Source organism: Polaribacter sp. IC066, assembly GCF_007997085.1.
Lineage (GTDB): Bacteria > Bacteroidota > Bacteroidia > Flavobacteriales > Flavobacteriaceae > Polaribacter.
In genome coordinates, this window is the sequence record NZ_VORR01000006.1 from 57,672 (window position 1) to 115,342 (window position 57,671).

Consider the following 57,671-nt stretch of genomic DNA (forward strand, 5'->3'; position numbering starts at 1 on the left):
TATCTTTTACGTGATTTATAATTTCAGCATCTGCTTTCGATTTCTGCGCGATACATTTTTTATAAACATCGTCTACAATATGGTATTTATCATGATCTTTCAAAAGCTCTAAAGCCGCTTTAAAGGCAATAAAAGCATCGATTCTTGCCATATCAATTCCGTAACAATCTGGATACCTAATTTGTGGAGCAGAAGAAACCACTACAATTTTCTTGGGCTCTAATCTGTCTAAAATTCTAATGATACTTTTTTTAAGTGTTGTACCACGAACAATACTGTCATCAATAATTACTAAATTATCGGTGGGTTTTACAACACCATACGTAATATCATAAACATGTTCTACCAAATCATCGCGTGAACTATCATCTGCAATAAAAGTTCTTAATTTTGCGTCTTTAATCGCTATTTTTTCAAAACGTGGTCTTTCTGATAAAATTTCTGTTACTTTTTCTGCAGATAAATTAGATCCGCCTTCCAGAATTTTTGCTGTTTTTTGCTGATTTAACAAATCTTCAGCAGCCTCTGTCATTCCATAAAACGAAGTTTCTGCAGTGTTAGGAATAAAAGAAAAAACAGTATTTGAAATATCTGAATCAATTGATTTTAAAATTTTTGGAAACACATATTTTCCTAAATTCTTACGCTCTTCATAAATACTAGCATCACTTCCTCTAGAAAAATAAATACGCTCAAAAGAACAGGCTTTATTTTCTCTAGGTTCTATGACTTTTTTAATAGAAACTTTTCCGCTTCTTTTAATAATTAAAGCGTGTCCTCTTGTTAGTTCTTGAACGTCTTCAATTTTTACATTAAATACCGTTTGAATAACAGGTCTTTCTGACGCTACCACGACAACCTCGTCATCTTCATAAAAAAAAGTAGGTCTAATTCCGTTTGGATCTCTCAAAACAAAAGCGTCTCCATGCCCCACTAAACCTGCCATTGCATAACCACCATCCCAGTTTTTAGAAGATCTTTTCAATACTTTTTTAAGACTTAAATTTTCTTCTATATACGGTGATGAATTTTTCTTATTAAACCCTTTTTTCTTTGCTTGCTGATATAATTTAGCCACTTCATCTTCTAAAAAATGCCCAATTTTCTCCATAACCGTTACTGTATCTGTAGACTCTTTTGGGTGTTGCCCTAACTCGACCAATTCTTCTAACATTTGTTTAGAATTGGTCATGTTAAAGTTCCCAGCAACAATTAAATTTTGATGTTTCCAGTTACTTTGGCGCAAAAATGGATGCACACTTTCTATAGAGTTTTTACCAAAAGTACCATAACGAACATGTCCTAGAAACAAATTACCAACGTAAGGCATATTCTCTTCCTGCCATTTTACATCGTCTTTTTTATCAGGATTCTGTTCTAAAACACCGTTTAAACGACCATTAATTTGGGCAAAAATATCTTGTATAGGCTGCGCTTGATTAGAACGAACTCTACTAATATAACGAGTTCCAGGAGCTACGTTAAATTTTACACTAGCAAAACCAGCACCATCTTGTCCGCGATTGTGCTGCTTTTCCATTAATAAATACATTTTATTAATTCCGTAAAAAGCAGAACCATATTTATCTTTATAAAATTGTAATGGCTTTTTTAATCTAACCAATGCTATGCCACATTCATGTTTTATTGCGTCGCTCATTTAATTGTGTGTTTTTGATTTTGATTGATTTTTATTTTCATCATAAAATTATAATTCACCACTTTTAATATAAGAATATTTAATTTTTCTCTTTAAGAAAAAAGATTCAAAATAATGATATGAAAGAGATGATATTGCTATTGTTGTACTCAACACTAAACTATAAATTAATATATTGTTCTCTAAATTAATATTAGAAACAAACATTAAAACCGGAATTAAAACAATAAAATGATACATATAAATTCCGTAAGATATTTTACCTAAATAATTAAGAACCTTATATTCTAAAACGTTTTTCAACTCTTTATTCACGGCTAAGTTTATAATAATCAACCCGAATAAAAAGGAATAAAATTGATACTGAAAATAAGGAATTCTTACTCCTAAAATAAGAAGTGTACCTGTAAAAAACACTACAAAATAAAAGAGATTGGTATTTAAAAGATACTTTAAACCACGATTTTTATTGCATAGTAAAATAGCAAAAACACTGCCGATTGCAATTGAGTCTATGTTAAAATGCATCCAAAATTTATAAATCACATCTCTAAAAGGAATAGCGATAAATAATTTATGAGAAAACAATACCCTCACCATAAAATGGAAAACAACAATACTGATCATTAATGCAAGTCTGTGCTTTTTAAATTTTTTTAATAAAACAGGCCACATTAAATAGGATTGTTCTTCTGTACCAATAGACCAAGCCTGGGCAATGTAAGGTATAAAACCATAAACAGCTGTTGCTACATTAGGTATTAAAAAAATATGTAAAAAAAGTATGCTTATAAAATTGTTATCTAAAGGATTTTTCATCCGAGGAATATCCCAAAAAGAAAAATTGTGAAGCATAAAAAACACCACAACTATTAATAAAACGTATACAGGTAGTATTCTTAAAAAACGTCTTATATAAAATTTTTTAGTGTGTATTGCACCCGTTAAACGTTCTTCAGTTATAAGTAAATAAGTAATTAAAAAGCCACTTAACACAAAGAATAGCATAACCCCTAATTTACCAATATTTCTTGTAAAATCAGAAAGTATTCCATCACCAAGATGATAGAATACTTTAAGTTGTTCTGTATGATTAATAATTACAAAAAAAGCCGCAATAAATCGTAAACCATTAAGATTAGGAAAATACAATTTAAGATCGCGGTTTGCAGCCATTTTCTAACTTTTCAGATCTATATCAAACTGCGTTAGTTCTTTAAAAGCTTGCAAGCGCTTTTTCACTTCATCTTCTGTCAATTCTTGCATTCGTTCTGTGCCAAATTTCTCAACACAAAAGGAGGCCAAATTAGAACCATATATAATGGCGTTTTTCATGTTTTCAAAAGAAACATCTCCTGTTTTTGCTAAATATCCACAAAAACCACCTGCAAAAGTATCTCCTGCCCCTGTTGGATCAAAAACTTCTGCCAAAGGCAATGCTGGTGCAGAAAACATTTTACCATCATTAAACAACAAGGCTCCATGTTCCCCTTTTTTGATGACCACATATTTTGGTCCCATAGTATGAATTTTCTTCGCTGCATTTACCAAAGAATATTCTCCTGAAAGCTGACGCGCTTCTTCGTCATTAATGGTAATTACATCAACTCTTTTTAGAACCGTATGTAAATCAGCCAGAGCAATATCCATCCAAAAGTTCATGGTATCTAAAACAACCAACTTTGGTCTTTCTGACATTTGGTCTAAAACAGAGGCTTGCACCATAGGGTGTAAATTACCCAACATTACAATGCCTGCATCTTTAAAATCTTCTGGAACTACTGGTGTAAAATTCTCTAATACATTTAATTCTGTAATTAAAGTATCTCTTGAGTTCATATCGTTATGATATTTACCACTCCAGAAAAAAGTTTTCCCTTCTTTAATTACTTCAATACCTTCTGTATTAATGCCTTTTGCATTCATCATATCTAAATATGATTGTGGAAAATCTCCACCAACCACAGAAACAACACCCGTTTTTACTCCAAATTGGCTTGCTGCCAAACCTACAAAAGTTCCTGAACCACCAAGAATTTTATCTGTTTTACCAAAAGGAGTCTCAATTGCATCAAATGCTACAGTACCAACTGCTAATAATTTGCTCATAATCCTATTTTTCGCCTTCTTAAATTAGCTGCATTCAATGCAAGGTTAAGAAGTAATTTAATCCGTTAATCTCTATTTACTTTCTATCTAAATAAGCATTATTAATGCTTTTTTATCGTATTTTTGCCTTGAAATAAAAGGCGTTTACTACACCGCAAAAATAAGTTTTAAAAATGACTATCAAAGAAATACAAGAAGAAATTATTGATGAGTTTTCTATGTTTGATGATTGGATGGATCGTTATGAATATATCATAGATCTTGGTAAATCTTTACCGATTATTGCCGACCAATATAAATTAGATGAGAATTTAATTAAAGGTTGCCAATCTAAAGTTTGGTTGTTTTCTGAACTAGAGAACGAAACGATTAAATACACGGCAGATAGTGATGCTATTTTAACAAAAGGAATTGCAGCATTATTATTACGTGTGTATTCTGATCAGAAACCAAGTGATATTTTAACGGCAGAAACTACCTTTATAGATAAAATAGGTCTAAAAGAACATTTATCGCCAACTAGAGCAAATGGTCTAGTTTCTATGGTAAAACAAATAAAAATGTACGCAATTGCGCAACAAACTAAATTAGCAAACTAAAATGACAGATATAGAATTAGAAGAAATTGGAGATAAGATTATACGTGTTTTAAAAACTATTTATGACCCAGAAATACCTGTAGACATCTACGAATTAGGGTTAATTTACGATGTTTTTGTATCAGAAGACAATAATGCAAAAATCTTAATGACCCTAACATCACCTAACTGCCCCGTTGCAGAAAGTTTACCAATAGAAATAGAGGATAAAGTAAAAACTTTAAAAGAACTAAACAACTGCGAAGTAGAAATTACTTTCGACCCAACATGGACTTCAGAAATGATGAGTGAAGAGGCGAAGCTAGAATTAGGAATGCTTTAAGAGTAGTATTCAAAACTAAAAAAAAATTGGCATTGGCAGTTTTCAGTTTCTGCCAGTTAGAGTACTAGCGTCTTGAGGGTGATTGCATCGAGAATAATATTTTGAAACCAAAAACATGCAAGAAGAAATTATAAATAGAGTAACCAATAGCACACTTAAAACTTTTGATTTAGAAGAGATTTATCCCGAAGGAAAAAGAATTTTGTTTGATGTAAAAGATTGGTTATTTCAAGAGCTGATTTTAAAAGAGAAAGATTTTAGAGCATCTGTTAAAAATCACGATTGGTCTCAATATAAAGATTCATTTGTTGCAATAACGTGTTCTGCAGATGCTATTATACCTTCTTGGGCATTTATGCTAGTTGCTGCAGAAGTAATTCCGTTTGCAAATAAAGTTGTTATTGGTAATTTAGAATTACTAGAAACAGTTATCTACCAAGAATTAATAGGTTTTTTAGATTTAAGAGACTATACCAACAAACCCGTTATTATTAAAGGCTGTGCAGAAAAACCAATACCAAATTCTGCCTATGCCTTTTTAATAGAAAAACTACAACCTACTGCTAAATCTATTATGTTTGGCGAAGCTTGTTCTACTGTACCCTTATATAAGGCAAAGAAATAGTCGTGTTTTCAAGTAGATAATCCTATTTTTGTTACTTAAATCCCTGATATTTTGAAAAAAGTTGTCCTTCTTTTTTTTCTATTGTTTTGCATAAGCATTTCTTCTCAAAAGAAAAGGGATACTTTACCAAAACCAAAATGGAAAATTCATGGTAGGTTTGCTTTTATATTTAATCAATCTTCTTTTTCTAATTGGGCTTCTGGTGGAGAAAACACGGTTGCGGGAAACATCAATGTGAACTACGATTTTAATTATAAGAAAAACAGTATTAACTGGGATACCAGAATAATTTCTGGTTATGGTTTAAGTCATATTGGCGACAAAGGATATCGTAAAACTGATGACCGTTTTGAATTAAACTCTTTGTTTGGCCTCAAAACTTCGGCCTACTGGTTTTTTTCATTTATCACCAATTTTAGAACACAGTATACAAAAGGTTTCGATTATAGAAATGAGCCAAAACAATTGGTTTCAGAGTTCTTTGCTCCGGCATATTTAACCTTTGGTCCAGGAATGTTATGGAAAAAGTCTGATGATTTGAGTTTAAACATTGCTCCAGCCACTGCAAGGTATACTATTGTAAATGATTTCTTTTCTGGTAAATTTGGGGTTGATGAAGGCAGAAACACTGCTTTTAGTTTGGGTTTTAACTTATCTGGTTATTATAAGTTTAGCGTAATGGACAATATAGAAATGGAAAACGTCTTTACCTTGTACACCGATTATTTAGCAAACGTAGGCAATATAGATGTAGATTATCAAATCAATATTCGTTTTAAAGTAAACAAGAATATAAATATGCAAATGACTTTTCACACCATTATTGATGATAACTCTTCTAGCAAAATTCAATTTAGACAACTATTTGGCTTGGGGGTCAATTATAGTTTTCATGAAAAAGTGACGTATCAATAATTTTATTGTCTAAACAATAAAAGTGTATTTTTGTACGCTTGTATAAAAACCAACATAAATGAAAAAACTATCAATTATACTCCTATTGATATGCATTAACTTTTCGGCAAAAGCGCAAACAGCCGACGAACTAAAAAAAGAACAAGCTCCTAAAAAAGAAGAAATCGCAAAATTACAAGAAGAAGTAAAAGCTTTACAAGCTAAAATAAATGCACTTCCGGGTTGGCGTGTAGGTGCTTTTGGCACTGTTGGTGCAAGTTTATCTGGTTTTAATAATTGGTATGCTAGGAATGCACCAAATGCTTCTGCGGGTAATATAGGTGTTACCGTAAACGGATTTGCTAATTTAATTGAAGAAAATTTTTTTTGGAGAAATTCAGCAACCATAAACCTTGGCTGGGTAAAATTAGATGACGAATCGATTACTGGAGATGAAGGTTTTGAGACGGCTACCGACGTTTTTACAATTTCTTCTTTATACGGTAGAAAATTTAATAAAAAATGGGCGGTCTCTGGTTTAGCAGAATACAGAACAACGATAATCGATAACTACAACAACCCTGGATATTTAGATGTTGGTGCTGGTTTAACATGGACGCCGACTAGTAATTTAGTGATTGTGATGCATCCTGGAAACTATAATTTTGTTTTTAGTGATGGTAGCACAATTTTTGAATCTTCTTTAGGCGCAAAAATTGTAGCCGATTACACCGCTAAATATAATAAATTAAGCGTAAAATCTAATATATCTGTCTTTCAGAGCTATCAAAATGGCGATTTATCTAACTGGACATTTACAAACTCTTTTGGTTATACCCTATGGAAAGGAATTGGTTTAGGTTTTGAACTTGGTTTAAGAGATAATAAACAAGAGGCTTTAAATAGCGCGTTAACAAACTACGACCCAATTGCAACCCCAACAGAAGCAACACCAACATTTAGTAATGTAGACAACAAATTACAATCTTATTGGTTATTTGGATTAAGTTATTCGCTTTAAAAAAATAAAAATATACTACTTAATAAGCCTCAAGAAATTCTTGAGGTTTTTTATTTTGCGTATTTTTGCATTCTAAATTTCTGCTAATGACAATATTAATAATTTATGCAACTGTTTCTATATTTTTTTCGTTTTTGTGTTCTATACTAGAAGCTGTATTATTGAGTATTACGCCTACCTTTATCAACCTTAAAAAAAGATGTAGACAAACCCCTTATCGCTATTTTAACCATCAACACAATTGCACATACAGTAGGTGCCATTTTGGTGGGTGTTCAGGCAAAAGTTGCCTATGCAGAAATTTACGGAACAGAGATAAAAACTATTTTAGGTCTTAAAATTACCGAAGATGTAATGGTTGGTATTGTATCTACAATAATGACTATTTTAATTTTGGTAGCGTCAGAAATAATCCCCAAAACAATTGGAGCAACCTATTGGAGACAACTAGCTAATTTTAGCTCAAAGGCATTAAAAGTAATGATTTTTCCTTTAAAATACACCGGTGTTTTATGGGTTTTACAATTAACCACAAAATTAATTGGCGGCAAAGGGCACGGAAGCGTTTTAAGTAGAGAAAGCTTTTTAGTGATGACAGAAATGGCTGAAAAAGATGGTGTATTCAGAGAAAGTGAAAGTAAAGTTATCAGAAACCTATTAGGTTTTAAAGAGATCAAAGTAAATGATGTGATGACACCCAGAATTGTTTTAGAAATTGCTGATGAAAGCCAAACAATAGCCTCTTTTTACAATGAACATCAAAACTTACGCTTTTCTAGAATTCCTGTTTTCGCAAATAATCCTGATGAAATTACAGGTTATTTTTTAAAGGATAATATGTTAGAAGCGATGATTAATGGAAAAGGCGAAGATACTTTAGCCTCTATTAGAAGAGATATCATTATTACAGACAGAGAATTATCGATTCCTGATTTATTTGACAAACTAATTAAAGAAAAAGAACATATTGCTTTAGTTGTAGATGAATATGGTTCTGTTAGTGGTATTGTTTCTCAAGAAGATGTGATAGAAACTTTACTTGGTTTAGAAATTATGGACGAAAGTGACTCTGTTGCAGATTTGCAACAATTGGCAAGAAAATCTTGGGAAAATCGTGCTAAAAGAATGGGTATTATTGATGAAAATAAAAGCGAATAAATCCTATTTTATTTTTTTGTAGACTCATAAATTAGATTATTATTTTTCATTCAGCACAATCATTAAAGGCTTTATCATAGTGTTTTTTGTAATAAAAAATAATCTTACCTCGATAACAGTAGATACGGAAGAAACAATTTATTGCTACAACATCAGGTTACATAAGCATCACCTTTACCCCCAGATTTAACTTTATAAAGTCTTGAAAAAAAATAAAACTTAAAAATGTCTTTTTGAGTCTATAGGGCAGTGTAACATCGAACTATTCAAAAATCTTCAGCAGACTCAAATTAACATCCGTTAGAAGAATTGTTTTGAGAAAAAAAATATATTGAGATCGTAAATTATACGTCTTTTACTAATTTAGTTTTATAGCGCCCTACAAGTAAATTAAAATATTTTTTTATTAATTTAATTTAAAAACAATTAGCATCGCATTATTGAGGTACTTATTTTTGAGGAAAAGTAAGCGGAAAAGAAACGATTTATTGCGGTATTATAAGAATTTGGTTAAAGAACCTTTAAAAATTAACTTCGTACACTACGCAAAATTTTGAAGCTTCTGTTATCCGCATAGTTCACTTTATAAAGATTGTTTTTTTTATTTTTTATCCACAGTTATTCAAAAAAATACCTGCAAGATTAAAAGAAAGACCTTGCAGGATAAATTTTATTTTGAAAATAAAAAAGAACTATTCATCTTCCTCTTTATATTCATAGTACAAAAAGTCATTGTAAGGAAAACGTTGAATATGAATTTTCTTTACTTCTTCGTACGTTTTTTCTTTAAAATCTTCTAAATTTTCTTTGTTTAAAGCAGAAATAAAAATAGATTCTACATCATAATCATTCATCCACGTTTTTTCCCAATCTTGCAATGTATAATGCTCTTTTCCTTTTTCGGTAACAAGATCGTCTTCATCAATCGTTTCATGCTTATACGCATCAATCTTATTAAAGACCATTACAGTTGGTTTATCTGCACACTTAATATCATTTAAAACAGTATTTACCGAAGCTATATGATCTTCAAAATTAGGATGTGCAATATCTACTACATGCAGTAATAAATCTGCTTCTCTAACTTCGTCTAATGTAGATTTAAAAGATTCTACCAATTGCGTTGGTAACTTTCTAATAAACCCAACAGTATCTGTCATTAAAAATGGAAGATTCTTAATGACCACTTTTCTAACAGTGGTATCTAAGGTTGCAAAAAGCTTGTCTTCTGCAAAGACATCACTCTTACTAATAACGTTCATTAAAGTAGATTTACCAACATTGGTATAACCAACCAAAGCAACTCTCACCATTTGCCCACGGTTTTTACGTTGCGTAGCCATTTGCTTATCAATCGTTTTCAATTTCTTTTTTAGGAGAAAAATCCTATCGTTAATAATACGTCTATCGGTTTCTATTTCTGTTTCACCCGGTCCACGCATTCCAATTCCCCCTTTTTGTTTATCCAAGTGAGTCCAAAGACGTGTTAAACGTGGCAATAAATATTGATGTTGCGCTAATTCTACCTGTGTTCTTGCAGAACTAGATTGCGCTCTTTGTGCAAAAATATCTAATATTAAATTGGTTCTATCTAAAATTTTACAATCTAAAACCTTTTCTATATTACGTAATTGCCCTGGTGACAACTCATCATCAAAAATTGCAGTTCCTATATTATGGGTTTCTATATATGCTTTTACCTCTTCTAATTTACCCGTTCCTAAAAAAGTTTTAGGGTTCGGTTTCTCCATCTTCTGTACAAAACGTTTTTCGACTACGCCGCCAGCAGTTTCCGTTAAAAATTCTAATTCATCCAAATATTCTTCAGATTGAGTTTCATCTTGCTGCTGTGTGATTACACCAATTAAAACTGCCTTTTCTGATATTGCTTCTTTCTGTTCTATCATACATTACAAAGATAAAAAGAAAGTTGACACCAAAACTGTTTTTTGATGCCAACTAAATTAATCAACCAAAACTAATCTTAACAAAAATTTTATATAAAATCTACTTTACCAGTAGCCATGTTATACACTGCTGCTACTATTTTTATCTTTCCTTCTTTCTCTAAACTTGCCATTTTAGGAGATGCAGTTCTAATATCTAATACCGTTTTTAACGCATTATTATGAATTACTTCATTCATATATCGTACGTTTCCAGAGGAAATTTCACCTGTTTCTGGTACTATATTTGCCATAGAAGGTTTTATTTCATCTAAAAGATTTTGCAACGCAATCATATCCATAGCAGCAGCATCTGTATTATCTATGGCGTGTTTTACTGCACCGCATGAAGTATGCCCCATTACAATAACCACTTTAGATCCTGCAACTGCGGTAGCAAACTCCATAGACCCGACAATATCTTTGTTTTCGATATTACCAGCAACTCTAGCAACAAATACATCTCCAATTCCTAAATCGAAAACATCTTCTACTGGCACTCTACTATCTACACAAGATAATACAATGGCTTGCGGGTATTGCCCAATCATAGCCAACCTTCTTTGTGATGAATGATCTCTTTGTGTTAAATTATTACTTACAAAGTTTTCATTTCCTTTTTTAAGTCTTCCAATAATTTCATCTGGACTCATTTTTAACTGCTCTTCAGCTGTTAAAATACTTCTTATTGGCGTTTGACTAACCACTTCGATATTAGATGCCGATGCATCTGTCTTTTTATCTGTTACACAAGCTGTAACGGATAAAGCTACTGCTAAAATTCCTAAATACTTTACACTGTTTTTCATGAGCAAATAATTTAATTTAATGTTTAATTGTTATTGTTAAAAATTGTGATGCATACTGAACTGCAATTGTCCTTTACTCCAAGCATTTGTCGTTTGGTTCATCCAACCCATTTGAAACCTCACTTTTTTGTTTAAGACATATCCCAAACCGAAATATGTTCTATTTCTATCGAATAATTCTACATTTCTATTACCACCAATATTTCTTTCTCCATTCATAAAAAGCTCGTTATAGAAAGCACCGTAAATAGTTTTAGGAACCGCTAAACTTTTGCTATTAAAAGGAACATTTACAAATAAATTATAACGGTAACGGGTTCTAAAATCTTGACTTTCTACAAAACGTTGTTCATATCTAAAACGATGTGTAATTAGGAAACGCCTTGCTATTGTTTGCTGTATTAAAGCTTCTTGATAAATTCTATTTTCGTTTGATGTTTCATCAGAATCGCCAAACTGCCCTGTTGTAATATTAGCAACACCCAATGTAAACATGATACCAGAATCTTTAGGAGTGTATGTAAGACCAGATCTTAATAAAAGTTGTTCAGTGTCTCCTAAAACCTGCCAATCTCTATACTGGAAATCTCCTTGAATTCCCCATTGAGAATCTTTAAACTGATGATTGTAAAAATACATATACCAGGCTCCTGTTTGATTTTCATCTACTTGAGAATACACTTTAAAAACTGAAGCATACGCCACAAATAAATATATAAAATATTTCATGTTCTTTATATTTTTGATAAAGATACGAAAGTAATACTATTGTAAAAGTGTGCAAAACTTTTTTAACCGTATTTTAACAATTAGTTACACTAATTTTAATCCAAAAAAAACCCTAACATACGTTGGGTTTTTTTTAATTAATTCAAATTTTTTTAATTTTATCTTTTTTTCATATTGCTTCCATTTAATTTATAAGAACCTCTATAAATACTAGCACATAGTTTTGAAACAACTTTTATTAAATTAACTTTAAAGAGGCTACTAGTTTTGTGCGTATTGCTTTTTAATAGACAGAAAATTTCTGTTTTTCTCTCTCTCATATTTCTAATTTCTGCTAGTTACTGAAATGCCACCGAAAAAAAAAGTTGACATCAAAAATATTTTTTGATGCCAACTAAATTAATCAACCAAAACTAACTTTAATGAAAAACTTTGCATGAATTCTTTGCGAAAATACACGCTTAATTATTATTACTGCAAATATAAAAGTAATACTATTAATAAAGAGGGTAAAACTTATTTTTAACGTTACTTTAACAATTGAATTCTTATAGCTTTAAACCCAAAAAAAAAATCTCAATACAAATTGAGATTTTTTTTTAATTCAAATTTTAAACTTTTAGTTTTTATTCATACAATTATTATTTAATTTATATTTTATATGCGCCAAAATTATAAATACATTCTCTTAAATAAGTTAAATGAACGTTAACTCAACAATATTTTTAAGAGCTACAGCTACCACACTATTTTATGACTTTTATCAAAAACAAAAATTATGCTTCCATCGATTTCAGCTTCCCATAAACAGAAAAATCTTACGACTATTGCTTTTTATAATGTAGAAAATTTATTTGATACTGTTAACGATCCTAAAACTGCTGATGAGGATTTTACACCAAAAGGTAAAAATAAATGGACTCCTAAACGCTATGCTGTAAAAATTAGAAAATTGGGTTCGGTCATCTCTCAATTAGGGGTAAACCGCACCACCAATTTGCCAACAATTGCTGGCTTGGTAGAAGTTGAAAATGCTAAAGTAGTATCTGATTTAACCAACTCATCTTATTTAAAAAAACATCATTATGGTTATGTGCATCACGATTCTCCTGACGAACGCGGTATAGATGTTGCGCTTTTGTACAGCAAAGTAGCTTTTGAACTATTAGATTCTACCACCTATCCTACTTTTTTAGAAAATAATAAAGGAGCAAGAGATTATACAAGAGACGTTTTAAAAGTAAGCGGAAATTTACATGGAGAGTTGGTACATATTTTAGTAAATCATTGGTCTTCTAGACGAGAAGGAACAGCAGAAACTGAACATAAAAGAATTGCAGCAGCAGAAACAAATAGAAACATTATTAATATCATTAAAGAAAAAGAAATGAACCCTAAAATTATTATTATTATTATTATTATGGGCGATTTTAACGACGACCCGCAAAGTAAAAGTGTTTATGAGTATCTAGTGAAGGATGATTTTTTTAACCCTATGGAGAGCCTACTCGATAGCGAAAAATCAGGATCGTTAACCTATAAAGGAAAGTGGAATTTATTTGACCAAATAATTTTTTCTAAAAACTTTCTCGAAAAAGAAGACCATGGACTCTATTTTAAACACACCGAAGTCTTTAATAAAAAATGGTTAAAAATATTTAAAGGGAAACTAAAAGGAAGTTCTTTTAGAACCTATATTGGTCCTTGGTATCAAGGCGGATTTTCTGATTATTTTCCTGTTTATGCATTTTTAGAAAAAAAAGTACAAATACCTTATTATTAAAATACTCGCATGCAATTGTGCTTTATAGCGCTATCAATAGATCACAAATTTAGAGGTAACTTTTGGGCACCATCTATCATAACAACAAAAGCATTCTTTACTTAACCGAAGGTTTCCTATAAATTATATTAATCTTCTTCCTCAATGTATTAATAAGCTGTAATAATTTTATATTTAAATTATTCAGAAGTCTATTGGGCAAAATATATATAAATTCCGATTACAATAACACAAACTGCAATACCCGTAACTTTTAAGTATTTCCAAGGTGTAATATCTACTTGTTTTGTGTAGACTTGTTTATAAGCCACTGCTCTTGGTTTAAATTTACCTATAAGCAACATGATAACAATGTTTAGCACAAATAATATTGCCATTACGTGCAAAAAATGCGGATAATTTTCTTCGCCAACCATAGGTTTTAATATAAATTGACTAATTATATATAAAATAGAGCCAGAAATTACACCAACTTTTGCAGCAATTGCAGGCACATATTTTGTTAAATAACCCACAACAATTATTGTTAAGATAGGTATACTATAAATACCATTTACTTCTTGTAAATAACCAAATAAACCGTCTGAAGCATAAATTAGTAAAGGAGCAATACACATAGAAATAATGGCTAACCCAATTCCAAACTTTTTACCCGCCCAAACCACTTGTTTTTCTGATGCTTCTTTGTTTATATAAGATTGATATATATCGATACCAAATAAAGTTACAGAGCTATTTAATGCCGAATTAAATGAACTCAAAATAGCACCAAATAAAACCGCTGCAAAAAAACCAACTAAATACTCTGGTAAAACTTTAGTAACCAACATTGGGTAGGCTTCATCCGGATTTTCTAAAGTATCACCAAACATATGATAGGCAATAATACCAGGAAGCACTACAATTAAAGGACCTAATATTTTTATAAACGAAGCTAATAATAGTCCTTTCTGACCTTCTTTTAAGTTTTTTGCGCCTAATGCCCTTTGAATAATAGCTTGGTTTGTTCCCCAATAAAATAATTGTACCAACATCATCCCTGTAAAAATAGTTGCAAAAGGAATAGAGGATTCTGGCCCTCCTATCGAATTAAATTTTTCTGGATTTGTATTAATTAAAGTAGCTATACCGTCAGAAACGCTTCCATCTCCAATAGCCATTAATCCAAAAAACGGAATTAATAAACCCCCGATTAAAAGACCAACAGCATTGATTAAATCAGAAACTGCTACCGCTTTTAATCCTCCAAAAATGGCATAAATAGAACCGATAATTCCGATGCCCCATACGGTAATCCAAAGCGCAGTATTTTTAGAAACCCCTAATAACTCTGGCACACTAAACATAGAGTTGATCGCTAATGCTCCAGAATATAAAACAATCGGCAATAAAATAACAGCGTACCCAGTTAAGAATAAACCAGACGTGATGGTCTTAGTCATTTTATCATATCTTCTTTCTAAAAATTGAGGAACAGTCGTAATTCCGCCTTTTAAGTATCTTGGCAATAAAAAAACCGCCGTAATAACCATTGCAATTGCAGCCAAAGTTTCCCAAGCCATTACGAGAATTCCTTCTTTATAAGCTGCTCCGTTTAAACCCACAATTTGTTCTGTAGATAAATTGGTCAGCAATAAAGAACCTGCAATAACAACACCTGTTAAACTTCTTCCACCTAAAAAATATCCATCAGAAGAATCTTCATCTGTATTTCTTGTTTTTAAATACGCAATAACTGCCACAAGAATTGTAAAGCCGAGGAATGTAATAATTTGCATGTTTTTTTATTTGGTTGATTGATTATAATTTGGCGATAGACTCGCAAATCTAAATAATATTAGATAGACTTGGGGGTATTAATCGATCAAATATAGGGATCAAGTAATACTAAATAGTCATTTCAGATTACCAGACTAAAACTAAAAGCTTCATCATTAGGAAAACAAGAATAATTTATTTTTTATAAATGGTTATGACTAAAATGCAAGTAACTACCCCCCTTGTACCCACCCTTGTATAGCAGAATTTTTCATAAACCATCGCAACAAGTAGTACCTTAACCCTAATGAATATTGTTTTAATTCATTGTTTAATGTGATCATACTGTTCCGTATTTAGCATGAAAACAAGTTGGAGTTTATATTTTATTACATTTTTGCCAGATAAAGGAAACAATCTTTACTTTTAGAGCCAAGAACCAAGACTAGACTACAACTATCTTAAAATCAGACAACCAACAAGAATATATTTTTAATTTCGAAATTAATTCTAAAAAATAAGTGAAAACCCATTATTTTAAAGTGGTTTGTGAACTTCTACTATTTTTAGTCGGACGCTAATGATTTCTTTGAGTTACACCAAAATAAGCTGAAATTTCATTTTAATCTGCTGAATTCAAAAACATAAAATTACAAATCATCTTTATCAAATAAAATCTAACTTCTTAAAAGATTTATTTAAAATAGATGCATCATCTGCCTGAAGCCATTTGTCTAAAATAGTTGAGTAGATAGACCTAAAGTCTACCGTGTATTTTACGTCGCCATTCGCATCTAAACTCAATAAATTAGCAGCTTCATTATAAAAACCTTTTTTCTTTAAATTTACGCCCATGATAAAAACATTATTTGCGGCCCCATGATCTGTACCTCCTGCAGCATTTTGCTGCACTCTTCTGCCAAATTCTGAAAAAGTTAAAATTAACGTATCCTTAAAAGTATCGCTTTTCTTTAAATCATTTATAAATATCTCTATAGATTCACTATATGTTGTTAGCAATTTACTGTGCCTATTTACCTGGTTTGCATGCGTATCAAAACCGCCCATAGAAGCGTAATACACTTTGGTGTTTAAACCAGAATTAATAAACTCTGCGGCTGTTTTTAACTGTTTTCCAAAAGGATTATTCGGATATTCGAAATTACTTTTATAGGTTTTTGAAGTTTCATAAATATACTTTGCAGATGACTTTGCTTCAATCATCGTTTTATATAAATATCCTAAATTATGCTCGCTCAAATGTTCTGCTGTTTGTTGTTTTAAAACTTTCTTAAAAAAAGGAGTATTCGTATTACCAAATAAAATCTTTGGATTTTTTGTGGCGATTCCATTCATATTTTCTCCTTTCATAAGTAACGAGAGGCTATCGTCTAACTCAATACCAGCATACGGATTTTTACCATATTTCTCTATAAATCTGCCAACCCAACCTGAATTTATATATTCATCTGAATTACCTGCTGTCTGCCAAATATCTGTAGACCTAAAATGAGATCTATTCGGATTCGGATATCCTACATTGTTAATTATTGAAAGGTATCCCTGATCATATAAATTTTTTAAAGGCGCTAAATTTTGATGAAAACCTAGCATATCTGTAGCTTTTATTACATCATTTTTAGAAATCGAAAGCTTTGGTCTATTTCTATAATAAATATCATTTGTATAAGGGATAATAGTATTTAAACCGTCATTTCCACCCGATAACTGAATAATTACTAGTTTTTTATGTTGAGACGTATTTTTTGATATATTCTCGAAAGCTTTTACAAAATTCGGAACAAAAAAAAGACTGCTTGCTAAGGTGCTTTGTTTTAAAAAATCTCTTCTTTCCATAGTTTTAGATTAACAAAGTTGATATTCTGGAATTGACATTAACTGAACGCAAAAATTTCTATTCGATTTTATCTGTAAACTTTCTAAAAAGGCCTCTGTATCTTTATCTAATTTTGAAAGCACTAATAGATTTGTTAACTGACTCGCATTCCGTTCTTTATTTTCGACATCAAATACCTCCCAATTTTTGGTGGTTTTAATAAATTTATTGCTGTTTTTTGTCTTTTGATAATACTTTTCAAATGAATCTTCAAAGGCTCCTTTTTCCTCTAAATTAATTACTGCATTATTCAAGATTAAAGAAGCCAATTTCATTCTAAACATTAATGTATTGGCATCTATCCAACTTTTTCCACCCTTCCAACCCGCAACATTTGTAGGATATAAAAGTGTTTGTCCCATCATTTTCTGCAAATAAATTAATTGCTGTTCTTTGTGAAAAGTTACGGGCACTACTTTTTGAATACCTACTAATAATTCTAAAGGAGATTTTATCTTAACACCAATGTTTTCTTCATTATAAAACCAATTCGACTTGAAAATATATTCCATTAAATTACCAATATTATAATCTTTATAAAATACTGCTGTAATTTCTTCTAGTCTTTTTTTATCGATTTTAGGATTAATAAAGTAGGTGTAAATCTTATCACAAATAAATCGAGCACATTGCTTTTGTTCTAAAATAATATCAATGATATCATCACCATCAAAGTTTCCTGTTTTTCCTAAAAAAGTTTTTTCTTTAAAATCATGTTGCTTTTCTTTTACATAAAAATCACCGTTTCTCTTAAATGACCAGCCCGTAAAAGCCCTTGCGGCCTCTTTAACATCCTGTTCTGTGTAATTACCCAATCCTAAAGTAAAAAGTTCCATTAATTCTCTTGCAAAATTCTCATTAGGCTTTCTTTTTACATTTTGTCGGTTATTTAAATATTTACTCATAGAGGGTTCTCTAGCAATCGCTTTTACAAAATTTCTAAAATCTCCAAGAGCGTGTTGTCTTAAAATATTATTATATCGTTGGATAAAAAAAATATCATTGTCTCTACAAACGAATACGTTTGACCAAAACAACGTCATTTTTTCTCTTAATAGCGCAGTAGGTTGACGCAGTCTCTCTATCCAAGCATAATTTAATGCCTTTACTTTTCTCTGTTGTTTACGCTTTAGTTCTTGTAACTCTAGCGCTGTAAATTGTTCTTTGAGTTCTTTATTAGATTTAAACTTAACTTCTAAAAACTCTGAAAGATCTAACTGAAGAGGTTCATATGTATTAGATTGAAGCAACAATTTAGAAACAATTTTAGATTTAGGTTCCGATTTTAAATGTGTTATTTCTTTCGCGCCAATACCGAAACTAGCACGCCAATATAAATGTTGAAGATGTTTTTGCTTCATAATCTCATAATTATATGATTTAGACAAAAAAAAAGATAAATAGTTTAAAATAGCACGCAAAAACAAATACTAACTCTCGCACTCTAACTATATATAAATCTATTAGAAAATAAAATTAGGAAAAAATTCCCTAAAAAGGAGAATAATATATCCACCATCAAATTGAAGTAAAAAAAGAAAGCTTGTATGAAAAAAAATATAGTGTAAATAAAAAAAGGACTGATAAATCAGTCCTTTTTTACAATTTATAAATCCCCCAACTTATAAATGTTGATTATAATAATACAAAGAAAGGATTAGAATTAACATTTATTTACTTAAATTCGATTAAACATAGGTTTTCAATAGACGAACGACGCAAAATCTTCGTTTAACAGCGAGTAACATTATAATAAATTTAACATTTTCATCAATTCACTTTTATTTGACCTACTTACAGGTATCACTTCTTTTCTAATTAAAATTGTATTATACCCAATATCTATAATTTATAAAATATTGATAATAAAAGATTTATTTACTTTAAAAATGAATCTAAATGCAATTTATCTTCGATTTTTCTTAAAGTAGAATGGACCATATAATTTTTATTTTCTATTTTCATATTTATATAATCTCCTTTTGCTTCAATTAAATAAATACTTGGTATACTTACTTTTACAAGTCTTCTGTCTACATTTACATAAATAAAGTCTTTCTTTCTTTTAATTTCTGATTTAGATTCTATTACATTAGATAAGGGGTTTAACCTATCTAAAGATTTCTGAAATCTGTCTTTTGTAATTGGTTTCACCAAATAATCTACCACATTATTATACTCAAAACCCTGTAATACAAGCTCTTTATCTGAAGTGGTTAAAACTATTCTTGGTGGGTTTTTTAATGTTTAAATAAAATCAAAACCCGAAAAGTAGGTATATGAATATCTAAATACACTAAATCAACTTTAGTTGTATTTAAATACTTTTTTGCGTCTATTGCGGATGAAAATTCTTCTAGAACATTTATTTGTTCCGATTTTAAGCAATGCTGTCTTGTTATTAACCTTGCTGTTGGGTCATCATCTATTATTATACAGTCTATTTTTATAAATCGATGTACTACTTAATCGTATAAATAAATACGAATTTTTTATAAAATTTCTATAAAATTATTGTGTAAATCTGTGTTTCCTAATTTTAAAGCTATTTCATAAACAGAATCTATTTCTAATCCTTTATGCAAACTCAACAAACTTATTTTATGTTTTATTTTATGCACGCTATTAGAAGCCTCTGTGTAACTTTGTTCTTTAAAGCTTTTATTATACCGCTCAGCCTCACCAAGAAACTCTTCCCTAATAATGGTTAAAATATTATTTTCAAATTCAAGATCGTCTCCTGATATTTCTTTGATAAAAGATGAGTAAGGCTTCTCCCTTAAAAATATACTAGCGTTGTTTATCAACAGATATAAAAGGACAAATATTAATTAAATATTTTTCAGGTAATACGTACCCTAAATAACAGACTTACTTTTCCCCAATATTCTAAAACAGTAACCACTTTATTAATATATTCTGAATATTTTAACGGTTTTTTAAAGCAACCCGAAACACCCAACCTATAACACCTTTCTAAATCACTTTTACTTTCTGATGTAGGCATGATTACTACTGGAATATATTTAAATTTTGGATTACTTCTTAACGCTACCAGAAACTGAAATCCATACATCCTAGGCATATTTAAATCAGAAACAATCAAATCAAAAGAAACTTTATAATCTTCTAGAAGTTTTAGAGCATTCTCTCCATTAATTGCTTCAAGAATAATACTTTCGAAATCAAATTTCTGGCAAACTTTCTTAAACTTTAAGCGTTCAATTTTATCATCATCCACTAAAAGTATTGAAAGGGATTTCATTCTAGTTGTTTTTAGTTATCAACAAAAATGTAACAAATTGTATTATTCTACTTAGTTATTAGATCAGTCTTTTAAAAACCTCCTTAAATTGTAAATTTTGGTAGATAGCTTGTTTACTTCTAAATACTTATCTGTCTATCAATCTGTTGATCTAAAGATATAAAAGTTTCTGTTCTAGAGACCCCTTTTATGTTTTGTATATCTTTGTTTAAGAGCTGCATTAAATCTTCGTTATTTTTGCACAAAATCTTAATGAAAATTGCGTAATTCCCAGTGGTATAGTGACTTTCTACCACTTCCGGAATTTCTTTTAATCTTTTAACTGCAGATGTATATAAGCTAGATGATTCTAAAAAAACGCCAACAAAAGCAGTTGTGGTATATCCTAAAGATTTAGGATTAATAACCATTCTATACCCATCTATGAGTTCAGATTTTTCTAGTTTTCTTAAACGTTGATGAATTGCCGCTCCAGAGATACCAACTTCTCTTGCGATACTCAACACAGGAGTTCTTGCGTCTTTTACGAGTCTTTTAATGATAATTTTATCAATTCCGTCAATTTTCATACTGATGCTATTTTAGCATAAATATAAAAAAATAGAGAATACAAAAGTGTATTCTCTATTTTTAATATCATTTTAAAACTAAAAAAAGTATTTATGCTTTCATTTCAAAGTCTTCCATAAATTTGGTTGTGTAGTTTCCAGACACATAATCTGGGTGCTCCATTAACTGTCTATGAAAAGGAATTGTAGTTTTAACACCTTCAATCACAAACTCATCTAAAGCTCTTTTCATCTTATTAATGGCTTCTTCTCTTGTTTGCGCAGTTACAATTAACTTGGCAATCATAGAATCGTAGTTTGGTGGAATCATATATCCTGCATACACATGTGTATCCATTCTAACTCCGTGGCCTCCTGGCGCATGAAAAGTAGTTATTCTTCCTGGCGCTGGTCTAAAATTATTATGTGGATCTTCTGCATTAATTCTACATTCTATAGAATGCAATTGCGGATAATAGTTTTTACCAGAAATCGGTACACCAGCTGCCACTAAAATTTGTTCGCGAATTAAATCATAATTCACAACTTCTTCAGTGATAGGATGCTCTACTTGAATACGTGTATTCATCTCCATAAAGTAGAAATTTCTATGTTTATCAACCAAAAATTCTACAGTACCAGCACCTTCATATTTAATAAATTCAGCTGCTTTTACAGCAGAGTTACCCATATTTTCTCTCAATTCATCGGTCATAAAAGGAGAAGGTGTTTCTTCTGTTAACTTTTGATGACGTCTTTGAACAGAACAATCTCTTTCTGACAAATGACATGCTTTACCGTAAGAATCTCCTACAATCTGAATTTCTATATGTCTTGGCTCTTCAATAAGCTTTTCCATATACATATCATTATTACCAAAAGCAGCTTTACTTTCTTGTCTTGCAGAATCCCAAGCGTCTTTTAAGTTTTCAGGTTTCCAAACAGCACGCATTCCTTTACCGCCGCCACCTGCAGAAGCTTTTAACATTACAGGATACCCTGTTTCTACAGCTAATTTTTCACACTCTTCAAAATCAGCAATAATTCCTTCAGAACCTGGAACGCAAGGAACACCAGCCCTTTTCATTGTTGCTTTTGCATTTGCTTTATCTCCCATTTGGTCGATCATTTTACCCGTAGCACCAATAAATTTAATGTTATGCTCTTCGCATAAATTAGAAAATTTAGCGTTTTCCGATAAAAATCCATAACCAGGATGTATTGCATCTGCATTTGTAATTTCTGCGGCAGATATAATATTAGACATTTTTAAATAAGATTCAGAACTTGCTGGTGGCCCAATACAAACTGCTTCATCTGCAAATCTAACATGTAAACTTTCTGCATCTGCGGTAGAATATACCGCCACAGTTTTTATGCCCATTTCTTTACAGGTTCTTATTACACGTAGTGCAATTTCGCCTCTGTTGGCAATCAATATTTTTTTAAACATAGTATAAGAGTTTTTAGTTACGAGTTTTGAGTTATGAGTTAGAAAATCTAATATCTAAACTCCAAAATCTATACTCTATCTATTAAGATGGATCTACTAAAAATAGAGGTTGATCAAACTCTACTGGAGAAGAATCATCCACTAAAACCTTTACAATTTTGCCTGAAACTTCAGACTCAATTTCATTAAATAATTTCATCGCCTCAATCACACAAACAGTATCACCAACATTAATGTCTGTGCCAACTTCTACAAAACTTGGTTTATCGGGAGAAGCTTTTCTATAAAAAGTACCAATAATTGGGGACTTTACCGTGATGTATTTAGCATCAGCACTTTCTTCTTCTTTTGCAGGTGGCGTAGGCTCTGCCATAGATTGTGCAAATGTCGCTGGCGCCGCTTGTGGCATACCTGCCATAGGTGCAGCTTGTACAATTGTAGTTTCTGTTTTCCCCGAACCGGTTTTAATTGTAATCTTTATATCTTCCATTTCTAACTTTACCTCGCTAGCGCCAGATTTTGCTACAAATTTTATAAGATTTTGAATCTCCTTAATATCCATATTTCTTATTATTTATTTATTATTTTTTTGAATTATATGCCCATTTTAAATAAATAGCGCCCCAAGTAAAACCGCCACCAAATGCGGCAAAAATTAAATTATCTCCTTTTTTAAGTTGGTCTTCATAATCGGCTAATAAAAGAGGTAACGTAGCAGATGTTGTATTTCCATAATTTTGGATATTCATCATTACTTTTTCTGGAGCAACCCCAACTCTTTTTGCTGTTGCTTCAATAATTCGTTTATTTGCTTGATGTGGCACTAACCACTGAATATCTTCTTCGGTAAGGTTGTTTCTTGTCAACATTTTTTCTGATACATCTGCCATATTTGAAACTGCATATTTAAAAACAGTTTTTCCTTCTTGATACACAAAATGTCTTTTCTCTTTTACAGTCTCTAAAGTTGTTGGCATCATAGATCCTCCTGCTTCAATTCTTAAGAAATCTCTTCCTATGCCATCACTCCTTAAATATTCGTCTTGCAAACCTAAACCTTCATTGTTTGGTTCAAATATCGCAGCTCCTGCTCCATCACCAAAAATAATACACGTTGCTCTATCTTTATAATCTATAATTGATGACATTTTATCTGCACCAATTAACAAAATTTTCTTGTATCTACCAGATTCTATATAACTTGCGGCCGTAGACATTCCGAATAAAAAACTAGAGCACGCAGCCTGCAAATCGTATGCAAATGCATTTACTGCCCCAATTTCTGTAGCCACATGAGCAGCCGTAGAGGCTACTTGTAAATCTGGTGTTGCCGTTCCAACAATCACTAAATCTATATCTTCTGCTTTTAAGTTTGATCTTTGAAATAAATCTTCAGCAGCTTTTATTGCCATATAAGAAGTCCCTAAACCCTTACCCTTAAGAATTCTTCTTTCTTTAATACCTGTTCTACTGGTAATCCACTCATCATTTGTATCTACATAGGTTTCTAATTCCTTGTTGGTTAAAATGTAATCAGGAACATATTTTCCTACTGCTGTTATTGCTGCAGAGATTCTTGTCATAATTAAGGTTTAGTTTCTAAAATTTAGAATAGTCAAAAGTAGTGAAAATTATTTCACGTTTTGCTGTAATTTAACTCTAAAGAGTAGTAATTTAACTTAAAAGCGTAAAAAAACCCTCAAGATTGAGGGTTTTTACGTCTTTTAAAAAAGAGGTCTTTATACCTCTGCTGCTGCAGATTCTAAAACAATTTGACCTCTGTAATATAGTTTTCCTTCGTGCCAATGAGCTCTATGGTATAAATGAGATTCACCAGTTGTAGGATCTGTAGCAATCTGTTGATATGATGCTTTATAATGTGTTCTCCTTTTATCTCTTCTTGTTTTGGATATTTTTCTTTTAGGATGCGCCATTTTATGTCTTTTTTTCTGTTATTAAATTCTTTAATTTATCCCATCTTGGGTCTGTAGTTTCTACAGCTTTTACTTTCTTTATCTCTAATTCTCTCAATTTATTTAAGGCTTCAGATTCCATAGTGCCATCTAATACTTTTGGATGAACTCTTTTATTAGGAACTGCTAAAACAATCATTTCATAAATAAACTGCGCAACATTCAGTTCATAAGCTTCATGAGAAATCACTAAAATTTCTTCATTCTCATTATTAAATTCTGGACCAAACTTTACGACTAACGGTAATTCTGATTTTATTTCTTGATCAAATAACTCATTGGTTACATCACAAGGAACTTCAACAGAACCTTCAGCAGTAAAAACTAGCTCAAATAATGTGCTTTTTTTCACGAATGTTAATAAAACTTTTATAGATGAATTTACATACTCATCAAAATTAAAAGCTTCAAAGAACTTATTATCAATTGAGTATTTAAACTCATGTTTACCTTCTTTTAATCCTACAAATGCTATGCTGAATTCTTTCAAGTCTTTCATTATCAAACATCAATTGAGCGGGCAAAGATACAAAAAAATGTATTTCTGCAACATATTATATAAAAAAAAGAACATTCTTTAATTTTATTTTAAAACCAATGGGTTTTTTGTCAATTCTTTGTACTCTTTTCTAGTTTTAAAAACCGCTATTGCGGTAAACAAAGCTTCTACAAAAGAAGACGAATTTGCCGTGTTTTTCCCTGCAATATCATAGCCTGTGCCATGATCTGGAGACGTTCTAATATGACTTAAGCCTGCTGTAAAATTTACTCCTTTACCAAAAGACAAGGCTTTAAAAGGCGCTAAACCTTGATCGTGATAAGTTGCTAAAACCCCATCAAATTGCTTAAAAGTTTCCGAACCAAAAAATCCATCTGCCGCATAAGGCCCAAAAACAAGCTTGCCTGTTTCTTTTATTTCTTCAATTGTTGGTCGTATAATGGTGTCATCTTCTTCGCCAATAACTCCTTTATCTCCACAATGCGGATTCAAAGATAAAACAGCAATTTTTGGTTTGTCAATTCCGAAATCTTGCTTTAAAGACAAATACATTGTCTCCACTTTGCTCTTAATTAATTCTGGAGTAATCGATTCTGCAACTTTAGCAATAGGAATATGACCCGTAATTAAACCAATTCGCAATTTATCTGTCATTAGAATCATTAAGCTCTTCCCTTCTAAATTCGCCTCTAAATACTCTGTATGGCCAGGGAAATTAAACGTATCCGATTGTATATTTTCTTTGTTGATGGGCGCTGTAATTAGCACATCAATCTTGTTTTCTTTTAAATGTGCGACTCCAGAAGCTAAAGATTTTGCGGCATACTCCCCAGAAATCTTCGTTGCTTTTCCTAATTCAATCGCAACATCTTCTTTCCAGATATTTAGAATATTAATTTTTGTATGATTTATTTGCTCAATTGAAGTGATTCCGTGAACAGGAGTTTCTATTCCTAGCGCTTTTTTATGATAAGAAATCGTCTTTGTTGCTCCAAAAAGTACTGGCGTACAAAAGTCCAACATTCGTTTGTCTTCAAATGTTTTTAAAATTACTTCAATACCAATTCCGTTTAAATCTCCTATTGAAATTCCTACGATTATTTTATCAGATTTATCCATAGATCTCTTGTAATATCACTATTTTTGTTGTGTACAAAAGTAACCAAATTTTAGAGATATGTTTACAGGAATTATAGAAACACTTGGCGTAGTGAAAAATGTTGTAAAAGAGCAAGGAAATGTTCATTTAACAATTAAGTGTAACATTACTAATGAACTAAAAATTGACCAAAGTGTGGCTCATAATGGCGTTTGTTTAACAGTGGTTGACATCAAAAATGATGAGTACACCGTAACTGCGATTAAAGAGACAATAGACAAAACCAATACTGGAAAATTAAAAATAGCCGATATTATAAATCTAGAACGCGCTATGAAATTGGGCGACAGATTAGACGGCCATATGGTTCAAGGGCATGTTGATGAAACTGGAATTTGCACCAACATGAAAGACGAAAACGGAAGTACCGTTTGTACTTTTAAATATACCTCTAGCAAAGATAACATCACCATAGAAAAAGGTTCCATTACTATTAATGGCATCAGTTTAACGGTTGTAGACTCTAAAAAAGATGAATTTAGTGTTGCCATTATTCCTTATACTTGGGAACATACTACTTTTAAAACCTTGCAAGTTAATGATGTTGTAAATTTAGAATTTGATGTTATTGGGAAATATGTTGCGAGATTGACGGCTTACAATAATTAAAACTTTAAAAACAAAAGGAATTTTAAATGGCAACGAAACCTAGAATTAAATACTGTGAAATTTGTAAAAAAGATTTCTCAACGATGTATAGAATTCAACATAAGTTGCCAAAAAAATGGATTTTTGCTTGTAAAGAGTGCTTATTAAATTTAAAAAAAGAAAATCCAAATTATGTTTATGGTGGTACTTGGAAAAAATAATTGTACCTAAACCGTCTCCTCTTTCTTATGTTTTATTAGACAGTATTTTGCGAGATTGACAAATGTTTAGATTTTGTTTCTTTTATTATGCTTTTAAAAATGTATTATTCATAAAGGTTGTCACGCTTCAAGCATCCCACTTTATGTACAAATTGCGTGAGATTCTTTCAGAATAAAAAAGTGTGTAGAAAAACCCTAAACCGTATCTTCCTTTTTATGCAAAAACCGCGTCAATTTCATAGAAAGGTCTAATAAGATAATTTTAGCGTTTCCGTTTCTTTCGATATGATACATCGCTTCGTTAAGTTCTTTTTCGATGTCTAAAATATTTCCTGAATGTACAAAAGGCGCAAATTTAGACAAATCAAAACCTGATTTAGACTCCATAAAAACCAATTGATCAGACTTATAGTTCATTAATAACGCTTGTCGAAAGAATTGCAAACAATATTCTAAAAATCGTTTTTGGGTTTCTCTACCTGTTTTTGAAATTGTTTCTGACCAAGAAATTAACTGTTGCACCACCGCCGCATTTCCTTTCGCTCTAAAAGCTGTTCTTATCCAAGCAATAAACCATTCTTCAAAAACTAAATCAGCAGCATCATTTTGCAATAAATGAAGTGCTTTGTTAAAATTACCTTCCGCTTGATGTGCAATAGCATTGGCTTCATTTTCTGCAATTTGATGATTTACAATCAAAGCATTTGCAATATCTTCTTCAGATAATCTCGGAAAATGTAATGCTTGGCATCTTGATTGAATCGTATTTATAATCTGCTCTTCATTTTCTGTAATCAGTAAAAAAACCGTTTTTTGAGGCGGTTCCTCAATGAGTTTTAATAATTTATTAGCCGATGCACTATTCATTTTTTCTGCCATCCAAATAATCATCACCTTAAAACCACCTTCGTAACTTTTTAGCTTTAATTTTTTTACAACAGCTTCGGCCTCATCAACACCAATTAAACCTTGTTTGTTTTCTACACCAATATGTTGCAACCAATTAAATAAACTTCCGTAAGGTTGCGCGGCTATAAACTCTCGCCAATCTTGTAAAAACAGATTACTTACCGCATGTTTTTTTACAGAATCGTTTGTGGTTACTGGAAATGCAAAATGCAAATCTGGATGCTGTAATTTATCGCACTTTATATTGCAAGCATCTTTATTATCAGAAAAATTACACAATAAAAATTGTGCATAGGCAATTGCCATTGGCAGCGTCCCACAACCTTCTTTGCCGATAAATAATTGTGCATGCGGAATCCTGCCGTTTTCCGCAGAAGTTTGCAAATGTTTTTTAATGTGTTCTTGACCTATAATTTGGTTGAAAAGCATGCACAAATATAAAGTTTTAGAAAGTTGTTCTTCTAAAATTTTAGTACTTTTATCTCATATTTCAAAAATAAAATCATGAAAAAAATACTTCAAATAGGAAATGGAATTGCTTTTGTCTCTGTCGTTTTTATAAATTACCTCTCTAATACAGGTCTTTTAAACAACACAACGATTGGCGAAATATCTAGAGATTTAAACTCTTTATTTACACCAGCTGGTTATGCTTTTTCAATTTGGGGGCTTATTTATTTGTTGTTATTAGGTTTTGCCATTTACCAAGGAAGGAGTTTGTTTGTAAAAGTTAAAAATGACGATTTTGTTGAAAAAACGGGTATCTGGTTCATTCTTTCTTGTGTTGCAAACGCTGCCTGGATTTTCTGTTGGATTTATGAATACACCGGTCTTTCTTGTATTTTTATCTTTCTCTTACTATTTTCTTTGCTTAAAATTGTTTGGAATAATAAAATGGAACTTTGGGACGCACCTTTTTCTGTAATTTTATTTCTTTGGTGGCCATTCGTAATTTATAGTGGTTGGGTTACTGTAGCGAGCATCGCCAATGTTTCTTCGTATTTAGTGAAAATTGATTGGAACGGATTCGGAATTTCCGCAGAAATTTGGACCTTGATCATGATTGTAATTGCCACCGCGATAAATTTAAGCATCACCTGGAAAAGAAATATGAGAGAATTTGCTTTGGTTGGCGCTTGGGCTTTAATTGCTATTGGAGTTGCGAATAATAACGATAATAGTATGATTGCTAATTCGGCATTTTTTACTGCTGCTATTTTAATCATTAGCAGTGCTGCACACGCATTTAAAAACCGAAGTACAAATCCTGTTAAAAAAATGATATAATAAACATCTTCAATGCGGATAGTCGGGATATTAACTCCAAAATCCCGTTAAATACTGAAACAAGCCTGCCCGACAGGCAGGTTCAACTTTCAATTTTGAAATTATAACTTCGCTATTTTTCAGGATTGAGTTTCACTCAAAAAAAATAGTTTCTTTTGTTTGATGGTTTTGCACATTAAATATTTCACAAAAACTTCAGTACGCAAACGTTAACTTAACTTTTCAATTTTCAATTTCATTAACCATAAATAAAAAAGTATTTTTGTTGAAAATACATCTAAAAATGAAAACATTAAACGATTTTAATTTCGAAAATAAAAAAGCAATCATTCGCGTAGATTTTAACGTGCCTTTAAATGATAAATTTGAAGTTACAGATGCTACTAGAATTGAAGCTGCAAAGTCTACTATTATTAAGGTTTTAGAAGATGGAGGAAGTTGTGTTTTAATGTCGCATTTAGGCAGACCAAAAGGGGGTGTAAATGATGCATTTTCTTTGAAACATATTGTTGCAAAAGTGAAAGAAATTATTGGCGTAAATGTAAAATTTGCCGAAGACTGCATTGGCACTAAAGCAGAGGAGGCTGTTGCCAATTTAGAAGATGGCGAAATTTTATTATTAGAAAACCTTCGTTTTCATGCAGAAGAAGAAAAAGGGGATGTTGCTTTTGCTGAAAAACTATCTAAATTAGGTGATATTTATGTGAATGATGCTTTCGGCACTGCTCACAGAGCGCATGCATCGACTACCATTATTGCTCAATTTTTTGAAGACAACAAATGCTTTGGAAACTTACTAGCAAGAGAAATTGAAAGTATCGATAAAGTGTTAAATAATTCTGAAAGACCGGTTTTGGCTATTTTAGGAGGTGCAAAAGTATCCTCTAAAATTACCGTAATTGAAAATATTTTAGACAAAGTAGATCATTTAATTATTGGTGGTGGAATGAGTTTTACCTTCGTGAAAGCACAAGGCGGAAAAATTGGGAACTCTATTTGTGAAGATGATAAAATGGAATTAGCGCTTGAAATTTTAAAACAAGCAAAAGCTAAAAATGTACAAATTCATATTCCTGTTGATGTTGTTGCTGCGGATGATTTTAGCAATGATGCAAATACTAAAATTTGTGATATTAATGAAATTCCTGACGGATGGGAAGGCGTTGATGCAGGACCAAAATCAAGAGAAATTTTTGATGGTGTTGTAAACCAATGTAAAACGATTTTATGGAACGGACCTTTAGGTGTTTTTGAAATGGAATCTTTTGCTGCCGGTACCATTGCACTTGGTCATTCTATTGACAAAGCAACCAAAAACGGCGCATTTTCTTTAGTTGGTGGTGGAGATTCTGTTGCTGCTGTAAAACAATTTGGTTTTGCTGATAAAGTAAGTTATGTTTCTACCGGTGGTGGCGCAATGCTAGAAATGTTAGAAGGAAAAAATTTACCAGGGATTGAAGCGATTCTTAAATAATTTTAGCTTTGTTGAATTGTGTAACTGTTTAATTGTTGGATGGTTTATAGAACTTTAGAACTTTATTTAAAGTTTTAAGAAAAATATAAGCGTGTAATTTTTATTAATTGCACGTTTTTTGTTTTGATTGAATTATAACGTTGTCACTTCGACCTTTTTGGGAGAAGTCTCATAAAGTAGTTAACTTACTATTGAGCAAGTTCATGAGATTTCTCTTAAAATCGAAATGACAAAATTGTATAAAATAAAATTCTGTGTAATTTTTTGAGAAACTTAAAACTGTGTAATTTTTACTAACTTTATTTTTTAATGAAGCAATATGCGTTAAGGATTGAGCAATTGTTTGAGCTCTTTTTTATGCCAAACTCGATTCAATATCTTTTGTAAACAATACATAAACTTTGACAAATCACAGATGCTGAAATAAATTCAGCATAAAAAAAGCGAGTGTGAAAGCCTGACCTTTAGGGAACGCCCAAATAATGGAAAATTAAAAATTAATTTGATTTTTAAGTTAGTGGCAGAAAACTTTAACAAAACCCTTAAAAGTAAATTATCTGTTAAAAGCAGTCGTTTTATTCTTTTACTAAACTTTAAGTTTTTAATTTTGCTTTTAAACTTTCTGTCAATTAAACGATTACACAAATCAACAATTACCCATCAAAAAAAAATGAAATACACAACTTTACCAAATACCGATATCAAAGTTTCTAAAATTTGTTTAGGAACCATGACTTGGGGAAATCAGAACACACAAGAAGAAGCCTTTGAACAAATGGATTATGCATTAGCACAAGGTGTAAACTTTTTTGATGTTGCAGAATTGTATCCGGTTCCTGCTAATCCAGAAACCTATGCAGAAACTGAAAGAATTATAGGTCGTTGGTTTCAAAAAACAGGGAACAGAAGCAAAGTTGTTTTAGCTACTAAAATTGCTGGTGGTGGAGATTATACTGCACATATTAGAAAAGGTGGCTTTAACAAACAAAATATTATAGATGCGGTTGAAGAAAGTTTAAAACGTTTGCAAACAGACTATTTAGATTTATATCAATTGCATTGGCCAGATCGTGGTGTAAATTGTTTTGGGGTAAGAGATTATCCTTATAAAACAGCAGCAAGAGAAGCAGAAAAACATTTAGAAATTCTAGAAACTTTAAACGATTTCGTGAAAGCGGGTACTATAAAAGCTATTGGTTTGTCTAATGAAACTCCTTGGGGAACCATGAAATATTTGCAAACCGCAGATGCGCACAATTTAGCAAGACCATCTACGATTCAGAATTCGTATTCTATGATTCATAGAGCTTATGAATACGGAATGTCTGAAGTTTCTATGAGAGAAAACATTGGTTTACTCGCATATTCTCCGCTAGCACAGGGTGTTTTATCTGGTAAATATTTAAATGGGAATTTACCAGAAGGCGCAAGAGGAACTTTATTTCCGCGTTTTATTGCGCGTTATATGGGAGATGGTTCTTTAGAAGCCGTAAAAAGATATGAAGCGATTGCAAAGAAAAATGGAATTACATTATCGGAAATGTCGTTAGCGTTTATAAACCAATTGCCCTTTGTAACTAGTAATATTATTGGGGCTACAAAGTTGAGTCAGTTAAAAGAAAATATCAATTCTATAAATGTTGAATTATCCGAAGAAACTTTAAAAGAAATTGAGGCAGTTCATAAGGAAATTCCGAATCCTGCTCCTTAATTAAGTAGGCAGTATTCAGTTAGCAATATCAAAAAAATCCAAAGTAATTCTTTTACTTTGGATTTTTTGTTTGAGGTCTTAACTATATATTCTTGTTACATGAAAATATCAAAAACTTATAAAACTAGTTTCGTTTAATGAGTAATATAGTATAAAAATTCTCCAAAATCTTGGCCACTATTGTAGATTGATCCAATTGTAAAAAGAACCAAACTTATTATTAAAGTTAAATTAATGATTGCTTTTTCTTTTATGGATAATGTTTGATATTTTGTGATAGCTTTATCAATAAAAAATTCAGTCTCTTTAGTTTTCATAATTTTAATTTTTCTATTAATTATTCGCTTTTAAAAACTTTAGATTCGAAGATTTCAAAAATCTCTTCTCTACTAACAATTTTATTGCTCTAATCTTGTTCCATCAAAAATAACAAACCTAAATCTTCTTTTTGCTCTAAAGTTAAATTTTTTAATGGTTCTTTCTTTTTTAAGAATTCATCCATACTCTCTTTCATGATATCTTTTTTACACAATTTTCTTTCAGTTGATATTCTTCGCCACTTTCTTTACAAATCGAAAAACCATCCGCATTAAAATTTAATTTATGCCCATATTCACTAACCCAGCCAATTTGTTTTGACGGATTCCCAACAACTAAAGCATACGGCAACACTTCTTTTGTAACCACCGAACCAGCACCAATAAAAGCAAATTCGCCAATATTATTACCACAAACAATGGTTGCATTTGCTCCAATACTTGCGCCTTTTTTTACAATCGTTTTTAAATATTCATTTTTTCTGTTGATGGCACTTCTCGGATTGATCACGTTTGTAAAAACCATTGACGGACCTAAAAACACATCATCTTCACAAATAACACCTGTATAAATAGAAACATTATTTTGCACTTTTACATTTCTCCCTAAAATAACTTCTGGAGAAACCACCACATTCTGACCTAAATTACAAGATTCACCAATACTACAATTAGACATGATATGGCTAAAGTGCCAAATTTTTGTTCCTTTTCCTATTTGACAATTATGATCGATAACTGCGGTTTCGTGAGCGAAATAATCCATATAAAAATTAATATTCTGTGTTGTTACCTTCTTGTTGTGTGCAAATTTCTTTCGCTGAAGATGTTCCTATTCTATCAACTCCTAAAGAAATCATTTTTAAAGCTGTTCTAAAATCTCTTACGCCACCCGCCGCTTTTATTTGCAATGGTTTTGCGTTTTCTGAAATCAATTTAATCGTCTCTAAAGTAGCACCGTTTGGTTTGTTCTGTTCAGTTTTAAAAAACCCTGTAGATGATTTTACAAACACTTTTTTAACTACCGTTTCATCAAAATTTGTGAGCACAATTTCTTTTATCAATTGTGAAATTACAATAATTTCTGCTGTTGATAAAGCGGCAACTTCTATAATAAATTTTACAACTTTATTGTTATCTAGACACAACTTTGTACATGCTATAACTTCTTCTTTTATCAAATTAATTTCACCTTGTTTAAAAGCTTTATAATTGATCACAAAATCGAGTTCATCTGCTTCTAAAAATATCGCTTTTTTAGCTTCCTCTAATTTATTTTCTATGGATGAATTTCCTTCTGGAAAATCAATAACAGTTCCTATTAAAACTTCTGAACTTGATTCTGAAAGTATTTTTTTTACTTCTTGAATGTATTTTGCACGAATCATAATCAATTTATACCGATACAAAATTGACTCATCAACTAAATCAAACACTTTCTGTTGATTTTCGACTTCCGAAATATTGGCTTGAGCTGCTGTTTTTAAATACGTAGCATCTAAATATTGATTGATTTTCATAGAATCAAAAATACAAAATAATGAACAACTTCGAGACAGCACAATCGGGGTACCAAAAAGAAATATCCTCTTAATATTTAGACCCATCGCAGCGGGATATTAAACCCAAGGTTTGGCTAGATACTGAAAACAAGTTCAGTACATGGAGCGGAATTATATTACCTGTCGGACAGTTAGGTTCAACTTATAATTTTGAATTCATAGCCTCGCAATTTTTTAAAATTGAGTTTCACTCATAAAAAACCAAACTAATAAGTTTTGTTTATAAATATAGACTCTAGCTTTCCATTTTCATAAGAATGGTAATTTCAACGGAAAAATAGTTGAAAATTATCGATACATTCCTTTAAATTAATCTACTCTAAAAGAAATTGGCAAAGTATATTTTACCTTAACCGCTTTATTTCTTTGCTTTCCTGGCGTAAATTTTGGTAGTTTTTCAATTAAATCTTGCGTTTCTTTTTTAAGTCGAAAATGTGGTGCTCGTATCTGAATATCCACAACATTCCCTTTATCATCAATAATAAATTGTGTACTAATTCTATATTTTCCAGAAAGCAAACCAATTTCATTTGCTATTTGCGCATTAAAATTACGCTGTACAAACTTGTTCATTTTTGTATCAAAACATCGTTTATTTTCTTCTCTTGATAAACCTTCACAACCCTTAAAAACAGGTGCATTTTCTATCAATATAAAAGGAACCGTTTCTAATGGTTCAGCATCTGCAGGTTCTTCTATAACCACAACTGAATCGATATCTAATTGAACCACATCTTCAGTAGGTTCATCTGGAATAATGGTTTCTACAATATCATTATCTCCTTTTTCGATAGGTGCATCGGGTATAAAAAAAACTGTTTTTGGAGTTATAACCTTTGCTTTAGGTTCTCTTACAAAAACAATTTCTTGGTCTGGAGAAATTGTAATAGCTCTTGGCGGATTAAAATCTACAATTGCCAAAGATTTTTCTAGTGTTTTGTGCTCTAAAGTCACATAGACGATAAAAAGCACTAGTACAAGTCCTAGTTGGGTAAAAATGGTTGAGAACTTCTCTAATTGTTTGCTCGGTAATTTTTTTACGTTTTTCATCTCTAGAAAGCTTTAAATGTTAAGACTTTGTTAAAACAAAGAACGTGCCATAAAACTCTAAAAACGTGTAATATACTGATTAGTACTCATTAATATCGGCTAAAGAAACAAGACGCTTCGCTTTTAGAACCAAGAAACAAGACTTGATTATAACTAACTTAAAACCAGAAAAAAGAATGAACTTTTTATTTTAAAATTAATTCAAAAACAAAGTATCATTTTAAAAACAAGTAAAAACCTTTAATTTTAAAAGAATTTATGAGCCTAAACTGTTTTTAATCGAACACTACTGAATATTAATATGTTATTTAAAAGGTTTATTTTATTTTCAGATGTTTCTCCGCAACTTTTTCTAGCTCATCATACCAATTTTGCCCAAATTTTCTAACCAACCCTTGTTTTACAAACTTATAAACAGGCACTTGCAACTCTTTTCCTAAAGAACAAGCATCGTCACAGATTTCCCACTTATGGTAGTTTACTGCAGAAAACTCGCTGTAATCTTTTACTCGAATAGGGTATAAATGACAAGAAACAGGCTTTTTCCAATCAATTTCTCCTTGATTATATGCCTCTTCAATTCCACACAAAGCAGTCTTTTTTTTATCAAATATTACATACGCACAATCTGCACCGTTAACCAAAGGTGTTTCTAGTTCGCCCCACTCACTAGTAACTGAAGTACCTTCTTTTTCAATAACGGCTATTCCTTCTTTTCTTAAAAAAGGTTTTAACTTCGGATATATTTCATCTAAAATCTTTGCTTCCTCTTTATCTAAAGGAGCACCCGCGTCGCCATCTACGCAGCAAGCGCCTTTACATGCAGATAAATTACACACAAAATCTTTCTCTATAATATCTTCTGAAACGATTGTTTTTCCTAGTTGAAACATTTTGCAAAAATAGTGATATTTTTTTCTCTTTTTTTACAATTTGCTAAAGTTAGTTGACTAATTTCGCAAAAAGTTTAAATAAAAAAAATGGAATTCAATTTCAAAGAAATAATAACTGCTTTTATGGTTTTATTTGCCGTAATCGACATTATCGGAAACATTCCCATCATTATAGATTTGCGTAAAAAGGTAGGTCATATTCAATCTGAAAAAGCATCTTTAATAGCTGGTGTTATTATGATTGTTTTCCTTTTTTTAGGACAAAGTTTATTAAGTTTAATTGGTATTGACGTAAACTCTTTTGCTGTTGCAGGTGCATTTATCTTATTCTTTATTGCTTTAGAAATGATTTTAGGAATTACTTTATACAAAGACGACGGCAATAGTGCTCCGATTACGGCAACTGTTTTTCCGCTGGCTTTTCCGTTAATTGCTGGTCCAGGTAGTTTAACAACGTTGCTTTCTTTAAGGGCAGAATTTGACATTCAAAATATTATTGTTGCTGTAGTTTTAAACGTAATATTTTTATATATTGTGTTAAAAACCTCTTCTAAAATAGAACGTTTAATAGGCCCTAGTGGTATTCAAATAATTCGTAAAGTTTTTGGCGTTATTTTATTGGCTATCTCTGTAAAACTATTTGCTCAAAACATAAAAATATTATTAATGTAAGATGATTTTTGATGCTTTAATTATTGGTGGTGGTGTTTCTGGAATGCAATGTGCTCTGGTATTAGGTTCTGCAAAAAACAAACCTTTTGCTTTTGATAAAAACATCGGAATTATAATGCATCAGCGAACCTCTCACCTAGAAAATGCCTTGTTTAATAATGTTTTGGGTTTAGCGCCAAAAACAACAGGAAAACAAATCTTAAAGCAAGGAAAAGAACAGTTATCGGCTTTATATCCGCATATTTCTCAAAAAGAAAATGAAAAAGTTGTATCGGTTCAAAAACATTCTAAAAATTATGAAGTAATCACAAATAAGCATGTTTATTACTCAAAAATAATAATTATTGCTTTGAATTACGCTAAACCTTTTACCATAAAAGGATTCGACGAGTTTTTGATTTCTCATAAAAAATCAAACCCCGAAAAAGATAGAATTCAGTTAAAAAATAAGAATCATTTTATTAAAACTGGCTTGTATTGTTCTGGCACCATTGCTGGGTGGCGAAGTCAGTTTGCAATTGCTGCCGGAAGTGGAGCTTCTGTTGCAACCGATATTCTTACACTTTGGAATGATGGAAATCACACCAAAATTCATGATAAAGTATGATATTCGTCATATTTTAACGTCCCTTTAATTTATACTTTTAAATACGTTTAAGAACTCGTAAAAAGTTCTCTAAACCTATTGGTATTTTACATATCAATTTATCGTTTTCCATAAACTTTAAAGATTTAAAAGATGTTACAAATTAAAAAAAATCCAAAAAAACAACTTGCTAATTTTAGTAAAATTTTTATGCAAATAGGGTTAGCACTTACCTTATTTATTGTGTATTCTATATTAGAATATAAAACGTTCGAAAAAGTTTCTACAGCAAATAATCGAGGCGAAGTACAGATGGTTTTTGAAATGACGGAAGACATCCCTATTGTGCCAATGCAACAAATTAAACCGACACAAACAAGTGCGCCACCGCCGCCATCACTAGATAATTTTAAAGTTGTAGAAGATGATGTTGCTGTTATTGAAACTGTTTTAGAGTCTACAGAAACTGATGAACATGAAATTGTTACCAATGCTTTAATAACTACTGATGACATTGTTGAGGTAGCAGAAGTTGAAGAAATTATTGAAGATATTCCGTTTCTACTAATTGAAGATGTGCCTATTTATCCTGGTTGTAAAGGAAATAACAAAGAATTAAAAGCATGTTTCACAAAAGAAGTAACCAAATACTTTGGTGAAAATTTTGATGTAGGATTGTCTACAGAATTAGGCTTACTTCCAGGTAAAAAAAGATTATTTGTAGTTTTTACGATTGATAAAAGCGGTAGCGTAATAAACATAAAAGTAAGAGGACCTCACCCTGCATTAGAGAAAGAGGTTACTGGCATTATTAATTCTTTACCAAAAATGACTCCAGGAAAACAGAGGGGAATACCTGTGGGCGTTAGTTACAGTCTTCCGATTACTTTTGAGGTTAGAGAGTAAAAAAACTGCTAAAATTATGTCTTTTACCTAAAATACATAAATTAAGAAAATTACCTATTAAATGAACCTAGAGTCATATGTACATTTGTAGTCTAGTACTTATAAGGTATTTGCAAACAGGTTAACTCCTAAAAAACATAAAACTATATAAGTACTGCTAACAAAAACATCAATTATATAGGTCCCCCGATATATTAGTAAGAAAATCTAAACTGTAATTATAGTTTAGCTTTTTCATTTTGATCAACTTTGTGAAAATTAGGACCATTATGTAGCGTAAAGAAACACCCTATTTCCTTTAAGGATTTTTAATGGTATCTATTAATTTATCAAAATCTTTAGCTTTATCAAAAAAAGCAAATGCACCAAGTTGCAAACATTTTTTCTCAAACGCGGTACTTATAGAAAAAACGAGAACTTTTGTTTTGTATTGCCTTTCTTTAATCCATTTTAATAGTTCTATACCATTTCCGTCCTGCAAGTTTAAATCGAGGATAATTAACTCAAACTGCACATCATTTAAAAAAGAAATTGCTTCTTGTAAAGACACTGCCAGTTTAAGATTTCTGACACCAACATAATCTTTTATTCCATCAGCAATACTCTCGCTAATAAAAGGATTGTCTTCTACTATTAATAAATTGTTTACTGTCGATTTCAAAATAATATGAACTATTTTAAATACAACTTTGGGGAATTATAAAATTAATAACTTTTCACCTAAACTTATATAGGCAAAATGCTTAAATATTTACTTCTAATAATTTTCTGTAAACAAGATAAAACTATGATTAAGAGTATAGAATTCTTAAATTTCTAAAGTGGTTAGTCCTTTTTGAATAGCGTATTTAGTCAATTCTGGTATGGTGTGTAAATCTATTTTCTGCATAATATTATTTCGATGAACATCAATAGTCTTCGGACTTAAAAATAAAATTTCTCCTATTTTTTTAGAAGATTTACCTTCTGCAATTAATTGTAACACCTCTTTTTCTCTAAAACTCAGCGGTGTTTTCTCTAAAGCTTCGCCTTTCTTTAACAAAATAAGATACTCTTGATTGATGTCTTTTGACAGATATTTTCTGTTTTGAACAACCGTGGTAATGGCAGTAATCAATTCATCAGCATCTCCATCTTTTAACAAATACCCAAAAGCACCTGCTTTAAACATTCCTTGAATAAATTGTTTGCCAGAATGCATAGAAAGGCCAATTATTTTTATGTCTGGGTGGTTTTTATGAATTTGTCTTGCTGCTTCTATACCATTTAAGTTAGGCATAGCAACATCCATAACAAATTACATTGGGCATTAATTTTGAGCATATTTTTATGGCCTCTCTGCCATCAGAAGCCTCACCAATAATGTGCATATTAGCTCTCTGCTCAATAATATTTCTCAAACCATCGCGAAGCAACTTATGATCATCTACCAATACTATTTTTATTTCATTTGAATTACTCATATTCCTAAAGGTATAAAAAAATTAACTGTGGTACCTGTATTTAATTCTGATGCTATAATAAATTTCCCTTGTATGTTTCGTAAACGTTCTTGAACCGTGAACAAACCAAAACCAGAACCTGAATGGTTATGGTTTTTCAATACCGAAGTATCAAATCCGTCGCCATTATCTGTAATTAAAATATAAATTCCGAGTTCATTTTTATCCAAATCTAACGTTATTAAAGATGCATTGGCATATTTTATAATATTATTAATGACTTCTTGTATACTTCTATACAAGAAAATCGATTTTACATCGTCTAGTTTCATGCTCGTTACATTGCTAATCAGCCTGCACTCAATCTTGTGATTCGCCTCTACCTCTTCTAGCAACCAACTTAATGCATCAATAATACCGAGTTGATAAAGTACTGGCGGAGAAAGTTCATAGGTAATTTTACGACTGTTTTCTAAAGCTTCGGAAATATGTGTTTCAATAAATTTTAAATCTTCGGTAATCTCTTTTAACTGTGGATTTTTTTTAAGCTGATTAATTTTCATTTTCGAAATTACTAAAGACTGACTCAAGTGGTCGTGTATATTTGTAGCAATTTCTTTTTTTTGTTTTTCTTCTATTAAGGTAATTTCTGTGGTTAGTTTCTGAAGTGATGTTTGATATTCTTGAATCTCTTGCTTTGCAACCACCCATTGCGTAACATCTCTCGCCGAGGTAACAAAATAACTAATTTCTTTAGCTACATAAACGGGAGATGATAAAAATTCTAACCAAACAAAATGGCCATCTTTATGACGAATTCTAAACGAAAAAGCCTCTATAATTTCACCACTAAAAAAATTTCCCTTCATTGCGTCTTTTAAAGACTGAATATCATCTTTATGAACAATGCTAAAAACCTGTTTGCGCAGAAAGTCTGTTTGTTCATACCCTAATAAGTTTTTTATAGAAGGGCTAATGTACTTAAAAGTACTATCTGGCTCTTGCAAACAAATTAAATCATTAGAATGACCTGTTAAAATTCGATACATCTCTTCAGCTTTTTCAATTTGATCCATTGCCTTTTTTTGCGAGGTAATATCTTGCGTTGTTCCTACCAAACCTGCAACTTCGCCATTATTACCCAATACCGTTTGACCAATGGCTCTTATTATTTTTTGCTCACCACTTAAAAGGCAAATTCTATGTTCAATATCATATGGTGTACCTGCACTAATAGCTTCGTTAACAACACTATTAAATAATTCTTGATCATCAATATGAATTCGATTAACCAAATCATCAAATTCAGGAGCACCTTTCTTTGGGTCGAAACCCCAAATATGAAACGTTTCATCAGACCACTCTACTTCTTTTGTTAAAGGATTAAATAACCAGCTGCCAACACGCGCTAATTTTTGAGCTTCCTTTAATCTATGTAAAGATTCTCTTTTTGCAGACTCGGCATCTTTTATACTTTGAATACTTTGAATACTAGCAGGTACTATTTTTTGTTCTATTGTTGATTGAGGAATAGGAATTGAAAACAATGCTAAAAACTCATTACCTTTTAAGGTTTTATAGTTTACTTCTGATGTAAATGTTTTCTTATGATTCCATATGGCCTCTACAAGGTTTATAAATACTTTATTTGCGTCTTCGGTAAATGTATCTTTTACTTTGGCTAAAAATTTTTTGCTACTTTTTGCCTCAAACAATTTTAAAGTAGCGCTATTTACATTGTTTACTTTTACTTTTACTTTTTCTAGCAGTGAAAACAACACCTCTGGGTTTTGTTCTAAATATCCTTTAATATTAGATATCTCTTTTTTTCTCAATTCGTCTATTTGTTTAAATACCAAACTTAAATCTTCATTCCAAATAGAAACGGTAGCGTTATCAAACAATCTTCTATAATTGTCTTTGGTCCTTTCATGTTCTTCTTCAATCTTTTTTCTCTCGGTGATATCCATAGTAACCCCGAAAACACTTCCTTCAGATTTTTTTTCTAACGCTACAAAATATAAAGTTCTTATTTCACCTGACGGACGATTTATTTTATACTCAAAAGGTATAAATGTATTATCATTCAGTAACCTGACAATAGATTGCTCTAATTTGCGAAATCCTTCAGGTAATATTTTTTCAGTTACATTTTTATAAGAAGGAAAAAAACTTTCTTTAGTGACTCCATAAATGTCATACATTTCATCAGACCATTCTTCACTGCCCCCGACTAGATCCCAATTCCAACTTCCAATATGACTTAATTTTTGCGCATGATTTAAGGCATTGTTTAAGTCATACAGTCTTTCGTTTTTATAGTCTAACGCCTTTTCTATTAATTTGCTTTGGGTAATATCTTGGCCTGTACCAGACAAACCTATTACGCTATTATCTTTATCTTTTATAACCCTACCTCTTGAAATTATATGTTTTATAGCGCCGTTTGAAGTGTAAATATCTAGCTCTAAATCATAAGGGTTTCGTGTTCAAAACAATTGATAACTGCTTGGTCTAATATTGCAAAACTCTCTTCTGCTTACAGTAGTGCATGCTCCGAATAATCTGGTGCCCCTAATTTAAGTGAACGTTCAAAAATATGAAACATTTCTTTTGACCAGATTACCTTTCCTGTTTCAAAACTATACTCCCAACTTCCTAAATGCCCTAATTCTTGTGCCTCGTTTAAGGCTTTGTTTAAATTATGAAGTCTTCTGTTTGTAAGATCTAATTCATTTTGCTGTATTTTTTTTTCGTAATATCTTGGGAGACTCCTCTTCTACCAATAATTTCATTTTTATCATTGTATAAGGGTTCTGCTATATTTCGTATCCAACGCTTTTCGTTTTTTAAATTAGTTCCTAGTAACTCCAGATCAAAAGGAACTCCCTTATCAGCAAGCGTTGCTTCTGCTTCCATAAGCTTATTTCTGGATTCTTCATTAAAAAAAGTGTAAAATAGTGCAAGCTCTGGCGCACCTTCTCTTGGGTCAGTGCCATAAATTTGGTGAATAGTATCCGACCAACTAATTGCCTCCGTTTGCTTGTCATAGGCCCAATAGCCTATTTTAGCCATTCTACCCGCTTCTTTTAGTGAGTATTCATTCTCCTCTACTAATTCTAAGGTAGTTTGAATTTTTTGTTTAGAAAGTTCTAATTCTTCTGCTCGCTTCTCTTTCTCTTCATTCTGAAAGGCAAGTTCTTTATTCGCTATGCTTAATTCTTCGGCTCGTTTCTCTTTCTCTTCATTTTGAAATAGAAGCTCTTTATTAGCAATAAAAAGTTCGTCTGCTCGTTTTTCTTTCTCTTGGTTCTGAAAAGCAAGCTCTTTATTAGCGATACTTAATTCGTCTGCTCGTTTTTCTTTCTCTTCATTTTGATAGAGAAGTTCTTTATTGGCAAAAGCCAACTCGAGTTGTACATTTTTAGAATCTGTGATATTCTGTAGAACACCCCTTCTTCCAATAATTTCATTTTGTTCGTTGTATACAAGATGTACTGCGTTTCGCACCCAAACCTCTTCCTTTTTTAGATTGATTAATTTCAATTCTATATCATAAGGAATGCGCCTCGAGCTTAAATTTATTGTGGCTTGTGCTAACTTTTCTTGAGATTCTTTATCATAAAATTTTATAATTTCTTTTCTTGATGGTATTCCATCTTTTATATCTAATCCATATACCTGATAAACATATTCAGACCAAGTAAAAGCATCATTTGCAATGTGATATTCCCAGTACCCAATTTTAGCTACTTTACTGGTCTGTTTTAAAGAGTATTCCTTTTTTTCTAACAGATCTAAAGAGGTTTGCATTTTCTGTTTAGAAAACTCTAATTCATTTTGTACTATTTTAGAATCTGTAATATCCTGAAAAACACCTCTTCTACCAACAACTTCATTTTGTTCATTGTATACAGGTTGCACTACATTTCGTACCCAAATCTCTTTCTTTTCTAAATTGATTAATCTTAACTCTATATCATAAGCAATACCCTTCGAATCAAGATCTAGGGTAACTTTTGCCAGCTTTATTTGAGATTCTTTATCAAAAAATTTCACAAATTCTTTTCTAGTAGGAGGTCCATTTTTTGAATCTAATCCCAAAATATAATAAAGATATTCAGACCATATAATGTTTTGAGTTGCACTCTCATATTCCCAATAGGCAATTTTAGCCAACTTACTCAACTCTCTTAAAGAGCGTTCACTTTTTACTAAAAGTTCTAAAGAGTTCTGCATTTTTTCCTTTGCAGCTTCTCTTTGCGTAATATCTCTTGCAGAAATAGCAAAATAGTTAACTTCTTTCTCTTTATAAATAGGAGCCGCTAAAAACTCTAACCAAACATAATGCCCTTCTTTATGACGAACTCTAAACGAAAAGGCTTCTACAACTTTACCACTAAACTCTCGCAGTTTCATTGCCTCTTTTAAAGGCTCAAGATCATCTCTATGAACTATATGAAATACTTGTTGCCCTAAAAGATCTGCTTGTTCATACCCCAATAAATTTTTTATAGACGGACTAATATATTTAAAAGTACTGTCTGGTTCGTTTAAGCAAATTAAATCTTTAGAATGATCAGCCAATAGACGATACATCTTTTCGACTTTTTCAATTTTACGCCTTGCTCGTTTTTGTTCTGTAATATCTTGTAAAACTCCTCTTCTGCCAGTAACTTCATCTTTATCATTGTAAACAGGTTCTCCAATATTTCGTATCCAACGTTTTTCATTTTTAAAATTGGTAATCTCTAACTCAATATCATAAGAAACCTCATTATTAACAAGATTTTCTGTGGCTAGCGTAAGTTTATTTGCTGCTTCTTCATTAAAAACACTAGTAATTACTCCTATTTCTGGCACATCTTCCTTATAATCGAGACCCCAAATTTCGTAAACTGCTTTAGACCAGGTAATTATTTCATATTGCTTATCATACTTCCAATATCCTATTTTCGCCATTCTACCGGCTTCTTTTAAAGAGTATTCACTTTCTTCAACCAACTGAAGAGTAGCTTGAATCTTTTTTTTAGAAACTTCTAATTCTGCTGTTCGTTTATCTTTCTCTTTAATTTGAAATAAAAGTTTCTTATTCGCAAGCGCTAATTCTTCTGCTCGTTTTTCTATCTCTTCACTTAAAAGAAGCAGCTCTCTATCTGCAAGAATTAACTCTTCCGCTAGTTTCTCTTTCTCTTCGCGTTGAAAAGCAAGTTTCTCATCGGCAAGAACTAATTCCGCTGCGAGTTGCTCTTTCTCTTTGTGTTGAATAAAAAGTTCCTTATCTGCAATTACTAATTCTTCGGCGCGTTTTTCCTTTTCTTCTTGCTGATAAATGAGTTCCTTATCAGCAATTACTAGCGCTTCTGCACGCTTCTCGATTCCTTCGCTTTGAGTGATTATTTTTTTCTTCTTGCTGATAAATGAGTTCCTTATCAGCAATTACTAATTCTTCGGCACGCTTCTCGATTCCTTCGCTTTGATTGATTATCTTTTTCTTTGCAATCGATAATTCTTCCGCACGCTTTTCTTTCTCATTAATTTGAAAACTAATTCTCTTATTTGCTAATGATAGTTCTACAGCTCGTCTCTCGTTCTCTTCATTTTGAAAAGCGAGCTCTCTGTCTACAATCACTAATTCTTCAGCTCTTTTTCCTTTCTGTTTATTTTGAAAAGCAAGCTCCTTGTTGGCAATAATCAATTCACCTGCTCGTTCTTCTTTATCTTTATTTTGTTGTTCCTTTTCTTGTTCAGCAATTTTACGCAAATGTATATCTCGGCATACTTTAACGAGTTCTACCACATCTCCATTTTCGTTTCTAACCGGATAAATATATTCCGAAAACCACTTTGTTTCCCCTAACCAATCTAATAGCACTTCTATCGTTTCACTGGTACCTGTTTCGGCTACTTTTTTAAATGTATTTAAAAGTTTAGTAGAAGTCTCGTGATTAAAAAGATCGCCAGGCATTTTTCCTACAATATCTTTAGAAGTTATATCGTAGCGTGATGGGCCATTATAATAAAGGTATTCTCCTGAAGGGTTATGTATTGTAATCATGTCTTCAGATGCTTGTAACAACATATTAAAACGACCTTCATTTTGCCGTAACTTACTTTCTGATTTTAATTCAGCGATCAGTTTTTCTAAATCCTTATATGTTGGCTTTTTGTTTGACATTATATGGTATTAAAATATGGGTTGTGTCCTCTTAATTTAATTGTGCAAAATATTGTTTCTTCTAAATAAGTGTAGTCGGCTAATTTTTCTCTGTCATTCGCACACTCCTTTGTGCACAGAGAAAGCTCTTTATAAAAAAACAAAATATCTCTTAAAACATAAGAAATATGCCAAAACAATACTTGTAACCATTGAGATGATTCTATGCAGAAAAAAAATTTTATAAGATATAAAAGAGACATCTAAATAATGAGCGTGCTAAGCAAGCAACTAAAGTAGTTTGCAAAAATAAGAGCATTATTTGATTATAATTCATAGCTAAAGATAGGGTTTAAAATATGAGATTTACATCATCTTATTTTATAATATATTTTTATTCTACCTTTTAAAAATAATGTGGTTAATATCCTTATTTACAATTAATACCGTTATTTTTAAATAAAGAAGCGCATAACATTTATGAATTACGGGTCAAATAGAGACTAATAAAATAGCCGTTTTTTAAAATAAACAATTCTTTGGGTACTGCTATCGAAGTATTTTGATAGTTCGAAACTCCTATTAATTAAATTCACTATTTAACCAAAAAAAAGAAGTTAAAAGGATACTTTAAGTACGCTATAAATTTAATAGGAATAACATTTTAAGCAAAAACAATAGAAAAGAGCATGGATGTAAGAAAATATCACTTAGAATGCACCCCTTATTATCCATATCAGAACAAAACTTTGAAGTCGTCGTTTAGACTAAAGTTAGCTACTTTACTTTAGCCATCATCCGCCAAAGAAACCAATGTTGTATGCCTTCTAACCCCAATTTAACTTTATAAAGTCATAAAAAAATAACAAACATCTTTTTAGGTTTATGAAAACGCACTAGCATACTTTTCAAAAATATTCGACAGGCTCAAATTGATATACCCTAAGAGAATCATTTTTATAAAAAATACTGAAATCAAAATTGTACGTAATACCCTTCATTTAAAAATTAACCTGCTGTAACGCGTGTATAGTGCTTTTGAAACGTTAGAAAAAAGAAAAATCTAGCTATATAGCTAGATTTTTCTTTATTTTTAAAACAATATACAATTACTCTACAGTAACAGATTTTGCTAAATTTCTTGGTTGATCTACGTTTTTATTCAACATTACCGCAATATGATACGATAAAAGTTGAAGAGGAATAGTAGTTAACAAAGGAGTTAATGCTTCTTCGGTGTCTGGCACTTCAATTACGTGATCTGCAATATCTCTTACCTGTGTATCTCCTTCTGTAACAATCGCGATAATTTTACCTGCTCTAGATTTAATTTCTTGAATATTACTCACCACTTTTTCGTAGTGCCCTTTGTTGGTAGCAATAACAAAAATTGGCATATTTTCATCGATTAAAGCAATAGGACCGTGTTTCATTTCTGCTGCAGGATATCCTTCTGCATGGATATAAGAAATTTCTTTTAACTTTAAAGCACCTTCTAAAGCTACTGGAAAATTAAACCCTCTTCCTAAATACAAACAGTTTGTAGCGTCTTTATAAACCGCTGCAATACTTTTAACGTGCTCATCAATTTCTAACAACTTCTCTATTTGTTTAGGAATTAACGACATTTTTTGGATGTAGTTTTTAAAAGAATCATCAGACAAAGATCCGTTTGCCTTTCCTAATTTTAAAGCGATTAAAGTTAAAACGGTAATCTGTGTTGTAAATGCTTTTGTAGATGCAACCCCTATTTCTGGTCCTGCATGCGTGTAAGCTCCCGAATGTGTTTCTCTAGCAATAGAAGAACCTACTACATTACAAACACCATACACAAATGCCCCTTTAGATTTCGCTAATTTAATAGCGGCTAATGTATCTGCTGTTTCACCTGATTGTGAAATTGCAATTACTACATCTTTACTCGTAACAATCGGGTTTCTGTATCTGAATTCTGAAGCGTACTCTACCTCAACAGGTATTCTAGCCATATCTTCAATAAGATATTCTCCTACTAAACCAGCATGCCAAGAAGTACCACAAGCAATGATAATAATTCTGTCGGCATTCAAAAATTTATCAAGATTGTCTTCTATACTACCCATCTTAATCATATTCTCTTCAGCAAGCATTCTACCTCTAAAAGTATCTGTAATTGCTTTAGGCTGCTCATGAATTTCTTTCAACATGAAATGATCATATCCACCTTTTTCAATTTGCTCTAGACTAATTTGAAGTTCTTGAATAATAGGATCTACCAGAGAATCGTCTTTAATTTTACGAACTCTTACTTCTTTTCCTAATTTGATAATTGCCATTTCTTCATCTTCTAAATAAATAGCATTTTTAGTATATTCTAAAAAAGGAGAAGCATCTGAAGCTACAAAAAATTCTTTATTATCCTCACCTACTCCAATTGCAATAGGACTTCCTAAACGTGCAACAACAATCTCGTTAGGTTTTGCTTTATCAAAAACAGTAATTGCATAAGCCCCAACAACATTTGTTAATGCTAATTGAACTGCTTTACCTAGTTTACAGCCTTCTGTTTTTTTAACCTCTTCGATTAAATTTATTAAGACTTCGGTATCAGTATCACTTTTAAACGTATAACCTCTCGTAATTAATTCTTTTTTAATGGTATCGTAATTTTCAATAATTCCATTATGAACAATCACTAATTCACCAGATTGTGAATAATGAGGATGTGAATTTACATCGTTAGGAACACCATGTGTAGCCCAACGTGTATGACCCATTCCTATATTTCCTGCTTTTCTCTCTTCTTCTTGGTTGGTAATAAATTCTAAATCCGAAACTTTTCCTTTCGTTTTAGTGAGATACATTTTCTCTCCATCATACATCATTATACCAGAACTATCATACCCTCTATACTCTAGTCTTTTTAATCCGTTTATGACTATTGGATAAGCTTCTCTATGACCTATATACGCTGAAATTCCACACATATTTTTTTTTGTTTTTTGGTTAGTGCATTTGTTTAGTTTTTTTCTGAATAGGATATCAGTAACACCGCTTTTTTTACTCCATTTTGGGGAGCGTCATTAAAAAGTGTTACCGCTTTTGGGTTCCAGCTATTATTTCTAAAAACTAGATCACCACCCGATCCAGGAGGGTCAGAGGGATTATAAGCTTTCAATTTTAAAATTGACTCATATTTAGTTTCTCCGTTTAAAATATTTGAAATATAATCTGTTAGTTTAAACGTATATTTTTCTTTTTTACCAGTAGCATCTCTTGACAAGAAACCACCGATACCGCCAAAAGCTGCTTCGGTTGTTGCGTCTGTTATTTGGGTAAAACTAGGGTTTGAAACATTTTTATCGCTCTTATACAAATACAATCTATCTGGAACATGTGTTGTATCTGCAGACTGATTTATATAAAAAGTTAAAGTTGCATCATTAATTAACCAATTATTAGCTGCTAATTCATCTATTTTACTTTGATCAAACAGAGTAATAGTACCTTCACTACCAGCGGTTCCTTGCACTATAATTTCATTATTTACAGGATATACTTTATCCTCCATTTTAAACGTATTTATCTTAAAACCAGATAAAGGAAAACTGTTATTTCTAGAAATAGTATCTAAAACTTTTGTAGTACCAAGCTCTAAAACCGTATTTGTGTAATAAATTTCTAGAGATGGTATCAAATCAATATTACGGTTGTTAAAATTAAATGAGGTCAGAGAACCCTCATCCCCCGTTGCTTCTATAATTAATCCTCTAAAATATTCATTAAATACGTTTTGCGAAGCAAACTCGCCTGTTTCATATTTGTCTAAGAATAAGGTTTTAAATTTATCTTTATCCAACGGAATTCTAGCAAAAGGAATTGGAACTGTGCTTGTCACTGCGTTAAAAAGTTTTAACGTATCGTTATCTGCTAATGAATCATCATACAATCGTCTCTTAATAACAACCATTGTGTCGTTTTCACTTGGTATAAAAGGAAAATCTATTTGTGTGTTTAATGCGCTTCCCATTTTTTCGAAAACGGCATTAGATTGATAGCTATTTACTTTTGATGGATCTGCCGGATTGTAAAAATTTATAAACGTATTAGACCTGTAAACATTTAGCTTAAAAGGTTTGCTCTTATCACCAAAAATAGAATCTATTTTATATTTATTATTAGCTTGTAAGGTTACTTGGTAAGGTAATTTTAAAAATACAGTATCTATTTTAGTCACTACTGTTGTTGTATCTGAACCGTAATTAACACCTTCTAAAACGTTTAAACTTGTAGGTATCGAAATTTGAGAAACAACAGATGCCTCAATTTTTTCATAATCTGGGCTCGCGTAAACACCCAATAAATATTGAGCAAGTGGCCTTGAGATATTATCTGATTGAATACTTTCTAAAGGACTATTTTCTGCAATAACATCTACCGAAGTAGCAGCTGTGTTAAACTTGGTATTGGTAATTACATTAGATTCTACATCTGTAAAATCTTTTTCACAAGATATAATTGTTATAAATAAAGATGCTGCAGTTACTATGTAAACACTCTTTCTGAAAAAATTTTTCACTTAAAAATAATTATTTAGTTGCTAATAAATCTGTATAAAAATTCAAATAAGATTCTTTTAAGTTCTCTACTTGATATTCTAAAACTGGTATTTCTTTTTCGGCTATAAAAGAACTTAATTCTTCGTCAATTGTTTCACTTCCGTGAATAATTGCATCAGAATTTTCGATTGCACTCTTTAAGATATTAGTATGACTCGGAATTTGTACTGTCGCAATTTTATCTGACTTATGAAGATCAAACTTTATTTTTTCTGCTAAGTCCGCATTTAAATTACCTTCAAAACCTTTACTATATATAGAAGTAACTATTTTACTTTCTATAAATAGTGGCTCTTCTTTATAAAACTCTCTTAAATACAATGGCAATAAAGAAGCAAGCCAACCATGAATATGAATCACATCGGGTGCCCAATTCAGTTTTTTTACAGTCTCTACAACTCCTTTAGCAAAGAAAATAGCTCTTTCATCATTATCATCAAATAATTGATCATCCTCATCTGTAAAAACAGCTTTCCTTTTAAAATACTCTTCATTATCAATAAAGTAAACCTGCATTCTTTCTTTAGGAATAGAAGCAACTTTAATGATTAATGGCATATCTATGTCATTCACGACAAGATTCATTCCAGAAAGACGAATTACCTCATGTAATTGATGTCTTCTTTCATTAATTACGCCATATCTTGGCATAAAAATACGGGTTTGAACACCTTTAGAATGGGCGTTTTTAGCTGAAATAAAAGCTGTAGAAGACAGCTCTGTTTCGGGTAAATAGGGCACAACTTCAGATGATACAAATAAAATTCTCTTGTCTTTCATTAAATCAAACTCTTTTATAAGAAGCGCAAAAGTACAAATTTTTATACTAGTATGATGTTAAATTGGTAAGTTTGCAAACTTTATACAGTTATGTACTATGATCATTTTTACAGAAAAAATAGCCTTAAAAGTTTATTTATCAAACATTAAAGCTCAAAACAAAACCATTGGTTTTGTGCCAACCATGGGAGCTTTGCATGAAGGTCATTTGTCTTTAATTAAAAAGGCGCAACAAAAAAACGACCTTATAGTGGTTAGTATTTTTGTGAATCCTACGCAATTTGATAAGCCAGAAGACTTAATAAAATACCCTAAAACTATTAAAAATGATATTGAATTATTAGAATCTGTTTCTTGTGATGTACTTTTTAATCCTTCTGTAAAAGAAATTTATAATAATCATATTGTTTCAGAAAAATTCGATTTTGATGGATTAGAGCATAAGATGGAAGGAGAATTTAGAGAGGGTCATTTTAACGGTGTTGGCACGGTTGTAAAAGCATTATTTGAAATTATTGAACCAAACAAGGCTTACTTTGGTCAAAAGGATTTTCAACAATTACAAATCATTAAAAAAATGGTAGAAAAACATCACCTAAAAATAAAAATTAAAGGGTGTACCATATTCAGAGAACAAGATGGTTTAGCAATGAGCTCAAGAAATGTAAGATTAACGGCAGCGCAAAGAAAAGCTGCTCCGTTTATCAACAAAACGTTAAAAAAAGTATCTGAAAAATTTGGCACACAAAGTGCTGATTCTATTGTTCTCTGGGTTAAAGATCAATTTAAAAACCAGCCTTTATTAACTTTAGAATATTTTACAATTGCAGATGAAAAAACGCTAAAAACAATAGAAATCAAAGAATCTAACAAAAAATACCGCGCTTTTATTGCCGTATTTGCATCAGAAATAAGATTGATTGATAACCTTCGATTAAAACGTTAATCATACATAAAAAAAATAGTATTTTTGTAAGATGTTAGTTCAAGTTGTAAAATCAAAAATCCATCGTGTAAAAGTTACAGGTGCAGATTTAAATTATATAGGAAGCATTACCATTGACGAAGATTTAATGGATGCAGCGGGCATTATTGAAGGCGAACGTGTACAAATTGTGAATAACAATAATGGCAATCGTTTAGAAACCTATGCCATTCCAGGTCCACGTAAAAGTGGCGAAATTACGCTCAATGGCGCAGCAGCAAGACTTGTTGCCGTTGGCGATGTTTTAATTTTAATTGTATATGCTTTTATGGAGCTAGAAGAAGCAAAAAAATTTAAGCCCTCTTTGGTTTTCCCGAACGAAAAAGATAATACACTTACATAATTTTGAATATAAAAAAAGTTTTAAAAATAATAACACCTCTTATTTTAGGAGGTTTTTTAGTTTGGTATTCGCTCACAATCGTATCTCCAGAAGAACTAGTTCAGTACTTTAAAAGTGCTAATTATTGGTGGATTGCTTTGGGGTTACTTTTTGGTATTTTAAGCCATTTATCAAGAGCGTATAGATGGAAATTTCTATTAGAACCTTTAGGCTACAAACCTAGATTTATCAACTCTACTTTAGCCGTTTTAGTTGCTTATTTAATGAATATTTTTTTACCAAGAGCGGGCGAAGTTACAAGAGCTGCCGTGATGACCAACTACGAAAAAATTCCTTTTGAAAAAGGCTTTGGCACTATTGTGGCAGAAAGAATTGCCGATTTAGCAATGATGTTAATCGTTGTAAGTATCACCCTTTTTATACAATTCGATTTTATTTGGAATTTAATCACCAAAGATTTTAATCCCGTAAAAACATTTGGTTCTATAGCATTGGTAATTCTATTTTTTACAGGATTTATAATGTATATCAAAAAAGGTAAATCAAAATTCTCTTTAAAATTAAAAGGATTTTTTCTAGGTTTAAAAGAAGGCGTAACGAGCATCTTTAAAATGAAGAATAAATGGGCTTTTATAGTCCATACTATTTTTATTTGGGTAATGTATATTGCTATGTTTTGGGCAACCATACCTGCCGTAGATGGTTTAGAAGTACCTTTGGGCGGAATTTTAATTGGCTTTATTGCCGGTGCATTTTCTATTGCCGCAACCAACGGTGGCGTAGGTTTATATCCTGTTGCAGTGGCTAGTGCTTTATCCCTTTTTGGCATTGATAAGGTTACAGGCAATGCTTTTGGATGGATTATGTGGACCTCACAAACAGCCATGATTATCGTTTTTGGAGGCTTGGCATTTTTAATACTTCCTATTTATAATAAGAATAAGTAATTTTTTGGGCGTTACTTTATCCTGATAAAAATCAGAATAAAGTCGCGCTTTCCACTATATCTTTTTGTAAAAAAACAAAAAGGATGCCGTTTCAATCACTAACGCAGTTTATTAATAATTTAAAGCTATTTAGTCAACTTTATTTATTTTTAAAATCCTTATATTTGAGTAGCTACTGATTATACTCAAAATGAAAAGCACCTTAATTATTTTACTCACTCTTATTTTACTTAATTGTTCAGCTAAAAAAGAAGATTTAGACATCATTCATTTACCTCTAAAAGAAGTAAACGGATTTGGCTCTTTCAAAAAATCTTTTTCTGTGTTACCTTGGAACTCATCAGAAAAAGCAGCACAAGAAACCAAAGGAATCCCAAAAGATTGGCAAGAATTTTATGTAAACCAAATTTGGTTGGATGCATTTCAAACCGTTTATCCAGAATTTGTAAAACAAGGATTTAGTGAATCTAAATTTAACAAAAGGTACGCTACATGGACTAAAAACCCACATCAAAGAAAACTCTCTAAAAAACCAATTAACAGCTATGTGAATCTTGTTTTTAGAGAAAATAATGAAGGAATTATTGAATATATTTTAGACACCAACAACAATAAAGATTTTTCTGATGAAGAAATCAGAACTCCACTAAAAGTTGATGATCATTTTAACTATTCACTACCCGTAAAAAAGGCACCTTTTGTGGCGTATGAATTGAACACAAATAATAAGGTTTTAAATAAAAAAGTAAAAGTTTTAATTCTAGTAAATTCAAAGAACAATTTAGCCTATAGCTTTCCTCAAGTTTTTGAAACTTCATTTCTAGATAAAAAAATTCAGGTAAGTCATGGTTTTGCCAACGTAACTTTTGATGAAAAATCATCACTTATTATTGATGACAAAAAAGAAGAAATTGGCCTATATGAGCTCATAAAAATTGACAGTACTATTTATAAAAATCTTGGTATAAACATCAAGAACAATACACTAATCTTACAGCGCTTACCAAAAAATAAAGAACTATTTTCTACAAGTGTCGGTTACAAAGCAATTCCTTTTAAAATTAAAAAACTAAATGCTATAGATTCTATTTCCCTTTTAGATTACAGCGGTAAATTTCTTTACATAGATTTCTGGGGAACTTGGTGCGCACCTTGTTTAACCGAAATCCCAACAATCTGCGATGCTTATGAAAAAACCTCTAGAAAAGATATTGAGTTTTTAGGAATTGCAGTTCACGATACAAAAGAAAAACTTGAAAGTAGCATTCAAGATTTTAGCATTAAGTATCCTCAAGCTTTAGAAAGTGATTCAAAAAATTTAAAAAAGAAGTATAATATAATCAGTTTTCCAACCACTTTTTTAATTGATAGAAAAGGAAAAATTGTTGCTAAAAATCTAAAAGGAGAAAAATTATTAGACTCACTTAATTATTATATCAAGAATTATGAGGACTAATTTTAATGAATTTTGATTTTCACTAATTTTAAAACCGCATATTAAAATTTTATCTTTGATCAAAAGCAAGCTTTATGGACATAAACGAAAAAAGAATAGCATTATCAAAATGGATTCTTGAAACGGATGAAAACGTTTTAAACGAAGTAGAAGCTATTTATGACATTTATAGTGATGAAATCTCTAATGAACATAAAAAAATTTTAGACAAAAGATTAAAAAATCACGAAAAAAACCCAACGAGTGGTAAAAATTGGAACGATATAAAGGCTAATTTATCTTTAAAATATGGAGTTTAATGTAATCATTAAACCGGAAGCTGAAAAAGAACTTATTGAAACTTTAAAATGGTATGATTTCAAAAAAGACAAATATAGGTGCTCAACTGTATCTAGAGATTTCAAAAACTATAGAAGCCATTAAAGAAAATCCAAATTCATTCCAAAAGTGTTATAAAAATTTCAGAATAGTATTTACAAAAAGATTTCAGTACGGAATTCATTACACAATTGAAAATCAAAACTATTTTAATTCACGCAATTCTGCATACTAGTCAGAATATTCGAAATTAAAATAGTATAAATAGTCACTTTATGTATTAATATACTTTGTAACTTTGTTACTTTAAAATTTTGCAACTAAAATAAATGTCAAAAACCAAAACAACTTTTTTCTGTCAAAATTGTGGAACCCAGCATGCAAAATGGGTTGGGCAATGCGGTGCTTGTAAAGAATGGAATACCATTGTAGAAGAAGTAATTCAGAAAGAAGAAAAACGAGTTTGGAAACAAGCTACAACCGCAAAACAACGAATAAACAAACCTTTAAAAATTGCGGATATTCAGTTAAATCCCGAAGAAAGAGTTGTTACTAATAACAACGAATTAGATACTGTTCTTGGTGGCGGATTGGTAAAAGGCTCTGTAACCCTTTTGGGTGGCGAACCCGGCATCGGTAAATCGACTTTATTATTACAAGTTGCTTTAAATATTAGGCAGAAAGTTTTGTATGTTTCTGGTGAAGAAAGTCAGTCTCAAATAAAAATGCGGGCAGAAAGATTACAAGCAAACAATTCTAACTGTTTAATTCTTACAGAAACGAACACGCAACAAATCTTCAAAAACATAGAAGAAACCGAACCAGAAGTTTTGGTAATAGACTCTATACAAACACTACACACAAGTTCTATAGACGCCTCTCCTGGTAGCATTTCTCAAATAAGAGAAACTGCTGCAGAATTGATTAAATATGCCAAAGAAACTGCCACTCCGGTTTTATTAATAGGCCACATAAACAAAGACGGAAACATTGCTGGTCCGAAAATTCTAGAACACATGGTCGATGTTGTTTTACAGTTTGAAGGCGACAGAAATCATACTTACAGAATTTTAAGATCTCAAAAAAATAGGTTTGGTTCTACATCAGAACTAGGCATTTACGAAATGCTTTCTACCGGATTGAGAGAAATCTCAAATCCGTCTGAAATACTAATTTCTAAAAAAGACGCAGATTTAAGCGGCACGGCAATTGCATCTACGTTAGAAGGTATTCGCCCTTTAATGATCGAAATTCAAGCCTTGGTTTCTACTGCAGTTTATGGAACTCCGCAACGATCAACAACGGGTTACAATTTAAAACGTTTAAACATGATTTTGGCTGTTTTAGAGAAAAGAGCGGGTTTTAAATTGGGTGCAAAAGATGTGTTTTTAAATATTACTGGCGGTATTAATGTTGATGACCCCGCAATAGATTTGGCGGTTGTTGCGGCTATATTATCATCTAATCAAGATGTTGCTATCAATCCGAATGTGTGTTTTGCAGCAGAAGTTGGCTTGGCAGGAGAAATAAGACCCGTTTCTAAAATTGATCAACGTATTTTAGAAGCCGAAAAATTGGGGTACAAAACCTTTGTTGCCTCAAAATACAACAAAATATCATCTAAAAATCACGGGATTCAATTGGTCTTGGTAGGGAAAATTGAAGAAGCGTTTGCAACCTTGTTTGCTTGATGATTATTGCGAAGAATTGTCACATAGTTTTTCTTCATTCAATCTTTCTCCATTCAGTTCTTTCCACACAGTTTGTCTTTTCGACCGCAGGGAGAAACGACATAACGTTATCCAACTTTGTGTTCCTTTCTTTATGAAATTTCTCCTTTATTGCATTTAACAAAGTTTGTATTGTTTCTGTTTAATTCTTATCTTTAAGAAAAAATGCTAAACCCTCAAAAAGGATTCCACAGTTATTACGTTTATATCATAACAAATAAATACCGTTCTACTTTTTATATTGGAGTAACAAATAATTTAAAAGAGCGTTTACTTCAGCATAAAATGAATATAGTTGAAAGAAAGAAAACGTTTGCAGCTAAATATAATATTGAATTTTTAGTCTTTTATGAAAAATATACTTGGATACAAATGGCAATTGCAAGAGAAAAGGAGTTAAAAAAATGGAGACGCGATAAAAAACTAGCGATTATAAGAGAAATGAATCCTTCTTTTGCCTTTTTGAATAGTGAATTTGATTAGAAGAGTTTTGTGTTCATTTCTTTATGAGATTTCTCTTTCGTCTAAATGA

At 31.3% G+C, this 57,671-nt stretch carries 53 protein-coding genes and 2 pseudogenes (1 of these 55 only partly in view); 21 read left to right on the forward strand and 34 right to left on the reverse strand.

From position 1 onward, the window contains the following. The 3 genes in view from ES044_RS03140 to ES044_RS03150 are tightly spaced (at most 48 nt apart) and all read right to left on the reverse strand, a layout consistent with a single transcriptional unit that may run on beyond the window. A protein-coding gene (locus ES044_RS03140) for an amidophosphoribosyltransferase (RefSeq protein ID WP_147119660.1) crosses the window boundary here: on the reverse strand, positions 1 to 1,660 show its 5' portion. It extends 239 nt beyond the left edge of the window; the window shows 1,660 of its 1,899 coding nt (coding positions 1-1,660); its start codon is at positions 1,658 to 1,660; its stop codon lies beyond the left edge, outside the window. A gap of 48 nt (positions 1,661 to 1,708) precedes the next feature. After that, the gene (locus ES044_RS03145) at positions 1,709 to 2,836 is read right to left on the reverse strand and encodes an acyltransferase family protein (RefSeq protein ID WP_147119661.1); all 1,128 of its coding nucleotides are present in this window, start codon (positions 2,834 to 2,836) and stop codon (positions 1,709 to 1,711) included. 3 nt (positions 2,837 to 2,839) lie between these two features. Beyond that, positions 2,840 to 3,769, reverse strand: a complete 930-nt coding sequence (locus ES044_RS03150) for a PfkB family carbohydrate kinase (protein WP_147119662.1) — start codon at positions 3,767 to 3,769, stop codon at positions 2,840 to 2,842. 173 nt (positions 3,770 to 3,942) lie between these two features. Between ES044_RS03150 and ES044_RS03155 the strand changes: the two genes are divergently transcribed. From ES044_RS03155 to ES044_RS03180, 6 genes and pseudogenes are all read left to right on the forward strand, one after another. After that, complete coding sequence (locus ES044_RS03155) at positions 3,943 to 4,368, forward strand: SufE family protein (protein ID WP_147119663.1); 426 nt, start codon at positions 3,943 to 3,945, stop codon at positions 4,366 to 4,368. 1 nt (position 4,369) lies between these two features. After that, positions 4,370 to 4,690: a DUF59 domain-containing protein gene (locus tag ES044_RS03160; RefSeq protein WP_147119664.1), complete on the forward strand. Its 321-nt coding sequence runs from the start codon at positions 4,370 to 4,372 to the stop codon at positions 4,688 to 4,690. 115 nt (positions 4,691 to 4,805) lie between these two features. Further along, on the forward strand, positions 4,806 to 5,315 hold the full coding sequence (locus ES044_RS03165) for a DUF2480 family protein (protein ID WP_147119665.1): 510 nt from the start codon (positions 4,806 to 4,808) through the stop codon (positions 5,313 to 5,315). Positions 5,316 to 5,366: 51 nt separating this feature from the next. Continuing rightward, complete coding sequence (locus ES044_RS03170) at positions 5,367 to 6,230, forward strand: DUF3078 domain-containing protein (protein WP_147119666.1); 864 nt, start codon at positions 5,367 to 5,369, stop codon at positions 6,228 to 6,230. A gap of 58 nt (positions 6,231 to 6,288) precedes the next feature. Next, complete coding sequence (locus ES044_RS03175; RefSeq protein WP_147119667.1) at positions 6,289 to 7,230, forward strand: DUF3078 domain-containing protein; 942 nt, start codon at positions 6,289 to 6,291, stop codon at positions 7,228 to 7,230. A gap of 86 nt (positions 7,231 to 7,316) precedes the next feature. Beyond that, a pseudogene (locus tag ES044_RS03180) lies at positions 7,317 to 8,388 on the forward strand (CNNM domain-containing protein). Between the two features lie 692 nt (positions 8,389 to 9,080). Here the strand turns inward: ES044_RS03180 and hflX are convergent. The 3 genes from hflX to ES044_RS03195 all read right to left on the reverse strand — a co-directional run bounded on the left by hflX (position 9,081) and on the right by ES044_RS03195 (position 11,872). Beyond that, a complete protein-coding gene (gene hflX / locus ES044_RS03185) occupies positions 9,081 to 10,295 on the reverse strand; it encodes a GTPase HflX (RefSeq protein WP_147119669.1) in 1,215 nt (404 codons plus the stop codon). An 89-nt stretch (positions 10,296 to 10,384) separates the two neighbouring features. Continuing rightward, entirely contained in the window at positions 10,385 to 11,143 is a 759-nt protein-coding gene (locus tag ES044_RS03190; protein WP_147119670.1) for a carbonic anhydrase family protein, read from the reverse strand. Positions 11,144 to 11,179: 36 nt separating this feature from the next. Further along, positions 11,180 to 11,872 carry a DUF2490 domain-containing protein gene (locus tag ES044_RS03195; RefSeq protein WP_147119671.1) on the reverse strand — a complete coding sequence of 231 codons (693 nt, stop codon included), beginning with the start codon at positions 11,870 to 11,872 and terminating at the stop codon, positions 11,180 to 11,182. 778 nt (positions 11,873 to 12,650) lie between these two features. Here ES044_RS03195 and ES044_RS03200 point away from each other — a divergent pair. Beyond that, the gene (locus ES044_RS03200) at positions 12,651 to 13,655 is read left to right on the forward strand and encodes an endonuclease (protein WP_147186883.1); all 1,005 of its coding nucleotides are present in this window, start codon (positions 12,651 to 12,653) and stop codon (positions 13,653 to 13,655) included. Between the two features lie 191 nt (positions 13,656 to 13,846). Here the strand turns inward: ES044_RS03200 and ES044_RS03205 are convergent, their stop codons facing one another. From ES044_RS03205 to pdxA, 13 genes and pseudogenes are all read right to left on the reverse strand, one after another. Next, the gene (locus ES044_RS03205) at positions 13,847 to 15,433 is read right to left on the reverse strand and encodes a solute:sodium symporter family transporter (RefSeq protein WP_147119673.1); all 1,587 of its coding nucleotides are present in this window, start codon (positions 15,431 to 15,433) and stop codon (positions 13,847 to 13,849) included. A 646-nt stretch (positions 15,434 to 16,079) separates the two neighbouring features. Next, on the reverse strand, positions 16,080 to 17,270 hold the full coding sequence (locus tag ES044_RS03210; RefSeq protein ID WP_147119674.1) for a DUF1501 domain-containing protein: 1,191 nt from the start codon (positions 17,268 to 17,270) through the stop codon (positions 16,080 to 16,082). Positions 17,271 to 17,279: 9 nt separating this feature from the next. Then, positions 17,280 to 18,671, reverse strand: a complete 1,392-nt coding sequence (locus ES044_RS03215) for a DUF1800 family protein (RefSeq protein WP_147119675.1) — start codon at positions 18,669 to 18,671, stop codon at positions 17,280 to 17,282. 386 nt (positions 18,672 to 19,057) lie between these two features. Further along, positions 19,058 to 19,754 (reverse strand): annotated as a pseudogene (locus tag ES044_RS19425) (LytR/AlgR family response regulator transcription factor). Between the two features lie 48 nt (positions 19,755 to 19,802). Then, positions 19,803 to 20,117, reverse strand: coding sequence for an Hpt domain-containing protein (locus ES044_RS03225; RefSeq protein ID WP_147119676.1), 315 nt, complete (start codon positions 20,115 to 20,117; stop codon positions 19,803 to 19,805). Between the two features lie 35 nt (positions 20,118 to 20,152). Next, positions 20,153 to 20,575 (reverse strand): response regulator, encoded by a 423-nt coding sequence (locus ES044_RS03230; RefSeq protein ID WP_147119677.1) that lies wholly within the window; start codon positions 20,573 to 20,575, stop codon positions 20,153 to 20,155. 119 nt (positions 20,576 to 20,694) lie between these two features. After that, complete coding sequence (locus tag ES044_RS03235; protein ID WP_147119678.1) at positions 20,695 to 21,144, reverse strand: Lrp/AsnC ligand binding domain-containing protein; 450 nt, start codon at positions 21,142 to 21,144, stop codon at positions 20,695 to 20,697. A gap of 91 nt (positions 21,145 to 21,235) precedes the next feature. Next, on the reverse strand, positions 21,236 to 22,576 hold the full coding sequence (accC, locus tag ES044_RS03240; protein WP_147119679.1) for an acetyl-CoA carboxylase biotin carboxylase subunit: 1,341 nt from the start codon (positions 22,574 to 22,576) through the stop codon (positions 21,236 to 21,238). A gap of 82 nt (positions 22,577 to 22,658) precedes the next feature. After that, the gene (gene accB / locus ES044_RS03245) at positions 22,659 to 23,138 is read right to left on the reverse strand and encodes an acetyl-CoA carboxylase biotin carboxyl carrier protein (protein ID WP_147119680.1); all 480 of its coding nucleotides are present in this window, start codon (positions 23,136 to 23,138) and stop codon (positions 22,659 to 22,661) included. Positions 23,139 to 23,157: 19 nt separating this feature from the next. Next, positions 23,158 to 24,159 (reverse strand): beta-ketoacyl-ACP synthase III, encoded by a 1,002-nt coding sequence (locus ES044_RS03250; protein ID WP_147119681.1) that lies wholly within the window; start codon positions 24,157 to 24,159, stop codon positions 23,158 to 23,160. 156 nt (positions 24,160 to 24,315) lie between these two features. Continuing rightward, positions 24,316 to 24,510, reverse strand: a complete 195-nt coding sequence (gene rpmF, locus ES044_RS03255; RefSeq protein WP_147119682.1) for a 50S ribosomal protein L32 — start codon at positions 24,508 to 24,510, stop codon at positions 24,316 to 24,318. 1 nt (position 24,511) lies between these two features. Next, complete coding sequence (locus ES044_RS03260) at positions 24,512 to 25,048, reverse strand: YceD family protein (protein ID WP_147119683.1); 537 nt, start codon at positions 25,046 to 25,048, stop codon at positions 24,512 to 24,514. An 84-nt stretch (positions 25,049 to 25,132) separates the two neighbouring features. Next, positions 25,133 to 26,167: a 4-hydroxythreonine-4-phosphate dehydrogenase PdxA gene (gene pdxA, locus ES044_RS03265; protein WP_147119684.1), complete on the reverse strand. Its 1,035-nt coding sequence runs from the start codon at positions 26,165 to 26,167 to the stop codon at positions 25,133 to 25,135. A gap of 58 nt (positions 26,168 to 26,225) precedes the next feature. Here pdxA and ES044_RS03270 point away from each other — a divergent pair, with 58 nt between their 5' ends. Continuing rightward, a complete protein-coding gene (locus ES044_RS03270; RefSeq protein ID WP_147119685.1) occupies positions 26,226 to 26,816 on the forward strand; it encodes a riboflavin synthase in 591 nt (196 codons plus the stop codon). Between the two features lie 395 nt (positions 26,817 to 27,211). On the opposite strand, the gene ES044_RS03275 is transcribed toward ES044_RS03270, so the two are convergent. Beyond that, positions 27,212 to 28,354, reverse strand: a complete 1,143-nt coding sequence (locus tag ES044_RS03275; protein WP_147119686.1) for an ATP-binding protein — start codon at positions 28,352 to 28,354, stop codon at positions 27,212 to 27,214. Positions 28,355 to 28,429: 75 nt separating this feature from the next. Here ES044_RS03275 and ES044_RS03280 point away from each other — a divergent pair, with 75 nt between their 5' ends. The 3 genes from ES044_RS03280 (at position 28,430) to ES044_RS03290 (ending at position 32,397) form a co-directional block, all read left to right on the forward strand. Then, complete coding sequence (locus ES044_RS03280; RefSeq protein WP_147119687.1) at positions 28,430 to 29,212, forward strand: tryptophan-rich sensory protein; 783 nt, start codon at positions 28,430 to 28,432, stop codon at positions 29,210 to 29,212. Between the two features lie 283 nt (positions 29,213 to 29,495). Continuing rightward, positions 29,496 to 30,686 carry a phosphoglycerate kinase gene (locus tag ES044_RS03285; RefSeq protein ID WP_147119688.1) on the forward strand — a complete coding sequence of 397 codons (1,191 nt, stop codon included), beginning with the start codon at positions 29,496 to 29,498 and terminating at the stop codon, positions 30,684 to 30,686. Positions 30,687 to 31,356: 670 nt separating this feature from the next. Further along, positions 31,357 to 32,397, forward strand: coding sequence for an aldo/keto reductase (locus ES044_RS03290; protein WP_147119689.1), 1,041 nt, complete (start codon positions 31,357 to 31,359; stop codon positions 32,395 to 32,397). Positions 32,398 to 32,531: 134 nt separating this feature from the next. On the opposite strand, the gene ES044_RS03295 is transcribed toward ES044_RS03290, so the two are convergent. From ES044_RS03295 to ES044_RS03315, 5 genes are all read right to left on the reverse strand, one after another. After that, entirely contained in the window at positions 32,532 to 32,714 is a 183-nt protein-coding gene (locus tag ES044_RS03295) for a hypothetical protein (protein WP_147119690.1), read from the reverse strand. 193 nt (positions 32,715 to 32,907) lie between these two features. Then, positions 32,908 to 33,480, reverse strand: coding sequence for an acyltransferase (locus ES044_RS03300; protein ID WP_147119691.1), 573 nt, complete (start codon positions 33,478 to 33,480; stop codon positions 32,908 to 32,910). 7 nt (positions 33,481 to 33,487) lie between these two features. Further along, a complete protein-coding gene (deoC, locus tag ES044_RS03305) occupies positions 33,488 to 34,234 on the reverse strand; it encodes a deoxyribose-phosphate aldolase (protein ID WP_147119692.1) in 747 nt (248 codons plus the stop codon). Between the two features lie 351 nt (positions 34,235 to 34,585). Then, entirely contained in the window at positions 34,586 to 35,326 is a 741-nt protein-coding gene (locus ES044_RS03310) for an energy transducer TonB (RefSeq protein WP_147119693.1), read from the reverse strand. A gap of 317 nt (positions 35,327 to 35,643) precedes the next feature. Continuing rightward, complete coding sequence (locus ES044_RS03315) at positions 35,644 to 36,219, reverse strand: DUF3109 family protein (RefSeq protein ID WP_147120267.1); 576 nt, start codon at positions 36,217 to 36,219, stop codon at positions 35,644 to 35,646. Positions 36,220 to 36,306: 87 nt separating this feature from the next. Between ES044_RS03315 and ES044_RS03320 the strand changes: the two genes are divergently transcribed. The 3 genes from ES044_RS03320 (at position 36,307) to ES044_RS03330 (ending at position 38,383) form a co-directional block, all read left to right on the forward strand. After that, entirely contained in the window at positions 36,307 to 36,891 is a 585-nt protein-coding gene (locus tag ES044_RS03320; RefSeq protein WP_147120268.1) for a MarC family protein, read from the forward strand. Position 36,892: 1 nt separating this feature from the next. Further along, positions 36,893 to 37,498, forward strand: coding sequence for an FAD-dependent oxidoreductase (locus ES044_RS03325; protein ID WP_147120269.1), 606 nt, complete (start codon positions 36,893 to 36,895; stop codon positions 37,496 to 37,498). Positions 37,499 to 37,630: 132 nt separating this feature from the next. After that, the gene (locus tag ES044_RS03330) at positions 37,631 to 38,383 is read left to right on the forward strand and encodes an energy transducer TonB (RefSeq protein ID WP_147120270.1); all 753 of its coding nucleotides are present in this window, start codon (positions 37,631 to 37,633) and stop codon (positions 38,381 to 38,383) included. Positions 38,384 to 38,681: 298 nt separating this feature from the next. Here ES044_RS03330 and ES044_RS03335 read toward each other — a convergent pair whose 3' ends face one another. From ES044_RS03335 to ES044_RS03370, 9 genes are all read right to left on the reverse strand, one after another. Continuing rightward, entirely contained in the window at positions 38,682 to 39,044 is a 363-nt protein-coding gene (locus ES044_RS03335) for a response regulator (protein WP_189663316.1), read from the reverse strand. Positions 39,045 to 39,191: 147 nt separating this feature from the next. Next, the gene (locus tag ES044_RS19185) at positions 39,192 to 39,674 is read right to left on the reverse strand and encodes a LuxR C-terminal-related transcriptional regulator (protein ID WP_262712561.1); all 483 of its coding nucleotides are present in this window, start codon (positions 39,672 to 39,674) and stop codon (positions 39,192 to 39,194) included. Further along, positions 39,655 to 39,846 carry a response regulator transcription factor gene (locus ES044_RS19190; RefSeq protein ID WP_262712562.1) on the reverse strand — a complete coding sequence of 64 codons (192 nt, stop codon included), beginning with the start codon at positions 39,844 to 39,846 and terminating at the stop codon, positions 39,655 to 39,657. Before ES044_RS19190 ends, ES044_RS19185 begins: the two co-directional genes overlap by 20 nt. Continuing rightward, complete coding sequence (locus ES044_RS03345) at positions 39,843 to 42,203, reverse strand: PAS domain-containing protein (protein WP_147120272.1); 2,361 nt, start codon at positions 42,201 to 42,203, stop codon at positions 39,843 to 39,845. The genes ES044_RS19190 and ES044_RS03345 overlap by 4 nt, the downstream gene beginning before the upstream one ends. Before the next feature lie 349 nt (positions 42,204 to 42,552). Further along, a complete protein-coding gene (locus ES044_RS03350) occupies positions 42,553 to 45,264 on the reverse strand; it encodes a bifunctional diguanylate cyclase/phosphodiesterase (RefSeq protein WP_147120273.1) in 2,712 nt (903 codons plus the stop codon). Next, the gene (locus tag ES044_RS03355) at positions 45,170 to 46,003 is read right to left on the reverse strand and encodes a PAS domain-containing protein (RefSeq protein WP_147120274.1); all 834 of its coding nucleotides are present in this window, start codon (positions 46,001 to 46,003) and stop codon (positions 45,170 to 45,172) included. The genes ES044_RS03350 and ES044_RS03355 overlap by 95 nt, the downstream gene beginning before the upstream one ends. A gap of 1,088 nt (positions 46,004 to 47,091) precedes the next feature. After that, a complete protein-coding gene (gene glmS, locus ES044_RS03360) occupies positions 47,092 to 48,948 on the reverse strand; it encodes a glutamine--fructose-6-phosphate transaminase (isomerizing) (RefSeq protein WP_147120275.1) in 1,857 nt (618 codons plus the stop codon). A gap of 32 nt (positions 48,949 to 48,980) precedes the next feature. After that, positions 48,981 to 50,540, reverse strand: a complete 1,560-nt coding sequence (locus ES044_RS03365) for a DUF4270 domain-containing protein (RefSeq protein ID WP_147120276.1) — start codon at positions 50,538 to 50,540, stop codon at positions 48,981 to 48,983. 10 nt (positions 50,541 to 50,550) lie between these two features. After that, the gene (locus ES044_RS03370; protein ID WP_147120277.1) at positions 50,551 to 51,360 is read right to left on the reverse strand and encodes a glycogen/starch synthase; all 810 of its coding nucleotides are present in this window, start codon (positions 51,358 to 51,360) and stop codon (positions 50,551 to 50,553) included. A gap of 97 nt (positions 51,361 to 51,457) precedes the next feature. Between ES044_RS03370 and panC the strand changes: the two genes are divergently transcribed. From panC to ES044_RS03405, 7 genes are all read left to right on the forward strand, one after another. Then, entirely contained in the window at positions 51,458 to 52,306 is an 849-nt protein-coding gene (gene panC, locus ES044_RS03375; protein ID WP_147120278.1) for a pantoate--beta-alanine ligase, read from the forward strand. Between the two features lie 31 nt (positions 52,307 to 52,337). After that, on the forward strand, positions 52,338 to 52,688 hold the full coding sequence (gene panD, locus ES044_RS03380) for an aspartate 1-decarboxylase (protein ID WP_147120279.1): 351 nt from the start codon (positions 52,338 to 52,340) through the stop codon (positions 52,686 to 52,688). A gap of 2 nt (positions 52,689 to 52,690) precedes the next feature. Continuing rightward, positions 52,691 to 53,635 carry a YbhN family protein gene (locus ES044_RS03385; protein ID WP_147120280.1) on the forward strand — a complete coding sequence of 315 codons (945 nt, stop codon included), beginning with the start codon at positions 52,691 to 52,693 and terminating at the stop codon, positions 53,633 to 53,635. A gap of 190 nt (positions 53,636 to 53,825) precedes the next feature. Next, a complete protein-coding gene (locus ES044_RS03390; RefSeq protein ID WP_147120281.1) occupies positions 53,826 to 55,091 on the forward strand; it encodes a TlpA family protein disulfide reductase in 1,266 nt (421 codons plus the stop codon). Positions 55,092 to 55,165: 74 nt separating this feature from the next. Beyond that, complete coding sequence (locus ES044_RS03395) at positions 55,166 to 55,390, forward strand: addiction module protein (RefSeq protein WP_147120282.1); 225 nt, start codon at positions 55,166 to 55,168, stop codon at positions 55,388 to 55,390. A 348-nt stretch (positions 55,391 to 55,738) separates the two neighbouring features. Continuing rightward, the gene (radA, locus tag ES044_RS03400; protein WP_147120283.1) at positions 55,739 to 57,100 is read left to right on the forward strand and encodes a DNA repair protein RadA; all 1,362 of its coding nucleotides are present in this window, start codon (positions 55,739 to 55,741) and stop codon (positions 57,098 to 57,100) included. 204 nt (positions 57,101 to 57,304) lie between these two features. Beyond that, positions 57,305 to 57,622: a GIY-YIG nuclease family protein gene (locus ES044_RS03405; RefSeq protein WP_147120284.1), complete on the forward strand. Its 318-nt coding sequence runs from the start codon at positions 57,305 to 57,307 to the stop codon at positions 57,620 to 57,622. The last annotated feature ends 49 nt before the right edge of the window (positions 57,623 to 57,671 follow it).

Bases quoted from the DNA above. Each gene is read 5' to 3' on its own strand.
- ES044_RS03355 (WP_147120274.1), bottom strand. From the start codon at position 46,003: ATGTCAAACAAAAAGCCAACATATAAGGATTTAGAAAAACTGATCGCT.
- ES044_RS03210 (WP_147119674.1), bottom strand. From the start codon at position 17,270: ATGGAAAGAAGAGATTTTTTAAAACAAAGCACCTTAGCAAGCAGTCTT.
- ES044_RS03275 (WP_147119686.1), bottom strand. From the start codon at position 28,354: ATGCTTTTCAACCAAATTATAGGTCAAGAACACATTAAAAAACATTTG.
- ES044_RS03190 (WP_147119670.1), bottom strand. From the start codon at position 11,143: ATGAAAAACAGTGTAAAGTATTTAGGAATTTTAGCAGTAGCTTTATCC.
- ES044_RS03390 (WP_147120281.1), top strand. From the start codon at position 53,826: ATGAAAAGCACCTTAATTATTTTACTCACTCTTATTTTACTTAATTGT.
- ES044_RS03230 (WP_147119677.1), bottom strand. From the start codon at position 20,575: ATGAAATCCCTTTCAATACTTTTAGTGGATGATGATAAAATTGAACGC.
- hflX (WP_147119669.1), bottom strand. From the start codon at position 10,295: ATGATAGAACAGAAAGAAGCAATATCAGAAAAGGCAGTTTTAATTGGT.
- rpmF (WP_147119682.1), bottom strand. From the start codon at position 24,510: ATGGCGCATCCTAAAAGAAAAATATCCAAAACAAGAAGAGATAAAAGG.
- ES044_RS03285 (WP_147119688.1), top strand. From the start codon at position 29,496: ATGAAAACATTAAACGATTTTAATTTCGAAAATAAAAAAGCAATCATT.
- ES044_RS03395 (WP_147120282.1), top strand. From the start codon at position 55,166: ATGGACATAAACGAAAAAAGAATAGCATTATCAAAATGGATTCTTGAA.
- ES044_RS03150 (WP_147119662.1), bottom strand. From the start codon at position 3,769: ATGAGCAAATTATTAGCAGTTGGTACTGTAGCATTTGATGCAATTGAG.
- ES044_RS03315 (WP_147120267.1), bottom strand. From the start codon at position 36,219: ATGTTTCAACTAGGAAAAACAATCGTTTCAGAAGATATTATAGAGAAA.
- ES044_RS03205 (WP_147119673.1), bottom strand. From the start codon at position 15,433: ATGCAAATTATTACATTCCTCGGCTTTACAATTCTTGTGGCAGTTATT.
- ES044_RS19185 (WP_262712561.1), bottom strand. From the start codon at position 39,674: ATGGATGTTGCTATGCCTAACTTAAATGGTATAGAAGCAGCAAGACAA.
- ES044_RS03290 (WP_147119689.1), top strand. From the start codon at position 31,357: ATGAAATACACAACTTTACCAAATACCGATATCAAAGTTTCTAAAATT.
- ES044_RS03165 (WP_147119665.1), top strand. From the start codon at position 4,806: ATGCAAGAAGAAATTATAAATAGAGTAACCAATAGCACACTTAAAACT.
- ES044_RS03175 (WP_147119667.1), top strand. From the start codon at position 6,289: ATGAAAAAACTATCAATTATACTCCTATTGATATGCATTAACTTTTCG.
- radA (WP_147120283.1), top strand. From the start codon at position 55,739: ATGTCAAAAACCAAAACAACTTTTTTCTGTCAAAATTGTGGAACCCAG.
- ES044_RS03280 (WP_147119687.1), top strand. From the start codon at position 28,430: ATGAAAAAAATACTTCAAATAGGAAATGGAATTGCTTTTGTCTCTGTC.
- ES044_RS03295 (WP_147119690.1), bottom strand. From the start codon at position 32,714: ATGAAAACTAAAGAGACTGAATTTTTTATTGATAAAGCTATCACAAAA.
- ES044_RS03145 (WP_147119661.1), bottom strand. From the start codon at position 2,836: ATGGCTGCAAACCGCGATCTTAAATTGTATTTTCCTAATCTTAATGGT.
- ES044_RS03160 (WP_147119664.1), top strand. From the start codon at position 4,370: ATGACAGATATAGAATTAGAAGAAATTGGAGATAAGATTATACGTGTT.
- accB (WP_147119680.1), bottom strand. From the start codon at position 23,138: ATGGATATTAAGGAGATTCAAAATCTTATAAAATTTGTAGCAAAATCT.
- ES044_RS03330 (WP_147120270.1), top strand. From the start codon at position 37,631: ATGTTACAAATTAAAAAAAATCCAAAAAAACAACTTGCTAATTTTAGT.
- deoC (WP_147119692.1), bottom strand. From the start codon at position 34,234: ATGAAAATCAATCAATATTTAGATGCTACGTATTTAAAAACAGCAGCT.
- ES044_RS03155 (WP_147119663.1), top strand. From the start codon at position 3,943: ATGACTATCAAAGAAATACAAGAAGAAATTATTGATGAGTTTTCTATG.
- ES044_RS19190 (WP_262712562.1), bottom strand. From the start codon at position 39,846: ATGAGTAATTCAAATGAAATAAAAATAGTATTGGTAGATGATCATAAG.
- ES044_RS03370 (WP_147120277.1), bottom strand. From the start codon at position 51,360: ATGAAAGACAAGAGAATTTTATTTGTATCATCTGAAGTTGTGCCCTAT.
- ES044_RS03250 (WP_147119681.1), bottom strand. From the start codon at position 24,159: ATGACAAGAATCTCTGCAGCAATAACAGCAGTAGGAAAATATGTTCCT.
- ES044_RS03270 (WP_147119685.1), top strand. From the start codon at position 26,226: ATGTTTACAGGAATTATAGAAACACTTGGCGTAGTGAAAAATGTTGTA.
- pdxA (WP_147119684.1), bottom strand. From the start codon at position 26,167: ATGGATAAATCTGATAAAATAATCGTAGGAATTTCAATAGGAGATTTA.
- ES044_RS03200 (WP_147186883.1), top strand. From the start codon at position 12,651: ATGCTTCCATCGATTTCAGCTTCCCATAAACAGAAAAATCTTACGACT.
- accC (WP_147119679.1), bottom strand. From the start codon at position 22,576: ATGTTTAAAAAAATATTGATTGCCAACAGAGGCGAAATTGCACTACGT.
- ES044_RS03300 (WP_147119691.1), bottom strand. From the start codon at position 33,480: ATGGATTATTTCGCTCACGAAACCGCAGTTATCGATCATAATTGTCAA.
- ES044_RS03195 (WP_147119671.1), bottom strand. From the start codon at position 11,872: ATGAAATATTTTATATATTTATTTGTGGCGTATGCTTCAGTTTTTAAA.
- panD (WP_147120279.1), top strand. From the start codon at position 52,338: ATGTTAGTTCAAGTTGTAAAATCAAAAATCCATCGTGTAAAAGTTACA.
- panC (WP_147120278.1), top strand. From the start codon at position 51,458: ATGATCATTTTTACAGAAAAAATAGCCTTAAAAGTTTATTTATCAAAC.
- ES044_RS03260 (WP_147119683.1), bottom strand. From the start codon at position 25,048: ATGAAAGACTTGAAAGAATTCAGCATAGCATTTGTAGGATTAAAAGAA.
- ES044_RS03405 (WP_147120284.1), top strand. From the start codon at position 57,305: ATGCTAAACCCTCAAAAAGGATTCCACAGTTATTACGTTTATATCATA.
- ES044_RS03310 (WP_147119693.1), bottom strand. From the start codon at position 35,326: ATGAAAAACGTAAAAAAATTACCGAGCAAACAATTAGAGAAGTTCTCA.
- ES044_RS03215 (WP_147119675.1), bottom strand. From the start codon at position 18,671: ATGAAGCAAAAACATCTTCAACATTTATATTGGCGTGCTAGTTTCGGT.
- ES044_RS03235 (WP_147119678.1), bottom strand. From the start codon at position 21,144: ATGAAAATTGACGGAATTGATAAAATTATCATTAAAAGACTCGTAAAA.
- ES044_RS03325 (WP_147120269.1), top strand. From the start codon at position 36,893: ATGATTTTTGATGCTTTAATTATTGGTGGTGGTGTTTCTGGAATGCAA.
- glmS (WP_147120275.1), bottom strand. From the start codon at position 48,948: ATGTGTGGAATTTCAGCGTATATAGGTCATAGAGAAGCTTATCCAATA.
- ES044_RS03320 (WP_147120268.1), top strand. From the start codon at position 36,307: ATGGAATTCAATTTCAAAGAAATAATAACTGCTTTTATGGTTTTATTT.